Origin of the sequence: Pseudomonas sp. GW460-12-10-14-TSB1 (assembly GCF_017349775.1) — a bacterium.
GTDB classification, from domain to species: Bacteria; Pseudomonadota; Gammaproteobacteria; order Pseudomonadales; family Pseudomonadaceae; genus Aquipseudomonas; species Aquipseudomonas piscium.
Genome location: NZ_JACNAC010000004.1, coordinates 165,207 through 211,754 on the forward strand (window position 1 = coordinate 165,207; position 46,548 = coordinate 211,754).

50 protein-coding genes (1 of these 50 cut by a window edge) are annotated in these 46,548 nt (G+C 62.1%); 13 read left to right on the forward strand and 37 right to left on the reverse strand.

Annotation, left to right across the window (positions count from 1 at the left end):
• Positions 1-1,605, reverse strand: the 5' portion of a protein-coding gene (locus tag J4D52_RS04575) for a carboxy terminal-processing peptidase (protein WP_164485786.1). 480 nt of this gene lie to the left of the window's left edge; only the first 1,605 of its 2,085 coding nucleotides appear in the window; its start codon is at positions 1,603-1,605; its stop codon lies beyond the left edge, outside the window.
• A 138-nt stretch (positions 1,606-1,743) separates the two neighbouring features.
• Here J4D52_RS04575 and J4D52_RS04580 point away from each other — a divergent pair, with 138 nt between their 5' ends.
• Complete coding sequence (locus J4D52_RS04580) at positions 1,744-2,706, forward strand: zinc-binding dehydrogenase (protein WP_025805612.1); 963 nt, start codon at positions 1,744-1,746, stop codon at positions 2,704-2,706.
• Positions 2,707-2,818: 112 nt separating this feature from the next.
• On the opposite strand, the gene J4D52_RS04585 is transcribed toward J4D52_RS04580, so the two are convergent.
• From J4D52_RS04585 to J4D52_RS04610, 6 genes are all read right to left on the reverse strand, one after another.
• Entirely contained in the window at positions 2,819-3,472 is a 654-nt protein-coding gene (locus tag J4D52_RS04585) for an HAD family phosphatase (protein WP_009045076.1), read from the reverse strand.
• Positions 3,473-3,592: 120 nt separating this feature from the next.
• Positions 3,593-4,597: an ABC transporter ATP-binding protein gene (locus J4D52_RS04590; RefSeq protein WP_063432631.1), complete on the reverse strand. Its 1,005-nt coding sequence runs from the start codon at positions 4,595-4,597 to the stop codon at positions 3,593-3,595.
• Positions 4,594-5,394: an ABC transporter permease gene (locus tag J4D52_RS04595; protein ID WP_025805610.1), complete on the reverse strand. Its 801-nt coding sequence runs from the start codon at positions 5,392-5,394 to the stop codon at positions 4,594-4,596. The genes J4D52_RS04590 and J4D52_RS04595 overlap by 4 nt, the downstream gene beginning before the upstream one ends.
• A complete protein-coding gene (locus tag J4D52_RS04600; protein WP_009050229.1) occupies positions 5,381-6,226 on the reverse strand; it encodes an ABC transporter permease subunit in 846 nt (281 codons plus the stop codon). The genes J4D52_RS04595 and J4D52_RS04600 overlap by 14 nt, the downstream gene beginning before the upstream one ends.
• Positions 6,223-7,029 carry an alkaline phosphatase family protein gene (locus J4D52_RS04605; RefSeq protein ID WP_025805608.1) on the reverse strand — a complete coding sequence of 269 codons (807 nt, stop codon included), beginning with the start codon at positions 7,027-7,029 and terminating at the stop codon, positions 6,223-6,225. The genes J4D52_RS04600 and J4D52_RS04605 overlap by 4 nt, the downstream gene beginning before the upstream one ends.
• A gap of 127 nt (positions 7,030-7,156) precedes the next feature.
• The gene (locus J4D52_RS04610; protein WP_063432630.1) at positions 7,157-8,224 is read right to left on the reverse strand and encodes an ABC transporter substrate-binding protein; all 1,068 of its coding nucleotides are present in this window, start codon (positions 8,222-8,224) and stop codon (positions 7,157-7,159) included.
• Between the two features lie 352 nt (positions 8,225-8,576).
• Between J4D52_RS04610 and phnR the strand changes: the two genes are divergently transcribed.
• Positions 8,577-9,290, forward strand: coding sequence for a phosphonate utilization transcriptional regulator PhnR (phnR, locus tag J4D52_RS04615; protein ID WP_009050226.1), 714 nt, complete (start codon positions 8,577-8,579; stop codon positions 9,288-9,290).
• 58 nt (positions 9,291-9,348) lie between these two features.
• Here phnR and J4D52_RS04620 read toward each other — a convergent pair whose 3' ends face one another.
• The 9 genes from J4D52_RS04620 to minC all read right to left on the reverse strand — a co-directional run bounded on the left by J4D52_RS04620 (position 9,349) and on the right by minC (position 18,526).
• Positions 9,349-10,695, reverse strand: a complete 1,347-nt coding sequence (locus J4D52_RS04620) for an amidohydrolase (protein WP_025805605.1) — start codon at positions 10,693-10,695, stop codon at positions 9,349-9,351.
• 108 nt (positions 10,696-10,803) lie between these two features.
• The gene (locus J4D52_RS04625) at positions 10,804-12,960 is read right to left on the reverse strand and encodes a mechanosensitive ion channel family protein (RefSeq protein ID WP_102676586.1); all 2,157 of its coding nucleotides are present in this window, start codon (positions 12,958-12,960) and stop codon (positions 10,804-10,806) included.
• A gap of 78 nt (positions 12,961-13,038) precedes the next feature.
• The gene (locus tag J4D52_RS04630; protein WP_124303308.1) at positions 13,039-13,245 is read right to left on the reverse strand and encodes a hypothetical protein; all 207 of its coding nucleotides are present in this window, start codon (positions 13,243-13,245) and stop codon (positions 13,039-13,041) included.
• 172 nt (positions 13,246-13,417) lie between these two features.
• Complete coding sequence (locus J4D52_RS04635) at positions 13,418-14,707, reverse strand: M18 family aminopeptidase (RefSeq protein WP_053280404.1); 1,290 nt, start codon at positions 14,705-14,707, stop codon at positions 13,418-13,420.
• Positions 14,708-14,812: 105 nt separating this feature from the next.
• On the reverse strand, positions 14,813-15,649 hold the full coding sequence (locus tag J4D52_RS04640) for a hypothetical protein (protein WP_097304638.1): 837 nt from the start codon (positions 15,647-15,649) through the stop codon (positions 14,813-14,815).
• A gap of 152 nt (positions 15,650-15,801) precedes the next feature.
• Positions 15,802-16,437, reverse strand: coding sequence for an RluA family pseudouridine synthase (locus tag J4D52_RS04645; protein ID WP_007928667.1), 636 nt, complete (start codon positions 16,435-16,437; stop codon positions 15,802-15,804).
• 117 nt (positions 16,438-16,554) lie between these two features.
• A complete protein-coding gene (minE, locus tag J4D52_RS04650; protein WP_007928666.1) occupies positions 16,555-16,809 on the reverse strand; it encodes a cell division topological specificity factor MinE in 255 nt (84 codons plus the stop codon).
• Positions 16,809-17,621, reverse strand: coding sequence for a septum site-determining protein MinD (gene minD, locus J4D52_RS04655; protein ID WP_102676587.1), 813 nt, complete (start codon positions 17,619-17,621; stop codon positions 16,809-16,811). Before minD ends, minE begins: the two co-directional genes overlap by 1 nt.
• A 167-nt stretch (positions 17,622-17,788) precedes the next feature.
• On the reverse strand, positions 17,789-18,526 hold the full coding sequence (minC, locus tag J4D52_RS04660; protein ID WP_053280554.1) for a septum site-determining protein MinC: 738 nt from the start codon (positions 18,524-18,526) through the stop codon (positions 17,789-17,791).
• Between the two features lie 121 nt (positions 18,527-18,647).
• Here minC and J4D52_RS04665 point away from each other — a divergent pair, with 121 nt between their 5' ends.
• Together J4D52_RS04665 and J4D52_RS04670 are read left to right on the forward strand one after the other, a co-directional pair.
• The gene (locus J4D52_RS04665) at positions 18,648-19,580 is read left to right on the forward strand and encodes a lipid A biosynthesis lauroyl acyltransferase (protein WP_063432626.1); all 933 of its coding nucleotides are present in this window, start codon (positions 18,648-18,650) and stop codon (positions 19,578-19,580) included.
• 192 nt (positions 19,581-19,772) lie between these two features.
• Positions 19,773-20,945, forward strand: coding sequence for a patatin-like phospholipase family protein (locus J4D52_RS04670; protein WP_063432625.1), 1,173 nt, complete (start codon positions 19,773-19,775; stop codon positions 20,943-20,945).
• Between the two features lie 89 nt (positions 20,946-21,034).
• Here J4D52_RS04670 and J4D52_RS04675 read toward each other — a convergent pair whose 3' ends face one another.
• The 10 genes from J4D52_RS04675 to puuE all read right to left on the reverse strand — a co-directional run bounded on the left by J4D52_RS04675 (position 21,035) and on the right by puuE (position 30,178).
• Positions 21,035-21,889, reverse strand: a complete 855-nt coding sequence (locus tag J4D52_RS04675; protein ID WP_063432624.1) for a pirin family protein — start codon at positions 21,887-21,889, stop codon at positions 21,035-21,037.
• Positions 21,890-22,031: 142 nt separating this feature from the next.
• The gene (locus J4D52_RS04680) at positions 22,032-22,817 is read right to left on the reverse strand and encodes an outer membrane protein OmpK (RefSeq protein ID WP_053280398.1); all 786 of its coding nucleotides are present in this window, start codon (positions 22,815-22,817) and stop codon (positions 22,032-22,034) included.
• A 39-nt stretch (positions 22,818-22,856) separates the two neighbouring features.
• Positions 22,857-23,201 carry a hypothetical protein gene (locus J4D52_RS04685; protein ID WP_124303307.1) on the reverse strand — a complete coding sequence of 115 codons (345 nt, stop codon included), beginning with the start codon at positions 23,199-23,201 and terminating at the stop codon, positions 22,857-22,859.
• A gap of 1 nt (position 23,202) precedes the next feature.
• Positions 23,203-23,988 carry an outer membrane protein OmpK gene (locus J4D52_RS04690; RefSeq protein ID WP_063432623.1) on the reverse strand — a complete coding sequence of 262 codons (786 nt, stop codon included), beginning with the start codon at positions 23,986-23,988 and terminating at the stop codon, positions 23,203-23,205.
• 145 nt (positions 23,989-24,133) lie between these two features.
• On the reverse strand, positions 24,134-25,492 hold the full coding sequence (locus J4D52_RS04695; protein WP_063432622.1) for a nucleobase:cation symporter-2 family protein: 1,359 nt from the start codon (positions 25,490-25,492) through the stop codon (positions 24,134-24,136).
• Between the two features lie 151 nt (positions 25,493-25,643).
• Positions 25,644-26,963, reverse strand: a complete 1,320-nt coding sequence (locus J4D52_RS04700) for a urate hydroxylase PuuD (protein ID WP_063432621.1) — start codon at positions 26,961-26,963, stop codon at positions 25,644-25,646.
• A gap of 51 nt (positions 26,964-27,014) precedes the next feature.
• Positions 27,015-27,518, reverse strand: coding sequence for an ureidoglycolate lyase (locus tag J4D52_RS04705; protein ID WP_009050214.1), 504 nt, complete (start codon positions 27,516-27,518; stop codon positions 27,015-27,017).
• Positions 27,519-27,665: 147 nt separating this feature from the next.
• Positions 27,666-28,661: an allantoicase gene (gene alc, locus J4D52_RS04710; RefSeq protein ID WP_063432620.1), complete on the reverse strand. Its 996-nt coding sequence runs from the start codon at positions 28,659-28,661 to the stop codon at positions 27,666-27,668.
• 78 nt (positions 28,662-28,739) lie between these two features.
• Positions 28,740-29,255 carry a 2-oxo-4-hydroxy-4-carboxy-5-ureidoimidazoline decarboxylase gene (gene uraD / locus J4D52_RS04715; protein ID WP_009050212.1) on the reverse strand — a complete coding sequence of 172 codons (516 nt, stop codon included), beginning with the start codon at positions 29,253-29,255 and terminating at the stop codon, positions 28,740-28,742.
• Complete coding sequence (gene puuE, locus J4D52_RS04720; protein WP_063432619.1) at positions 29,252-30,178, reverse strand: allantoinase PuuE; 927 nt, start codon at positions 30,176-30,178, stop codon at positions 29,252-29,254. Before puuE ends, uraD begins: the two co-directional genes overlap by 4 nt.
• Positions 30,179-30,599: 421 nt before the next feature.
• Here puuE and uraH point away from each other — a divergent pair, with 421 nt between their 5' ends.
• Positions 30,600-30,953 (forward strand): hydroxyisourate hydrolase, encoded by a 354-nt coding sequence (gene uraH / locus J4D52_RS04725; protein WP_023966464.1) that lies wholly within the window; start codon positions 30,600-30,602, stop codon positions 30,951-30,953.
• Positions 30,954-31,136: 183 nt separating this feature from the next.
• On the opposite strand, the gene J4D52_RS04730 is transcribed toward uraH, so the two are convergent.
• The 3 genes from J4D52_RS04730 to J4D52_RS04740 all read right to left on the reverse strand — a co-directional run bounded on the left by J4D52_RS04730 (position 31,137) and on the right by J4D52_RS04740 (position 33,939).
• Positions 31,137-31,763, reverse strand: coding sequence for a LysE family translocator (locus J4D52_RS04730; RefSeq protein ID WP_023966462.1), 627 nt, complete (start codon positions 31,761-31,763; stop codon positions 31,137-31,139).
• A gap of 63 nt (positions 31,764-31,826) precedes the next feature.
• Positions 31,827-33,176 carry an NCS2 family permease gene (locus J4D52_RS04735; protein WP_009050208.1) on the reverse strand — a complete coding sequence of 450 codons (1,350 nt, stop codon included), beginning with the start codon at positions 33,174-33,176 and terminating at the stop codon, positions 31,827-31,829.
• Positions 33,177-33,504: 328 nt separating this feature from the next.
• The gene (locus J4D52_RS04740) at positions 33,505-33,939 is read right to left on the reverse strand and encodes a MarR family transcriptional regulator (protein ID WP_009050207.1); all 435 of its coding nucleotides are present in this window, start codon (positions 33,937-33,939) and stop codon (positions 33,505-33,507) included.
• An 82-nt stretch (positions 33,940-34,021) separates the two neighbouring features.
• Here J4D52_RS04740 and J4D52_RS04745 point away from each other — a divergent pair, with 82 nt between their 5' ends.
• Together J4D52_RS04745 and J4D52_RS04750 are read left to right on the forward strand one after the other, a co-directional pair.
• Positions 34,022-35,188 carry a PLP-dependent aminotransferase family protein gene (locus J4D52_RS04745; RefSeq protein ID WP_063432618.1) on the forward strand — a complete coding sequence of 389 codons (1,167 nt, stop codon included), beginning with the start codon at positions 34,022-34,024 and terminating at the stop codon, positions 35,186-35,188.
• Between the two features lie 12 nt (positions 35,189-35,200).
• Complete coding sequence (locus J4D52_RS04750; protein ID WP_025805589.1) at positions 35,201-35,803, forward strand: glutathione S-transferase family protein; 603 nt, start codon at positions 35,201-35,203, stop codon at positions 35,801-35,803.
• Positions 35,804-35,976: 173 nt separating this feature from the next.
• Here the strand turns inward: J4D52_RS04750 and J4D52_RS04755 are convergent, their stop codons facing one another.
• The 5 genes from J4D52_RS04755 to J4D52_RS04775 form a co-directional block, all read right to left on the reverse strand.
• Positions 35,977-36,348 carry a glutathione S-transferase N-terminal domain-containing protein gene (locus J4D52_RS04755; RefSeq protein WP_063432617.1) on the reverse strand — a complete coding sequence of 124 codons (372 nt, stop codon included), beginning with the start codon at positions 36,346-36,348 and terminating at the stop codon, positions 35,977-35,979.
• 100 nt (positions 36,349-36,448) lie between these two features.
• A complete protein-coding gene (folE, locus tag J4D52_RS04760) occupies positions 36,449-36,994 on the reverse strand; it encodes a GTP cyclohydrolase I FolE (RefSeq protein ID WP_003204506.1) in 546 nt (181 codons plus the stop codon).
• A 77-nt stretch (positions 36,995-37,071) separates the two neighbouring features.
• Positions 37,072-37,629 carry a Smr/MutS family protein gene (locus J4D52_RS04765; protein WP_063432616.1) on the reverse strand — a complete coding sequence of 186 codons (558 nt, stop codon included), beginning with the start codon at positions 37,627-37,629 and terminating at the stop codon, positions 37,072-37,074.
• A 75-nt stretch (positions 37,630-37,704) separates the two neighbouring features.
• Positions 37,705-38,025, reverse strand: a complete 321-nt coding sequence (locus tag J4D52_RS04770) for a hypothetical protein (RefSeq protein ID WP_007932271.1) — start codon at positions 38,023-38,025, stop codon at positions 37,705-37,707.
• A 130-nt stretch (positions 38,026-38,155) separates the two neighbouring features.
• Positions 38,156-38,746, reverse strand: coding sequence for a cysteine hydrolase family protein (locus J4D52_RS04775; RefSeq protein ID WP_009050202.1), 591 nt, complete (start codon positions 38,744-38,746; stop codon positions 38,156-38,158).
• Positions 38,747-38,983: 237 nt separating this feature from the next.
• Between J4D52_RS04775 and prmB the strand changes: the two genes are divergently transcribed.
• Positions 38,984-39,892 (forward strand): 50S ribosomal protein L3 N(5)-glutamine methyltransferase, encoded by a 909-nt coding sequence (gene prmB, locus J4D52_RS04780; protein ID WP_009050201.1) that lies wholly within the window; start codon positions 38,984-38,986, stop codon positions 39,890-39,892.
• Between the two features lie 52 nt (positions 39,893-39,944).
• Here prmB and J4D52_RS04785 read toward each other — a convergent pair whose 3' ends face one another.
• Positions 39,945-40,733: a hypothetical protein gene (locus J4D52_RS04785; protein WP_102676589.1), complete on the reverse strand. Its 789-nt coding sequence runs from the start codon at positions 40,731-40,733 to the stop codon at positions 39,945-39,947.
• Positions 40,734-40,831: 98 nt separating this feature from the next.
• Entirely contained in the window at positions 40,832-41,830 is a 999-nt protein-coding gene (locus tag J4D52_RS04790; RefSeq protein WP_169914954.1) for an alpha/beta hydrolase, read from the reverse strand.
• Between the two features lie 96 nt (positions 41,831-41,926).
• On the opposite strand from J4D52_RS04790, the gene aroC reads away from it, so the two are divergent.
• The 5 genes from aroC (at position 41,927) to mtnC (ending at position 46,151) form a co-directional block, all read left to right on the forward strand.
• Positions 41,927-43,018: a chorismate synthase gene (aroC, locus tag J4D52_RS04795; protein ID WP_063432614.1), complete on the forward strand. Its 1,092-nt coding sequence runs from the start codon at positions 41,927-41,929 to the stop codon at positions 43,016-43,018.
• 34 nt (positions 43,019-43,052) lie between these two features.
• Positions 43,053-44,201: an MFS transporter gene (locus J4D52_RS04800; protein ID WP_102676590.1), complete on the forward strand. Its 1,149-nt coding sequence runs from the start codon at positions 43,053-43,055 to the stop codon at positions 44,199-44,201.
• A complete protein-coding gene (locus J4D52_RS04805) occupies positions 44,198-44,818 on the forward strand; it encodes a methylthioribulose 1-phosphate dehydratase (RefSeq protein WP_025805579.1) in 621 nt (206 codons plus the stop codon). The genes J4D52_RS04800 and J4D52_RS04805 overlap by 4 nt, the downstream gene beginning before the upstream one ends.
• A gap of 99 nt (positions 44,819-44,917) precedes the next feature.
• Positions 44,918-45,463, forward strand: coding sequence for an acireductone dioxygenase (locus tag J4D52_RS04810; protein WP_009050195.1), 546 nt, complete (start codon positions 44,918-44,920; stop codon positions 45,461-45,463).
• A gap of 4 nt (positions 45,464-45,467) precedes the next feature.
• Positions 45,468-46,151: an acireductone synthase gene (gene mtnC / locus J4D52_RS04815; protein WP_102676591.1), complete on the forward strand. Its 684-nt coding sequence runs from the start codon at positions 45,468-45,470 to the stop codon at positions 46,149-46,151.
• Between the two features lie 113 nt (positions 46,152-46,264).
• Here mtnC and J4D52_RS04820 read toward each other — a convergent pair whose 3' ends face one another.
• Positions 46,265-46,543 (reverse strand): DUF3509 domain-containing protein, encoded by a 279-nt coding sequence (locus J4D52_RS04820; RefSeq protein ID WP_025805576.1) that lies wholly within the window; start codon positions 46,541-46,543, stop codon positions 46,265-46,267.
• Positions 46,544-46,548: the final 5 nt, after the last annotated feature.

Below are 46,548 nucleotides of genomic sequence, written 5' to 3' on the forward strand. Positions count from 1 at the left end.
TGGCAGTACGCCCTGGTGCTGGGTGCTCTGCCCGGAAACCCGGTAGAACTTGGCCAGGGTCAGTTTCAGCTCGCCGTGGTTGAGCGGCTGGATGGTCTGCACGGTGCCTTTGCCGAAGGTCTGGCCACCGATGATCAGCGCGCGGTGATAGTCCTGCATCGCACCGGCGAAAATCTCCGAGGCCGAAGCCGAGAGACGGTTGACCAGCAGCGCCATCGGCCCTTTGTAGAAGGCGCCAGGGTTTTCATCTTCGAGCACGTCGACCCGGCCGTCGGCGTTACGCACCAGCACGGTAGGGCCCTTGTCGATGAACAGGCTGGTCAGTTCGGTGGCTTCCTGCAGGGAGCCGCCGCCGTTGTTGCGCAAATCGATGACCACGCCGTCGACCTTGTCTTTCTGCAACTCGGTCAGCAGCTTCTTCACGTCACGGGTGGTGCTCTTGTAGTCCGGATCGCCGGCACGGAAGGCCTTGAAGTCCAGGTAGAAGGCCGGGATCTCGATCACCCCGAGCTTGTAGTCCTTGCCATCTTGCTTGAGATTGAGGATCGACTTCTTCGCCGCCTGCTCCTCCAGCTTCACCGCTTCGCGGGTAATGGAGACGATCTTGCTGGTCTGGTCGTTCGGCGCGTTGCTCGCCGGGATGATTTCCAGGCGCACCACCGAGCCTTTCGGACCGCGGATCAGCTTGACCACTTCGTCCAGGCGCCAGCCGACCACGTCGACCATTTCCTTGTCGCCTTGGGCCACGCCGATGATCTTGTCCGCCGGCGCCACTTGCTTGGTCTTGTCCGCCGGGCCGGCCGGCACCAGGCGCACGACCTTGACCTGGTCGTTGTCGCTCTGCAACACGGCGCCGATGCCTTCCAGCGACAGGCTCATGTTGATGTCGAAGTTCTCCGCATTATCCGGCGACAGATAGTTGGTGTGCGGGTCGTAGGACATGGCGAAGGTGTTGATGTACGCCTGGAAGATATCTTCGGCGCGGGTCTGGTCCAGGCGGGCGAGCTGATTCTTGTAGCGCTTGGTCAGCGTTTCCTGAATCTGCTTGGGTTCCTTGCCAGCGATCTTCATGCGCAGGACTTCGTCCTTGACGCGTTTGCGCCACAGGTCGTCGAGCTCCGCGGTGGTCTTGAGCCAAGGTGCGTCCTTGCGATCGATCAGCAAGGATTCCTTGGTGGTGAAGTCGAATTTGTCGACGCCTTTGCCCAGCTCGGCCAGGGCGAAGTCCAGGCGCGCCTTGACGCGGTCCAGGTAGCGTTTGTAGATGATGAAGCCGGCGTTCAGGTCACCGCTCTTCAGGAAGTCGTCGAACTGGGTTTTCCACTTGTCGAATTCCGCGATGTCGCTGGCCATGAAGTAGCTGCGCGACGGGTCCAGCAGCTTCAGGTAGCTGTCATAGATGATCGCCGAGCGTGCGTCGTCCAGCGGTGGCTTGCTGTAATGATGACGCTTGAGCAGCTCGACGACATTGAGGCTGGCAATTACCTCGTCGCGATCCGGCTGAAGTTTGTCCCAGCTATTGGCTGCGAACGTATTGGTCGACATCGGCAGCAGACCGAGACCAATGAAAAGAGCGAGGGCGGTGCTGGGGAACAAATGCTTCATGCTGATTCGACGCGGGGGCAATTGATAACGCATATTAGGCCGTCTTTGAAGTCGCCGGTTCCACAAGGGCCGGTCGCATAATGCAAAAAGCCCGGTGCTACAGCTCCGGGCTCAGTCCAGACTCACTATGGAGGCACTGTGAAAGCATTGCAAGGCGTTGAAGGTCATGTGGAGTGGGTTGAAGAGCCGAGTCCGACGTGCGACGTAGGACAAGTGCGAATCCGCGTGGCAGCTGCGGGACTGAACCGGGCCGACCTGTTGCAACGGGCCGGGCTCTATCCGCCGCCACCGGGCGCCAGCAAGGTGCTGGGCCTGGAGTGTTCGGGCGTGATCAGCGAGGTCGGCCCGGGCTCTGCGTGGCAGGTCGGCGATCGGGTCTGCGCGCTGCTGGCCGGTGGCGGCATGGCCGAGGAAGTGGTGGTCGATGCTCGTCATGTCCTGCCGGTGCCGGAAGGGCTGTCCCTGGCGGAAGCGGCGGCGCTGCCCGAGGTGTACAGCACCGCCTGGCTGAATCTGTTCCAGCTGGCGGCCCTCAAGCCGGGGGAAAAGGTCCTGCTGCACGCTGGCGCCAGTGGCGTCGGTTCGGCGGCGATCCAGCTGTGCAAGGCTTTCGGCAACCCGTGCTGGGTCAGTGTCGGTTCCGCCGATCGCCTGGCCTACTGTGAAGCGCTGGGGGCCCAGGGCGGAGTGGTGCGCACCGATGGCCTGGAAGGGCTGCGGGATTTCGGGCCATTCGATGTGATCCTGGATCCGGTCGGCGCCAACTATGCGGCGCACAACGTCAAGCTGCTGGCCCTGGACGGGCGCTGGGTGCTGATCGGGCTGATGGGCGGGCGCGAGGCCCAATTGGACCTGGCGCAGATCCTCGGCAAGCGCATCCAGTTGCTGGGTTCGACCCTGCGCAGCCGCGACGAGCAGTTCAAGGCCGATCTGTTCAGCGACCTCAGCCAGCATGTCTGGCCGCTGTTCGCCGAAGGGCGCCTGAGCCCGCAGCTGGCCATGACCTTCCCGATCAAGGACGCCGAGGCGGCCTTTGCCGAGCTGGCGACCAATCAGGTGTCGGGCAAGCTGGTGTTGCTGATCGACGAAACGTTGGTCTGATCCTGTAGCCGCTGCCGCAGGCTGCGATAAGCCCGAAGGGCTTCAGCGATCTTCAGATCTTGCGCCCACGTTGTGGGCGATCGCAGCCTGCGGCAGCGGCTTACAGTGGCGCTTATTTCCACTGGTGAATCGGCCAGCCGGCCTTTTCCGCGTGTTCGCGCAGCACCGGGTCCGGGTTGACCACGTGCGGGTAGTCGACCTTCAGCAGCAGCGGCAGGTCGTTGCGCGAATCGGAATAGAAGCTTGCGCCTTCGAGGTTTTCTTCTTCGGCATCCAGCCATTCCAGCAGGCGGGTGACCTTGCCTTCGCGGTAGGTCAGGGTGCCCAGGGTATTGCCGCTGTAGACCCCGTGCAGCACCTCCAGCTCGATCCCCAGGACTTCATCGATGCCCAGGCGTTCGGCAATGGGCTGGACCAGATGGGTGCCCGAGGCCGAGATCACCAGGATCCGGTCGCCGGCCTTGCGGTGTGCGGCGATGGCCTTGCAGGCGTCGCTGAAAATGATCGGCTCGATCACATCCTCGACCCAGGGGCCGACCAGGTGCCCGACTTCTTCCGGAGTACGGCCGGCCATCGGCTCCAGGCTGAAGGCCATGAACTCTTCCATAGCCAGCTTGCCGTGGCTGTAGGCGTCCATCAGCTCATTGTTGCGGCGCATGAAAGACTCGCTGTCGACCCAGCCCAGGCGCCCCATCTGTTCGCTCCAGAGGGTGGCGCAGTCGCCGTGGATCAGGGTTTCGTCCAGATCAAAAATTGCCAGGGCCATTAGTGCAGTTCTCTCCGAGAACAGCTTCAAGCTATAAGCTTCAAGCTGCAAGAATTGGATTTAGGTGCTTAGCAGTCTATCTATAACTTGAAGCTCGCAGCTTGAAGCTTGTCGCTGCCGTCAAGCTACCTCACAGAGGGCCGTGGGATCGATGGAAAGTGCCAGGCGTTGACCGTCCGGGTGCAGGTCGTCCGGCGAGCGGTTCAACACATCCACCACCAGTTCCACGCCACGGGCTTCGACCCGGTAGCGGATCACGTTGCCCAGCAGGCTGTGGCTGCGGATCTGTGCGTCGGGTTCGCCGTCCTTGCGCAGTTCGATGGCTTCGGGGCGTATCGCGATACGCCCGTTGATCGGCCGCTGCAGCAGCTTGCTGGCGCTTTGCGCATCCAGCAGGTTGTAGTTGCCGATGAAGCCCGCAGCGAACACATCCACCGGGGCGGTGTAGAGCGTCTCGGCGTCGCCGCTCTGGACGATCTTGCCCTGGTTCATCAGAAAGATGCGGTCCGACATGGTCAGGGCTTCTTCCTGGTCATGGGTGACGAAAATCGTGGTCAGCCCCAGTTCGCGCTGGATCTGCCGGATCTGCTCGCGCAGGTGCTTGCGGATCCGTGCGTCCAGCGCCGACAGCGGCTCGTCCAGCAGCAACAGGCGCGGACGGGTCACCAGCGAGCGGGCCAGGGCCACGCGCTGGCACTGGCCCCCGGACAGTTGATGGGGATAACGACTGGCGAAGTCGTGCAGCTCCACCAGGCGCAGGACTTCGAGCACGCGCTTGCGGCTCTCGTCGGTGTTGACCTTCTGCATGCGCAGGCCGAAGGCCACGTTCTGCTCCACGGTCATGTTGGGGAACAGCGCATAGCTCTGGAACACCATGCCGATCCCGCGCTTCTGCGGGCTCAGGGGCACTATGTCGTGGCCGTCGAGGAGGATCTTGCCGGCGTCCACCGGGGTCAGGCCGGCGATGCAGCGCAGCAGGGTGGACTTGCCGCAGCCGGACGGGCCGAGGAGGGTGACGAATTCGCCCTTGTGGATTTCGCAGTTGATGTCGCTGAACACCGGGGTGCCAGCATGCCCTGATGGAGAGTAGCTTTTCTGCAGGTGTTGGACGCTGACGAAGCTCATTGGCTTTTGTCCTTGTTCAAGATGTTGGCGGCCCAGGTCAGAACCAGCACAAAGAAGAAGTAGGAAATCACCAGCGCGCTGGTGAAGTGGCCGCTGCTGTTGCGCATGTTGTTCAGGTAGACCTGCAGGGTTTCGTAGCGGGTGCCCACCAGGATGTTGGCGAACACGAACTCGCCGAACAGGAACGAGAACGACAGCAGCAGGGCCACCATCAGGCCCTTGCGCAGGTTCGGCAGCACCACCAGGAAGGCCGCTTGCCAGGTGCTGGCGCCCAGCAGCTGGGCGGCGTCCATCAGGTCGCGCAGGTTGATCGCCTGCAGGTTGTTGGTGATCGCCCGGTACATGAAGGGCAGGGCCACGGTGAAGTAGCAGCCGACGAGGATCCACGGCGTGCCGACCATGGCGAACGGGCCGGAACCGTAGAGTTGCAGCAGGCCCACCGAGGAGACCACCGGCGGCACCGCGAACGGCAGCAGGATCAGGATGTTCATCAGCGCGTCGAGCCGCGGGAAGTGGTAGTGCACCACGAACAGCAGCGGCAGGATCAGCACCACCGACAGGATCAGGGCGCCGACGCAGACCAGCAGCGACTGGCCGAAGGCGTGCAGGAAGCGCGGATCGCTCCATAGCTGGATGTACCACTTGAAGGTAAAGCCGCTGGGCAGGATGGTCGCCGACCAGCTGCTGGCGATGGAGTAGATCAGGGTCCCGGCCAGCGGCAGCAGGAGGATGGCGAACAGCAGGTACACCACGAGCCGGTGATAGAGGGCGGCGGAGCCGGGTTCAGCGCGAGACATGGTAGCTCCTCTTCAACAGCAGCTGATGGACGATGGTCACCAGGGTCATCAGCGCCACCAGGACCACGGCCAGGGCGCTGGCCATATTCGGATCCAGGGAGATGTCGCCGGAAACCATGGCGGCGATGCGGATCGGCAGCACGTTGAAGTTGCCGGTGGTCAGCGCATAGACCGTGGCGTAGGCGCCCAGGGCATTGGCCAGCAGGATCACGAAGGTCCCCAGCAGCGCGGGGGTCAGCACCGGCAGGCCGATGTGGCGCCAGAACTGCCAGCCACTGGCGCCGAGCAATGCGGCGGACTCGCGCCAGTCTTCGCGCAGGGCGTCGAAGGCCGGGTAGAGCAGCAGCACGCCCAGGGGGATCTGGAAGTAGGTGTAGAGGATGATCAGGCCGGTCTTGGAGTACAGGTTGAAGTCCTGAATGATCCCCGCCTGCTTGAGCATGATGGTGATGCTGCCGTTGAAGCCCAGCAGGATGATGAAGGCGAACGCCAGGGGCACGCCGGCGAAGTTGCTGGTCATGTTGGCGAAGGCGTTGACGAAGTTGCGCAGCTTCGAGTCGACCCGGCGCAGCGAGTAGCTGCCGAGTATCGCGATGACGATACCGAACAGGCTCGACCAGAAGCTGATCTCCAGGCTGTACTGGATGGCCTGCAGATAGAACCTGGAACTGAAGATCTTGTTGAAGTTGGCCAGGCCCCAGCCGAACTCTTCCGATTGCAGGCTGTTGACCAGCACCCAGAGCAGCGGGGCGATCTGGAACACGATGAAGAACAGGGCAAAGGGCAAGAGGCACAGGATCGCCAGCCATTTGCCGCGGGTGAATGCATTCACTTCAGCAACTCCCGGCATACAGGTTTGTCGTGGGGCACGCCGAGCAATTCGCAGATGGTGCCGCACAGCTCGGTCTGATCCGGCGTGGCGACAGGGCTGAAGCTGAACGCATCGCCGAGGACGAACAGCGGCACTTCCCGTTCCTCGGGCAGCAGGCCGTTGTGGGAGCGGTCGTTGTTCATGCCATGGTCGGCCGTCACCAGCACCTGGTAGCCGGCGTCGAGCCAGCCTTGCAGGTAGTCGGCGAGGATGATGTCGGCCGTGCGTGCGCTGTTGCGGTACTGCGGGGTGTCGAGGCCGTGCTTGTGCCCGGCGTCGTCGATGTTCATCGGGTGCACCAGCAGAAAGTTCGGGGCATGGCGCAGCCGCAGGTGCTCGGCATCGGCGAACAGATGGGAATCGGGATAGTGGTCGTTCCAGTAGAAATGCCCGTGCTGGATCGGCAGCTTCTTGTTGTCGGTATGTCGGTCCCGGGCCGGCTCGAACGGCGAGCGGTTATACAGCTCGCTGATCCAGTGATAGGCCGCGGCGGCGGTGCTGAGCCCGGCGGCGCTGGCATAGTGGAAAATGCTGCGCTGGTTGGACAGGCGCGAGACGTTGTTGTGCACGATGCCGCTGTCGAGCGGCGGCACCCCGGTCAGGATGCATTCGTAGAGCGGTCGGGACAGGGCCGGCAGTTCACATTCCAGTTTGTACAGCGCTGCGCGTCCTGCGCCGACATAGGCCTGAAGGTGTCCCATGGCATGGCGGGCGACCTCGTGGTTGAGGCCGTCGAGCACGACAAGGATGACGTTGTGTGACATGGGGCGAGGACTCCGCAAGGCAGAACAGTCCTGTAGGAGCGGAGCTTGCCTGCGATGGCTTCACTGCGGTTCAAGACAGACCGCAGTGCCTGGATCGCGGGCAAGCCTCGCTCCTACAGATGCAGCATTACTGCATGTTGATGATTACTTCTTCCTGCCATTTCTGTGGCAGGGCCTTGGAGGTCTTCTCCCAGGCATCGGCGTCCTTGATCGGCGTGACTTTCTTGTACTGCTCGTTGGGCAGCAGGTTGGCCTGGACTTCGGCGGGCAGGGTCAGGTGCTCGGCGCGGATCGGACGCGCATTGCCGCGTGCCAGGTTGATCTGCCCGGCATCGCTGAAGATGTATTCACGGGTCAGCTTGGCCGCGTTCGGGTGCTTGGCGTATTTGTTGATGATAGTGGTGTAGCCGGAGATCACCGAGCCGTCCGACGGGATCAGCACGATGTAGTCGTCCTTGTTGACCATCTTGTTGCGGTAGCTCAGGCCGTTGAAGTCCCAGACCACGCCGACTTCCACTTCACCCTTTTCCATGGTGGCGATGGTCGGGTTGGCCAGCGACAGGCGCCCTTGCTTGGCAATCTCGGCGAACATCAGCAGCGCCGGCTGGATGTTCTTTTCATCGCCGCCCTTGGCGATGGCCGCGGCCAGCACGCCGTTGGCGGCCTGGGCGGCGGTGCTCACGTCGCCGATGGAGACCTTGTATTTGCCTTTCTCCAGGTCGGCCCAGCTTTTCGGCGCTTCGGAACCGTGCAGCAGCTTCTTGTTGATGATGAAGGCGATGGTGCCGGTATAGGCCAGCGCCCAGTTGCCGTCCTTGTCCTTGGCCCAGGCCGGGACCTGGTCCCAGGTGCTTGGCTTGTAAGGCTGGACCACGCCCTGCTTGACCGCGATCGGACCGAAGGCCGCGCCCACGTCGCCGATGTCGGCGCTGGCGTTGTCTTTCTCGGCGGCGAACTTGGCGATCTCCTGGGCCGAGCTCATGTCGGTGTCGATGTGCTTGAGGCCGTAGTTCTTGGCCAGGTCTTCCCAAGTCCCTTTCCAGTTGGCCCAGTCGTCGGGCATGCCGACGCTGTTGACGGCGCCTTCGGCTTTCGCCGCGGCTTCCAGGGTCTTCAAGTCGGTATCAGCGGCCATGGCGGCGGTGCACAGGGCGATGGTCGAGCCTAACAGTGATGCCAGGAAAAGCTGTTTCATCCGAAGCTCCTTTGGGCGTGTTCAACGCTGTGTTTGTCTAACGTTGTTGGTCTAGGTCAGCAATACCTGAGCCAATTTAAGCCGGCTGGATGACACTTTAATGTCGGCATCAGTCCTGCAAGGCATTCGCGGGCGGCAGGTGCGGGGCTGCGAGATAAGCGTAGACCAAGGCTAAACGGCTGATATGAAAGGACTTGGCCAGCCAATTGCAGGCGTCTGGCACAGCCATTGGGCGGCTTTGTCATCTGTCAGTCATATGCATTGCCTAGGCTCTCGGTGAAGGCTGAGTGCCTTTTTTCCAGGCGCGTTTTGCCCTGAAACAGTGCTGGTCTAGTCCAGATAGGTAACGTTGATGCGCGAAGAGGCAGTCAAGGCGGTGACAGCCATTGGGCAGGTCCTGCAGGAACAGATCGATCACGGGTTGTTGGCGCCCGGTAGCAAGCTGCCGGCCGAGCGCAAGCTCAGCGAGTTGTTCGGTACGACCCGGATTACCGTGCGCGAAGCCTTGTTGCAGCTGGAGGCCCAGGGCCAGATCTATCGCGAGGAGCGACGCGGCTGGTTCGTCTCGCCACCGCGCCTGGCCTACAACCTGATGCAGCGCAGCCACTTTCACGCGATGGTCAGTGCCCAGGGGCGGGTGCCGTCGACCGAGATGATTTCGGCGCGCCTGCAACCGGCTTCAGCGGCGGTCTGTGCCTGGCTGCAGTTGCCGGCGCTGTCCAGCGTGATCCAGATCCGTCGGGTACGGCGCATCGACGAGCGCTTGGTGCTGTATGTGGAGCACTACCTCAATCCGCAGTACTTCCCGGGCATCCTCGAGTTCGACCTGAACCAGTCGATCACCGAGCTGTACGCGCGGCACTACGACCTGCATTACGGCCGGGTGCGTTTCGAGATCGTGCCGACCTCCTTGCCGGTGGAGGCCGCGGCGGCGCTGAAGGTGTCGGCCGGCAGTCCCGGGCTGCGGATCGCCCGGGTCAATTACGACCAGCACCAGCGCCTGATCGACTGCGACCTGGAGTTCTGGCGCCACGACGCGATCCATGTCGGCGTCGATGTGGTCTGAGCCCGCTCCCGTTGCAGGAGCGGGCTTGCTCGTGATGATGCCAGGGGCGTTTCAATCCTTAGGGTTTGGCCCCGGCAAACAGGTAATCGGTGGCCAATGACGCCAGGGTGCGCACGCCCACCAGCAGCGCCGACTCATCGACAAAGAACCCCGGGTTGTGGTTCGGCGCGGCCTTGGCCATGTCCTGGTCCCGCGGCGTCACGCCGAGAAACACGAACAGCCCCGGCGCCTCCTTGGCATAGAAGGAAAAGTCTTCCGCGCCCCCCACCAACGGGCCCTGCACCACATCGTCCTTGGCCGCCCAGCGCAGGCTCGGCAGCATCTTCTCGGTCAGCGCCGGGTCGTTGATGGTCGGGTCGTACTTCTCGATGATGCTCACCTCGGCCTTGGCGCCGCCGCTTTCGGCGATCTTTTCCACGGTCTGGCGCACATCGCTGTGCAGCTTCTGGCGGATACCGTAGTCGTAGGAGCGAATGGTGCCGGTCATGTCCAGCGACTCGGGGATGATGTTGTAGCGCGTGCCGCCGTTGATGGTGCCGATGCTGACCACCGAGGGAAACGACGAGATATCGGTGCGGCGGCTGACCACGGTCTGCAGCCCGACTACGGTCTGGGCGCCGACCGTGATCGGGTCGATGCCGTCCCAGGGGCGGCCGGCGTGGGTCTGCTTGCCGAGGATCCTGATGCGCAGGTCGTCGGAGCTGGCCAGGGTCGGGCCCGGACGATAGGCGATGCGCCCGGCCGGAATCCCGGCCCAGACATGCAGGCCGAACACCGCGTCCGGCTTGGGCGATTGCATCACGCCTTCCTGCACCATCATCTTCGCGCCCCAAGTGTTCTTGCCGTCGGGGACGAAATCGCTCGGCCCTTCTTCGGCGGGCTGGAAATAGAACACCACGGTGCCGGGCAAGCGCTCGCGCATGTCGCTGAGGATTTTCGCCGTGCTCAGCAGGATGGCGGTGTGGGCGTCGTGACCGCAGGCGTGCATGACGTCCACTTCCTTGTCCAGGTAGCGCCCCTTGGCCTTGGAGGCAAACGGCAGGTCCGCGACTTCCTTGACCGGCAGCGCGTCCATGTCGGCGCGCAGGGCCACGGTCGGGCCGGGCAGGGCGCCCTTGAGCACCGCCACCACGCCGGTGCGGGCGACGCCGGTCTTGACCTCCAGGCCCAGGGCGCGCAATTGCGTGGCCACAAGCTCGGCGGTGCGGTGTTCGGTGTTGCCGAGTTCCGGGTGGGCGTGGATATCGCGACGGGTTTCCAGCAGCGTCGGCTCCAGGGCCTTGGCCTGTTCGGCGATGTGCTTGCGGGCCAGTTCCATGGCGCTGTCGTCGACAGCGTTGGCGGCCTGGCTGGACAAGGCCAGGACGCCGATCAGGCAGGCTTGGGCGATAGTGGATAGCTGCATAGGGGACTCTCTCCATGATTATTGTTGTGGTGTTCAGGTAGCAAAACCTGTGACCGCCCCAGCCGTGGAGAGTGCGGCCGCGCCCTTGCCGATGCGCGGCCGGATGCCTTACTCCTCTTGCTGGGGCCCGCCGCCGGCGGTGATCACTTGCACGCTCATGCGTGGCGTGGCCAGGTCCATTCCGGCTTCGTCGAGGTGGCGCTTGAGGGACAGGTTGAACGCCCGTGACACCTCCCATTGCTTGATTGGCGCGGTCTTGAAGCGGGCACGCAGAATCGCGTTGCCGGACTCGAAGCTTTCCACCCCCTGGAACTCCAGCGGCGACCAGATATTGCGCCGTTGCAGCGGGTCGGTGCGCATCTTCTGGCCGACGTCGCGCATCAGCTTGATGGCCTCGTCTATGTCCATGTTGTACGGAATGGCCACCCGAAAGATCGCGTAGCCGAACTCCCGGGAGTAGTTCTTGATGCTCTTGATTTCGCTGAACGGGATGGTGTGCACGATGCCGTCGATGTCCCGCAGGCGCACGGTGCGGATGGTCAGGCCTTCGACGGTACCCAGGTGGCCGCCGACGTCCACGTAGTCGTCGATGGCCAGGGAGTCCTCGATGATGATGAACAGGCCGGTGATCAGGTCGGCCACCAGCGACTGGGCGCCAAAACCGATGGCCAGACCGATCACCCCGGCACCGGCCAGCAGTGGCGTGACGTTCATGCCCATGTTCGCCAGGGCGACGATCAGGCCGATGATGAAGATCGCCACGAACAGCACGTTGCGGATCAGCGGCATCATGGTCTGCGCCCGGGCATTGGCCAGGCCTTTGCGCGAACGGGTCAGGGCGTGGTGCACCGCGGTGTCGCTGAGGATCCAGATCAGCCAGGCGAACAGCAGGGTGCCGCCGAGGCCGAACAGCTTGACGCTGATTTCGTGGCCGTCGCCTTCGGTGAAGCGGATCAGCGACATGCCCCAGACCCGCAGGCCGAGTTCGATGAACACCAGCCACACCACCAGGTGGGCGAGGGTGTAGAAGAAGCCTTTCAGGCGCTCGGAGTACAGGGCGTGGCGCTTGTGCCCGCGCTGGGGCTTGAGGGAATGGCGGCGCACCAGGCCGTTGATCACCATGCACAGCACCAGCAGCACGGTGCAGATCAGCGACTGGCGCAGGGCGGTGCTGGTGTCGCCGGCGGAGATGAAGGTGGCGAACAGGGAAATGGCCACCAGCACCAGTGCGGGCAGGTACCAGAAGGTGCCGATAATCTCGATGGTGTCGCTCAGGGCGCGGCGGGTCAGGCGGCGGGACAGCGGCTGGTTGCGGATCAGGTGAGCGATCGGCCGCCGGAAACGCAGGATGAACACTCCGGTGGACAAGGCCGCCATGACATTGGCGAAGGTGGCCGCGGTGTGTGCCAGATGGCTGCCCAGGCTGGCGATCAGCCGCGGGTCGCTCAGGGCCTCGCCGAAGGCGGCGAAACTGCCGATCAGCCACAACGGCCGGAAAGCCTGGCGGCGCAGGATGTACAGCGCGCGGTGACGATTCGGGCCGTCCAGCACGGAAAAGGCGATCACGCAGATCGCCGAGAAGCAGGTGCCGACCACCAGCGCATAAGCCAGGACCATGGCCAGGTCCTTGCCCAGGGACGACGGCAGTTTGTAGGTCATGTACACGGTCATGATCAGGGCGATCAGCCAGGGCCCCAGTTTGCGCAGGGCGAAGCGCAGCAGGTCCCAGGTCTTGGGGTGTTGCGGCAGTTCTTCGGTGAGGCCGAAACGCTCCCGCAGGCGGTGACTGAGCCAGATCAGTGCCGCCGCCAGCAGGCTCCAGACCATCAGGATCAGGGCGAAGGCGAAGATGATCGGCAGCCATTCGCTGGCCGGCAGCATCAGGGCCGCCAGTTCATCCTGGGCCTGATCGAATTCGTTCGACCAGCGGGTGATCGGGCTGTCGGCGCCGGAGAACTGTTTTTCGAAGCTGGACAGGGTGCCGCCGATCAGGCCGAGCACGCCTTCTTCGGCGGGTGTCTGGGCCTTTTTCGTGGCGTCGCGGAGCTTTTTCAGGTCGGTCAGCAACTGGGTGCGTTGCTGGTCGTTTTCCAGGGACTTGATCACTTCATCCAGCGACTGTCCCAGGGGCTGCTCGGCTTGTGGCTGGCTCTTGCCGCTGTTGAGCAGGCCCGGCAAACCTACCGCCTGGGCCGATGACAGCGGCAACAGCGTCAGGAGACAGAGAAACAGGCAGTAGGGCAGAACGGAAAGACGAGCAAACACTGGGCGGTCAACCTCAGAAAAAGCGGATCGACCGAGTGTACGAGGCAGCTAATACCAATGCGAGCCTGGACGGCGCATTTATTCGGCGAGTTTGGCGAGGATCTTGTAGATCACGGTGCCAAGGATCAGCAGCATACCGGCCCACATACTGAAGATGCCGGCATTCTTGTCGCGGAAGTTGTAGCCGATGGCCAGCAGGATCATCCCCGAGAGAATGGGAATGAGCATGGCGTGGAACGAAGACATCGAGATCATGGCGACAGCCTTGTCGGAGGGGATACTCATCAGTCTAGGTGGCTTTGGCGGAGTTCGGGTTGATGTGCATCAGAAATGCCTCGATGCCTGGATTTTCGCGTCTTGTAGGAGCGAAGCTTGCTCGCGATGGCGGCGACGCGGAGGTACTGGACGACCGCGTCATCGTTCATCGCGAGCAAGCTTCGCTCCTACAGAAGAGGGCTTACGGCAGGTCGCGGCTGGCGTAGAACGCGCTCAAGACCTTCACCAGATGGGCCAGGTCCTGGCTGCCGCACAGTTCGCGGATCGAGTGCATGGCGAAGGTCGGCAGGCCGATATCCACGGTGCGCACGCCCAGGTGGCTGGCGGTGATCGGGCCGATGGTCGAGCCACAGCCCATGTCGCTGCGCACCACGAAGCTTTGCACCGGCACTTCCTCGGCCATGCACAGATGGCGGAAGAAACCGGCGGTTTCGCTGTTGGTGGCGTAGCGCTGGTTGCTGTTGACCTTGATCACCGGGCCGGCGTTGAGTTTCGGGCCGTGGTTGGCATCGTGCTTGTCGGCGTAGTTGGGGTGCACGCCGTGGGCGTTGTCGGCCGAGACCAGCAGCGACTTCTGGATGGTGCGCACGAATTCGTCGCCTTCGGGCAGCAGGCGGCGCAGGGTCTGCTCGAGCATCGGTCCGTCGGCGCCGCAGGCCGAGCAGGAGCCGACTTCTTCGTGGTCGTTGCAGACCAGCACGCAGGTTTCCTCGGTGTCGGCGTTGAGCAAGGCTTGCAGGCCGGCGTAGCAGGACAGCAGGTTGTCCAGGCGCGCGCCGGCGATGAAGTCGCCGTGCAGGCCGATCACCGCGGCGCTTTGGGTGTCGTAGAAGCTCAGCTCATAGTCGAGCACCACATCGGCGTTCAGGCCGTGTTCGCGGGCCAGCTGGTCGGTCAGCACCGCGCGGAAGTCCACCCGCTCGTCGCCGGCGAATTGCGCGAGGATCGGCGGCAGTTCGGTCTGGGCGTTGATAGCCCAGCCCTGGTTGGCTTCGCGATTGAGGTGAATGGCCAGGTTGGGGATGGTCGCGATAGGCGCCTTGAAGTCGATCAGCTGGCTTTCAACCTTGCCGTCGCGACGGAAGGTGACGCGGCCGGCCAGCGACAGGTCGCGGTCGAACCAGGGCGCCAGCAAGGCGCCGCCGTAGACTTCCACGCCCAGTTGCCAGAAGCCCTGGCGTTGCAGCTCCGGTTGCGGCTTGACCCGCAGGCATGGGCTGTCGGTGTGCGCGCCGACCATGCGGATCCCGCCTTGCAGGGGCGAATGCCGACCCAGCTTGACGGCCACGATGGAGGAGTCATTGCGAGTGACGTAGTAGCGACCGTTGGCTTCGGTGGTCCAGGGTTCGCGCTCGTCGAGACGCTGGTAGCCTGCGGCCTCCAGGCGTTGAACGAGGCTGGCGGTTGCATGGAAAGGGGTAGGGGAGGCCTTGAGGAAGTCGATCAGGCCCTGGTTCAACTCTTCGCGCATAAGTAACTCCAGACAGCAGTGGCGCGAGTTTACCGTATCGGCTCGCGGCATTGCAGGCGCAATGCCGTTGAGGGAGACAACATTCATCGCAGCCGGGAAAACGATTCAGCCGGTGATCAGGTTACCTTTGAGGAACACTTCGCGGCGTTGCTTGCGGCCCACATATTCATGCTTGCTGGCCTGGTAAACCTCGTTGAATTTCTCTGCGCAAATGCCCGGCAGTTGATCGAGGTATTCCTCCACCAGCGCGTCGTACTGCGCTTCGGTGATCAGTTTGTAGACTTCGCGACGATAGAAGAACCCCAACTGAAAACCCAGGGTCTCGCTGGGATGGGGCGTGATGGTCGCGAAGCAGTTCTCGAAGTCGATGGCCTTGAGCGGAGCCTGGGGGCTGATCATGATGTTGCCAGCCCAGAAATCCATGTGGGTGATGTTCTTTTGCGCGAGGGAGTGCAGCAGTCCGAACGCATCGCGGATAAAGGGCTCGATCTTGTTCGGGTTGTTGCGCAACCACTGTACGCCGTCGACGTAATCATCCAGCAGACGGGTAAGGATGAAGTATTCCTGTACCAGTCCCAGGCGGTCCCGGGTATAGCCGAATCCTTCAAGGTCGGACATCTGTACGCCGCGTCGCTGGGCTTCGGCGGTGTTGATCAGCTCTTCCAGCGGCCAGTCGAAGCGGCCATTGCGCTGGGGCTTGCCCAGGGTGACGCGAACTTTCGCCTTGAGCGTATCCAGGGGCTGCACCTTGGCGAACAGCGGTGTCTCGCCGCTCGCCAAGGGGGCGCTGGCGCGGGTCTGTTTGTGTGCGTGACGTTGGCGGATGAGTTGTTCGAGGGCTGCGCAGGCGTCTGCCGAAGGTTTTTCGCGAAGGTGCAGGGTGGTATTGAGAAAGCAGAAGGTGAAAGGGTAATCGCGTTGAAATGGCTGACTGCTGAGCACGGGGCTTCCTGCCTTAATGTCGAATAGCCACTATTTTAATATTTTTTTAACAAATTCATAACAAATTATTCAGACCAATCTTTATTTTTGGTCGGATTTTTCCTGAGCTGCCCCTCAATCGAGGGGCGTCCCGCTAGGGCGGCCGTTCTCGATCAGAAGGGTGCCGGGCACTCGAAGCGCAGGCGTTCGCCACTCTGCGGATGGGTGAAGCTGAGCATGCTGGCGTGCAGGCACAGGCGTGGCCAGGCGGCCAGCGCTTGCGGGTGTGCGTACAGGCCGTCGCCCAGCAGCGGGTGACCGATGGACAGCATATGCACCCGCAACTGGTGCGAGCGCCCGGTGATCGGGGTCAGCTCGACGCGGCACCAGTCGCCGCAGCGCTCCAGCACCCGCCAGAAGGTCAGGGCGTTCTTGCCGAATTCGTGGTCCACCACGTGCCGCGGTTTGGTCGGCGGGTCGTAGCGCAACGGCAGGTCAATGCTGCCGCTGTCCAGTTCCGGCTGGCCCCAGCACAGTGCGGTGTAGGCTTTTTCGGTCTCGCGGTCGTGAAATTGCCGGGACAGTTCGCGGTGGGTATCGGGGTCGCGGGCCAGCAGGATGATGCCGGAGGTTTCCCAGTCCAGCCGATGGACGATACGGGCTTCCGGGTAACCGTTTTCCTGCAGGCGGGTAATCAGGCAATCCTTGTTGTCATCGGCCCGGCCGGGCACGGAGAGCAGCAGGGTGGGCTTGTCCACCACCAGGACGGCGGCGTCCTGGTGAATGATGCGGATATTCGACAGCGGCATTAAAACAGCCTCGTAACAAACGCCAACGGCGGCTCGATCAACCCGGCTTCTATGGGAGCAGGCTTGCTCCTGTAGAAAAACCGAGGGATCGAGCCGCCGTGGCTCCAGCCGAATCGATCAGCGATCGGGCAGGGTGATATTGAGTTCCAGGATCGAGCAGCTGCCCTGGTTTTCCAGAGCGACATGCACGTCATCGGACCCGATATTGACGTACTTGCGGATTACTTCCACCAGTTCCTTCTGCAAGGCAGGCAAGTAATCGGGGGTAGTGCGTTGGCCGCGTTCATGCGCCACGATGATCTGTAGACGCTCTTTCGCTACCGACGCGGTGCTTACTTTTTTGCTGGCACGAAAGAAGTCAAAAAGGTTCATTACCTACCTCCAAACAGGCGCTCGAAGAATCCCTTCTTCTCGACATTGAGGAACCGGTGTTCCTTTTCCTTGCCCAGCAAGCGATCAACGGTATCGCTGTAGGCCTGACCGGCATCGCTCTGGTCGTCGAGAATCACCGGCACGCCCTGGTTGGAGGCCTTGAGCACTGCCTGGGATTCCGGAATTACGCCAAGAAGGCGCACTGCGAGGATTTCCTTGACGTCTTCGACACCGAGCATTTCCCCTTTTTCGACACGCTCAGGGTGGTAGCGGGTGATCAGCAGGTGTTCCTGGATCGGCTCTTCGCCTCTTTCGGCACGACGGGACTTGCTGGCCAGAAGACCGAGCATGCGGTCGGAGTCACGTACCGAGGAAACTTCCGGGTTGGTCACGACAATCGCTTCGTCGGCGAAGTACATGGCCAGGTGGGCACCTTTCTCGATACCGGCCGGGGAGTCGCAGACCACGAAATCGAAGGTCTCCTTGAGCTCCATCAGCACTTTTTCCACGCCTTCCTGGGTCAGCGCGTCTTTGTCGCGGGTCTGACTGGCGGCCAGTACAAAGAGGTTTTCCAGGCGCTTGTCTTTGATCAGGGCTTGCTGCAGGTTGGCTTCGCCGTTGACCACGTTGACGAAGTCATACACCACGCGACGTTCGCAACCCATGATCAGGTCGAGGTTACGCAAGCCGACGTCGAAGTCGACGATGACAGTTTTGTGACCGCGCAGAGCGAGGCCGGTACCGATAGCGGCGCTGGTGGTGGTCTTACCCACACCACCCTTGCCGGATGTAACCACGAGAATCTTGGCCAAGGTGTTTCACCCCTAAGGAAGAAGGACTTTTTAGCCCCTGAAAAACATCTCTTGAAAACTACTGCAGTCGGACAGCCTTGGCTGGAGGTCGGTTAACACCTGCTCCTACTTCGTTTGAGCCGTATTCGCTAGGTTTTAGAGATGCTTGGAAAATGCGGCAGTATCCGTTAAAGACGTGTGATGTTCAACACGTCACCCGACAGGCTGACCTGGACTCCGGCACCCCACAGCGGATCGCGCCGCAGGTCCTCGGAAACCTTGTACTGGCCGGCGATGGACACCAGTTCAGCGCTCAACTGCTGACAGAAAATCCGTGCCTTGGTGTCGCCCTTGACCCCGGCCAGCGCCCGACCGCGCATCGGGCCGTATACATGGATGTTGCCATCGGCCAGAAGTTCCGCACCCGGACTGACCGAGGAGGTCACTACCAGATCGCCACCCTGGGCATAGATCTGCTGCCCGCCGCGTACTGGCGAAGTGATGATGCGGGTGGGCTTGATGGTCGGTTCAGGCGGCTTCTCAGGCTTTTTCCGTACTTCGTTTTCCTGCGGTTCCAGCGGCCGTTCCCGGGCGCCGGAGGGCGGCAGGACGGGCAGATCGACGGCGATCGCCGCGGCGATGTCTTCGATGCGGCTGGCACGGATCGCCAGGGTGCGCAGACCATGGTGACGACAGACGCGCATCAGGCCGGGCAGATCGACGGCGCCTTCACTGGCCGGCAGTTTGTCCAGCGCCAGCACCAACGGGGCGTTACTGAAGAAATTCGGGGCTTGCGCGACCTTCGCCGCCAGTTGGCGATCGAGGCCCTCGAGGTCGTTGCGGGCCAGTTCCAGCACGGTGATGGCCAGCATGCTGCCCTTCAACTGGAACACAGGATCCAGGTCTTGCGATTCGGTTTGGCTCATGGTCGGCATAAAGCGGCTTGTCACTAAAAGTGCCGAGACTTATAACGAGAACGCCCGCGGGCCGCAAGCCGGGTCGAACCGATGTAGAATGCGCGACCTTGTTGTCTGTCCGGAATCTGTAATGGATCGCCCGCGTTTTCGAGCTGCATTTCTTTATCCCCGTTTTTGGCCGCTGTGGCTGGGCCTGGGCTTGCTATGGCTGGTGGTCCAGCTGCCTTATCCGCTGCTGCTGTGGATCGGTCGCGCCCTGGGGGCGCTGATGTACCGGGTGGCCGGCGAGCGCCGACGGATCGCCAAGCGCAACCTGGAACTGTGTTTCCCCGAAAAGTCCCCTGCTGAGCGCAAGCGCCTGCTCAAGGAAAACTTCGCCTCCACCGGCATCGCCTTTTTCGAGATGGCCATGAGCTGGTGGTGGTCCAAGCCGCGCCTGGCGCGCCTGGCCCATGTCGAAGGCCTGGAGTACCTCAAGCAGGCGCAACTGGAAGGCAAGGGCGTGATTCTCATGGCCCTGCACTTCACTACTTTGGAAATTGGCGCCGCCTTGCTGGGCCAGCAGCACACGATCGACGGCATGTACCGCGAGCACAAGAACCCGCTGTTCGATTTCATCCAGCGCCGTGGTCGCGAACGGCACAATCTGGATTCCCTGGCGGTGGAGCGTGAAGACGTGCGCGGCATGCTCAAGTTGCTGCGCGCCGGCCGTGCCATCTGGTACGCACCGGACCAGGATTACGGCGCCAAGCAGAGCGTGTTCGTGCCGCTGTTCGGCATCCAGGCGGCGACGGTTACCGCCACCAGCAAGTTCGCCCGGCTGGGCAAGGCCCTGGTGGTGCCTTTCACTCAGCAGCGGCTGGCCGATGGCAGTGGTTATCGCTTGGTGATTCACCCGCCGTTGCAGGATTTCCCGGGTGAGACCGAAGAGGCCGATTGCCTGCGCATCAACCAGTGGATCGAAGGCGTGCTGCGCGAGTGTCCGGAGCAGTATCTGTGGGCGCACCGCCGCTTCAAGAGCCGCCCGCCAGGCGAGCCGAAGCTGTATAAGAAGCGCGGTTGAAATTATCGCGTTAGGCTCTGTACGAAAAGTGGCTGCGCTCGGCCATGCTGCGTTAAAAACAGGCTCGGAATGCTCATGTAGGCCCCTACACTCCGCTTCCTCGCCTGTTTTTGCCTTGCCTGACCTTCGCTCGCCGACTTTTCGTACGGAGCCAAGATTGAAAGCCCTTTATCAGCGCCATGGAGTGTAGCGATGAGCCCAGCGGAACCGGTCACAGGATTGATTCTTTCCGGCGGCGGGGCTCGTGCGGCGTATCAGGTGGGGGTGCTGGCGGCGATTGCCGAGTTGTTGCCGGCGGGGGCGAGCAATCCCTTCCCGGTGATAGTCGGGACCTCGGCCGGGGCGATCAATGCGGTCAGCCTGGCCAGCGGCGCGCTGGATTTCACCGCGGCCATCGAGCGTCTCACGGCGTTCTGGCAGGGCTTTCGCAGCCATCAGGTGATCCGCAGCGACTGGCCCGGGGTGATCCGCCAGGCCACCCGGTTCGTCGGCCACAGCCTGCTCGGCCTGGGCGCCCAAGTGCCGGTGGCGCTGCTCAACAGCTCGCCGCTGCGGCAGTTGTTGAACGATAAGCTGCAGCTGTCCGGTATTCGTCAGGCGATCGCGCAAAAGCACCTGAAGGCAGTGGCGGTCACGGCCTTTGGTTATGAATCGGGCCAGGCGGTGACCTTCTACCAGGGCGGTGGCACCATCGATGCCTGGCTGCGTCATCGGCGCATCGGCCTGCCCACCGAACTCACGGTTGAACACTTGCTGGCCAGTTCGGCGATTCCGTTGCTGTTCGCCCCGGTGAGAATCGGCCAGGAGTTTTTCGGCGACGGCGCGGTGCGGCAATCGGCGCCCATCAGTCCGGCGTTGCACCTGGGGGCCAGCCGGGTGCTGGTGGTCGGGGTCAGCGGCAACCCTCGTGGCATCGACCCGCAGGCGCCCCAGCAGCGCAGCTACACCGGGCAGCAGCCGACGTTGGCGCAGATCGGTGGCCACATGCTCAACAGTACCTTCATTGACAGCCTGGAGAGCGATATTGAGCTCTTGCAGCGGCTCAACCAGTTCAGTCATCTGCTGCCATCAGGCACGCCCGTCCGTACCCTGGGGGTGGCGCCGGTGGAGGTGCTGGTGATTGCGCCCAGCCAGCCGATCGATGAAATCGCTGCACGCCATAGGCAGGAATTGCCGGCGGCGCTGCGCTTGTTTCTGCGCGGGCCGGGGGCGACCAAGACCAGCGGTGCCGGGGTCCTGAGTTACCTGCTGTTCGAGGCGGGGTATTGCAGCGAACTGATCGAACTGGGGCGCAGCGATGCCTTGGCCAAGCGCGACGAGCTGCGGCGGTTTCTGGGGTTGGCGGCCGCGGTCGAGACGGCCTGAAAAAGCATCGCGGGCAAGCTCGCCCCTACAGGGAATGCCGTCTCTGTAGGGGCGAGCTTGCCCGCGATAGGGGCTTGGTTCCGCGCGGCTCAGGCGGTCAGTTTGTCGTCGCGAAAATCCCGCAGCGCCTGCTCGATCTCTTCCCGGCTGTTCATCACGAACGGGCCGTACTGCACGATCGGCTCGCCCAGGGGCTTGCCGGCGATCAACAGCACACGGGCGCCATCGGCACTGCTCAACTGGATCTCGCCCTGGTCGGACAGGCGCACCAGTTTGCTGGTGGCGACCGGCTGCGGATGCCCGGACAGATCGATCTGGCCTTCATAGACATACAGCAGGGCCCGATGCCCTTCAGGCAGACGCGGACTGATGCTGGCGCCAGCAGGCAAGCGCAGGTCGAAGTAATGGGGTTCGGTGTCCGGTCGTTCGACGGCACCGGTCTGCTGCACCTGGCCGTCATCGAAGCGGCCGGCGATCACCACCACTTCCACGCCATTGGCGGTGGTCAGGCGCGGAATGTCCTGAGGTTGGATGTCCCGGTAGCCGGCCTTGTCGAGCTTGTGTTTGCCCGGCAGGTTCAGCCATAGCTGGAAGCCGCGCATCACGCCTTCTTCCTGTTCCGGCATCTCGCTGTGGATGATGCCCTTGGCGGCGGTCATCCACTGCACGCCACCGCCTTCCAGCAGGCCGACGTTGCCCAGGTGATCCTCATGGCGCATGCGGCCTTCGAGCATGTAGGTGACGGTTTCGAAACCGCGATGGGGGTGGGGCGGAAAGCCAGCGATGTAATCGTCGGGGTTTTCCGAGCCGAACTCGTCGAGCATCAGGAATGGGTCGAAACGCTCGACACCCTGGCCACCGAAGACCCGGGTCAGTCTGACGCCGGCGCCGTCCGAAGCGGGCTGGCCGGTATGGACGCTGAGTACTTTGCGAAATTGAGTCATCGATGCAACTCCTGATCAGGTTGGAATGAGCGACATGCTATGCCAGCTCAACTGATCGATGGTTGCGAATATCAGGGTGTTACTATCGATTTATTCGATGCAATCCGTTCCCGCGACCAGCACGGGAACGGTGCTCACAGCATCAGAAATGGTACTTGAGCAGCAGGCTGGCGGTGTTCTGGTCGGTGTCGAAGTAGGGGGTGTCCTTGACCCCGTACTTGTTCTTCCAGTAGTCGTATTCGATACCCACATACAACTGTTTGTCGCCCAGCTTCAGCGCCTTGCCCAGGTCGTACTTGATCTGCGGGTTGATGTGCAGGTTGGCGTGGTACTCGCCTTTGGAGTTCTTGTCGTTGTCCACCACCCAGTCGATGAAACCGTCGATCAGGATGTCCGAACGGCCCACGGGAATGGTGTAGGACCAGACCGGGGTGATCTGCCAGACATTGTCGCCGGCACGGCTGCCTTCGGTCTGGCGGTTGTAGAAGTTCAACTGGAAGTAATCGAACCCGGGGATCGCCAGGTCAAAACCCGGACCGATCAGGTAGGACTCGTTATCGCCTTCGCCGAACTCGTAAGTCATGGCCAGCAATACATCCTTGATCGGGCCGAACTCCAACTTCTGATCAAAGATCTTGCCGAACGAAAGTCGTGGGCTGAACTCGCCGTAATAGGTGTTCGGGCCGACGTTGCCGTCCTTTTTACCGTTGTAGAAGATCTTGTCGATAAACAGGAAGTTGTCGCCGTACTTCCAGGCATCGGCATGTTCGAAAGTAACGGTCTGTTGGATCTCTGGATTGATCGCGAAGTCTTTGCCGTAGAGGTAGGTCAGGCTGTTGTTCTGCCATTGCAGCAGGTCGCCGGCGTTGGCCTGGGCCCCTGCCAGCAAGGATCCGGCAAGCATCAGGCCTTTACAGATGCGGTTCATTCGGTTGCTCCCAAAAAGTAAGTGGTTCTACGTTTTTCTTTAAAAGCCGGTGCTCTGGTGTGGCACCTTTTCAATGGCTGAAAAATCATCCGATCGGTCAGCTTTGTTGCTGATAGCAAGAGCTGAGCCAAGGCGAAAAAAAAGCGCAAAAACTCCCGCGCGGCTGTACGAATACAGTCGGTCGAGAGTGAATTCGGTTTTAAATCGGTACGCCTTGGTACTTTCCAGAGGCCGGGATAAGTTGGCTTTCTGGTCAGGTTTTAAATCCGGGCTTTTTTTTTCACCGGATTCAGGCGGCCGCGGAGAATACTGACTCCCACGGCCTTGCTCAAGTGCTCTGCAATAGCGCACTTGAAACAACTTTGGGGCATATTTGCCGGCCATTCTAGAAATGCACCTTCACCAGCAGGCTGGCGGTGTTCTGGTTGGTGTCCAGGTTCGCGCTGTGCTGGATGCCGTACTTGTCTTTCCAGTAGCTGTATTCGAGGCCTACATACAGTTGCTTCTCGCCCAGGCTCAGGGCCTTGCCCAGGTCGTACTTGATCTGCGGGTTGATATGCAGGTTGGCGTGGTAGGTGCCGCGGTCGTTCTGGTCGTTGTCCACCACCCAGTCCAGGTAGCCGTCGATTAACAGGTTCGAGCGCCCCAGCGGGATGCTGTAGGACCAGGATGGGGTGATCTGCCAGACACCGTCACCGGGGCGCGGGCCTTCGGTCTGGCGGCGGTAGAAGTTCAGGGTGAAATAGTTGAAGCCCGGAACGGCAAGGTCGAAACCGGGGCCGATCAGGTAGGCCTCGCTGTCGCCTTCGCCATATTCGTAGGTCATGGCCAGCAGCAGGTCCTTGACCGGGCCGAAGGCGAATGAGCGGTCAAGGATCTTGCCGAACGACAGCCTTGGGCTGAACTCGCCGTAAAAGGCGTGGGGGCCTTTGTTTCGGTCTTCCTGGCCGTTGTAGAAAATCTTGTCGACGAACAGGAAGGTATCGCCATATTTCCAGCGGTCGGCGTGCTCGAAGGTCACCGTCTGCTGGATCGACGGATTGATGGCGAAGTTCTTGCCGTACAGGTACGTCAGGCTGTTGGTCTGCCACAGCAGCAGGTCGCCAGCCATGGCCTGGGTTGTCGCCAGCAGTCCGCCGCTCAGCAGCAGGCGTGCGTGTGCATGTCTCATCGTGTTGCTCCCTGTTTGTTTTTATTGTCAAGGCGCAGGCAGCCGCCGACTGCGACCGGGCGCGGTGCCGGGTCTGCCTGTCGTGCGTGTGTTTCGGGTAACGACGGTCAAGCAGGGGCGACCGCCAGGTCGCCCCGTTCAGGCTTCAATGCTGGTGGGCGTGTCGGGCGTTGCTGGCGGCCCGTTCGGTGCCACCCAGGATGTTGAACAGCAGGTTCAGGGTCAGGGCACTGAGGGTCGCCATGGCAATTCCGCTGTGGGTGATCGGGCTCATCCACAGGGGCAAGTGAGCGAAGAACTCCGGGCGGACCACCGGAATCAGGCCCATGCCGATGCTCACCGCCACCAGCAGTTGATTGCGGCGGTCGGCGATGTCGGCTTCCTGGAGGATCTTGATCCCGGTCGCCGCCACCATGCCGAACATGGCGATGGCTGCGCCGCCCAGTACCGCCGGTGGAATCGAGGCCACCAGGAAAGCCGCCTTGGGCAGCAGGCTCAGCACGATCAGCAGGCCGCCGGCGACTATGGTCACCGAGCGGCAACGCACGCCGGTCATCTGCACCAGGCCGATGTTCTGGGCGAACGAAGAGTGGGTGAAGGTATTGAGGAAACCGGCGAAAAACGAGGCGCCGGCATCACACAGCAGGCCGCGCCGCAGCATGCGCGGGGTGACTTCCTGGCCGGTGATCTTTCCCAGCGCCAGGAACATCCCGGTGGACTCGACGAAGATGATCACCACCACCAGGCACATCGAAAGGATCGGCGCCAGATGGAACTGCGGCATGCCGAAGTGCAGCGGGGTGACCACCTGCACCCAGGGCGCCTGGGCCATGCCGCTGAGGTCGACCATGCCGATCAGGCCGCAGAGCAGGTAGCCCAGGCCCATGCCGATCAGCACGGAAATGTTCACCCAGAAACCGCGCATGAAACGGTGCACCAGCAGGATGGTGCCCAGTACCAGCGCGGCGATGCTCAGGTAGATGGGGGAACCGAATTCGGCATTGTGGCTGCCGCCGCCTGCCCAGTTCACTGCGACCGGGAACAGCGACAGGCCGATGGAGGTGATGACGGTACCGGTGACCAGGGGTGGAAAGAAGCGCACCACCTTGGACATGAAGGGCGCGATCAGCATACCGAAGAAGCCGGCGGCGATGGTCGCGCCAAAGATCCCCTGCATTCCGATGCCCGGCATGCCGGCCATGGCCACCATGCTGCCCACGGCGGCAAAGCTGGCGCCCATCATCACCGGCATGCGGATGCCCATGGGGCCGATGCCGAGGGATTGCACGATGGTGGCGATGCCAGCGACCAGCAGGTCGGCATTGATCAGGAAGGCGATTTCTTCACGACTCAGACCCGCGGCCTGTCCGATGATCAGCGGCACCGCGATGGCGCCTCCGTACATCAGCAGGACATGCTGCAAACCGACCAGGATCAGTTGCAAAAGGGGCAGTCGCGCAAAGGCGGGTGCGTCGGGGATGCGCGGTTCGGTTAACGCGGACATGCAACACCTCGGATCTTTTTATTCTTGTGATTAGAAAGCTGTGTGGTTGCGAACAGCTTTTTTGCAGCAGGCCAACCGCGTGGCGGCTGATCGCGAGCACCGCCCGCTCCCGTAGGAGCGAGGCTTGCCCGCGATGTTTTTCAGCGGTGACTCAGTTGGTGCGTGCCCCCTGGTTGATCCAGGCGCCGATCAGGTCACGTTCCTGTTGGGTCATCTGGGTGATGTTGCCCAGCGGCATGATCTGGCTGGCAACGGCCTGGGCCTGGATCCGTGGGGCCTGGAGCTTGATCTGCTCCGGGGTGTCGAACATCACGCCGGCTGGCGCGGCACTGAACAGCGGGCTGGTGGGCTTGGCCGAGTGGCAGACGGTGCAACGTTCCTGGATCACGTTATGCACCTTGTCGAAGCTCGGGCCTTGGGTTGCGGTGGATGCTTGCGTCGGAGCAACTTCGGGAGTCGGTGGAGCTGCCGGGGCCGCTGCGGTTTCAGGCTTGGCGCCGCCGCCAATGGCGGTTTCCGGCAGTGGCTGGTACTCGATCTTCGCCGGGGCCTTGGCCACTTCCGGAGCCTTGGCCATTTGCGCGGGGCCGGTGACGTAGGCCAGGCAGATCATGCCCAGGGCCGCGACCGGCAGGGTCCAGGCGAACTTGTGGCTGTCGTGGCGGGTGTTGAAGTAATGACGCACCAGCACCGCCAGCACCGCGATCCCGGCCAGGATCAACCAGTTGTACTGGCTGCCGTAGGTGCTCGGGAAGTGGTTGCTGATCATGATGAACAGCACAGGCAGGGTGAAGTAGTTGTTGTGCCGCGAACGCAGCAGGCCCTTGGCCGGCAGGGTCGGGTCCGGCGTGCGGTTTTCCGCGATGGCGGCCACCAGCGCGCGCTGGGCCGGCATGATGATGCGGAACACGTTGCCGACCATGATGGTGCCGATGATGGCGCCGACATGCAGGTAGGCGCCACGACCGCTGAACACCTTGCTGAAGCCATAGGCCGCGGCGATCAACAGCACGAACAGGATGAAGCCGAGCAGGGCGGGCTTCTTGCCCAGGGGCGAGTCGCAGAGGAAGTCGTAGACGAACCAGCCGGCGATCAGGGAGCCGATGCCGATGGCCACGCCTTCAGGGCCGGTCAGGCCGCTGCCCGGCGCTACCAGGTAGAGCATCGGGTTGTAGTAGAACACCAGGCACAGCAGGGCGATCCCCGACATCCAGGTGAAGTAGGCTTCCCACTTGAACCAGTGCAGGTTTTCCGGCATGGAGGGTGGGGCCAGTTTGTATTTTTCCAGGTGATAGATGCCGCCACCGTGGATTGCCCAGAGGTCGCCCGACAGGCCGTCCTTGGGGTTGACGCGATTGAGGTTGTTTTCCAGCCAGACGAAGTAGAACGACGCGCCGATCCAGGCCACGCCAGTGATCATGTGAACCCAACGCACGCTCAGGTTGAGCCATTCCAACAGATGTGCTTCCACAGTCTTTACCTCTCGCCTGTCACCCTTGTTTTCGGGTGATCAGACCTTCTCTTATTGGTGGGGGGCGAGGATCAAACACTCATCCTCTTCAAAGAAATGCTCATCGCAGTTATTGCCTGTGCCACTGCGATCAACCACCAGGAAGTCATCCCGCTTTTCGATCGTCAGCACCGGGTGGTGCCAGACGCCGCGATGGTAATTAATGCCCTGCCTGCCATTGCTGACAAAGGCGCGGACCAAGCCCGATACAGGTGCATCGCCAAGTGGCGCGACCACGATCAGAAAGGGGTTGCCGAGCAGCGGAATGAAAGCCTGGCTGCCCAGCGGATGGCGCTCCAGCATGCGCACGGTCAAGGGCATGTCCAGCGCGTCGGCGCGGAAGATGCTGATGATCGCCTTGTCGTCCGGCGTGGCGGTTTCCACGGTAGCCAGACGATGGAAGCGCATGGTCGAACCGTTGTTGATCATGAAGTGATCGCTGCCGTCGGTTTCGATCACGTCACCGAAGGGGGCGAAGGCTTCTTTGGTCAGCGGTTCGATCATCAATGTGCGCATGCTGTTCTTCTTAATCTGTGAGTTCGGTTTTTCGGTCAGTCATGTTTTTGTAGGAGCGAAGCTTGCTCGCGATGGCGTCAAACCAGACAGCAGATGTCGACCTGACAACCGCTATCGCGAGCAAGCTTCGCTCCTACAGGCTCGGCATTATTTCGCGACCTTGCCCAGGATCCGCAGGCGGCTGACGCCTCCGTCCGGGAACACGTTCAGGCGGATATGGGTGATCGGACCCAGGGCCTTGATCTGCTCGGCGAAGGTGTGTTCGGCGTGCATTTCCAGCTTCTGGCTCGGCAGCAGTTCGCGCCAGAACAGCGACTGGGTTTCGATCTGGCTGTCGGTGCCGCCCTTGACGAAGGCGCCCTGGATCGAGCAGCTGTCCGGGTAGTTGCCTTTGAAGTGCAGGGTGTCGACGATGATCTTCTCGATCTCGCCCGGATGGCCCAGGGCGACGATCACCCAGTCATTGCCCGGCGTGCGGCGGCGGGCGGTTTCCCAGCCATCGCCCATGTTGATGCCGCGGCCCGGGTTGAGGATGTTGCTCATGCGGCCGAAGTGTTCGTCGGAGCAGGCGAGGGCGCGGCCACCGTTGAGGGCGGCTGCCAGGTCGACCTGTTCGTTGTCGCCGACCGCCGACCAGTCGCGGTACGGGATGCCATGCACGCGCAGACGGGCCACGCCGCCATCCGGGTAGATGTTGAAGCGCAGGTGGCTGAACGCCTGGTCGTTGCTGATCTCGTGGTAGTGGTGGCTGTTGCCTTGCAGCTCGACGGCCGGCAGCACTTCCACCCACTGGGTGTTTTCGTTCGGCTCGCCTTCGGCCAGGAAGCAGGCTTCCAGGGAGGCCGATGGCGGGAAGTTGCCGGTGAAGAATGAGGTGTCGATGTCCACACCCTTGATCTGGCCAGGCACGCCCAGGCGGATCACGGCGCTGTCGTAGCCTTCGAAGCGTTTGCGGCGCGACTCCCAGCCGTCCATCCACTTGCCGTTGTCATCGAATACGCCCTCCTTCCATACGGCCGGGGTCGGCTGGAACAGACGGTTGGCGTCAGCGAACCAGTCATCGGTCACCGAGATGATCTTGGTGCCCAGGCGGGCGTCGGCCAGGTTGACGAACTTCTCGAAAGGTACGGCGTAAGCTTTCATTCTTCTTGTCTGCCTTTAATTGAGTGGCTTGGGATGCTTGCAGGGCCCTGGGTACGTTTCGTACTCGGGCCAGGCTTGCTAGAGAGTCAGTAGTCGGAACAGGGCGATCTTGTTGATCTCCGCCAGCGCGCACCGGAATTCGGTGTCCACCGAGTTGTGGATGCGCGCTTCGAACGCCGCGAGGATCTGATGCCGGTTGCTGCCTTTTACCGCCATGATGAAGGGAAACTTGAACTTGGCCTTGTAGGCGTCGTTCAGCTCGGTGAAGCGCTGGAACTCTTCGGCCGTGCATTGGTGAATACCGGCGCCAGCCTGTTCATGGGTGCTGGCTTCGGTCAGTTGCCCCTGGACGGCGGCTTTGCCGGCCAGGTCCGGGTGAGCGTTGATCAGGGCCAGCTGGCTCTGGTGATCGGCGCTCAACAGGATGTCGCTCATGCGCTGGTGCAGGGTGTCGATCCGGTCGATCGATGCGTCCTGGCCCAGGTCGAAGGCCTTTTCGGCGACCCATGGCGAATGTTCGTAGATATCGGCGAAGGCTTTGACGAAGGCGTCGCGGCTCAGGGTCGAGGGTTTCAGGGTTTGGAAGGTGCTCATTTCGCAGCCCCCGGAAACGGATGGGTTTGCTGCCAGTGGCGGGCGATGTCCACGCGGCGAGTGAACCAGACCTGATCGTGACCCTTGACGTACTCGATAAAGCGCTTCAGGGCGGCCAGGCGCGCCGGGCGGCCGATCAGGCGGCAGTGCAGGCCGATGGACAGCATCTTCGGCGCCTCGGCGCCTTCGGCGTACAGCACGTCGAACGCATCCTTGAGGTACTGGTAGAAGTCGTCGCCCTTATTGAAGCCCTGGACCTGGGTGAAACGCATGTCGTTGGTGTCCAGGGTGTAGGGGATCACCAGGTGCGCCTTGCCGGTCGGGTTGTTGGTTTCCCAGTAGGGCAGGTCGTCGTCGTAGGTATCGCAGTCGTAGAGGAAACCGCCTTCTTCCATCACCAGGCGCCGGGTGTTCGGGCCGGTGCGACCGGTGTACCAGCCCAGCGGGCGTTCACCGGTGATTTCGGTGAGGATGCGGATCGCTTCGAGCATGTGCTCGCGTTCCTGGGCTTCGTCCATGTACTGGTAGTCGATCCAGCGGTAGCCGTGGCTGCAGATCTCGTGGCCGGCTTCGACCATGGCGCGGATCACGTCCGGATGGCGCTGGGCGGCCATGGCGACGGCGAAGATGGTCAGCGGAATGTCGAATTCCTTGAACAGCTTGAGGATCCGCCAGACACCGGCACGGCTGCCATACTCGTACAGCGATTCCATGCTCATGTTGCGCTCGCCCTGCAGGGGCTGGGCGGCGACCATTTCCGAAAGGAAGGCTTCCGACTCCTTGTCGCCGTGCAGGATATTGCGCTCGCCGCCTTCTTCGTAATTGAGCACGAACGACAGGGCGATGCGGGCATTGCCCGGCCAGTGAGGGTGAGGAGGGTTGGAGCCGTAACCGATCAGGTCGCGTGGGTAGTCAGCGCTCACTGCAGTCTTCCTTCTTATCGTGATAACGGTGGCGTGGCGGGGCCTGAGGGGGAAAGGCAGGCTGGCGTCACAGCGATGGACTGATTGTATACAACTTTTAAATCAGTTTGTAAGCCCGATTTTTTGCATTTTTCATCGATTGTGCTCATGCATGGGTACTGCAAGAAACCTGCCTGGTTGGTCAGCTAATGGATGGAAAGTCTTCTGCTCTCATGGTGTAGCCGCTGATCAAGGGAACACGGAGGCTTGGCAGAAGTACCCGGAAATGGGTGATTTTTATTGTGTACAATTTTTTTGAAAAGTGTCTTAATAAATTCCTCGCCGTATCCTTTCGTGCTCCGAAACGGTGCGGTCTCCTTATCAACTGACTTCAGGAGGCGCGAGGTCTGGACGTGTGAGCGCGCACAGACACGCAGAATCAATGGGACGTTTGACTACACACGTGTTGGATGCCGCGCATGGCTGCCCAGGCAGCGCCATCAAGGTCGAGTTGTACCGGGTCGAGGGTACGCAGCTGGAACTGGTCGCCAGTGCCCTGACCAACAGCGATGGCCGTTGCGATGCGCCGCTGCTGCAAGGCGATGACTACCGCACCGGGGTTTACCAACTGCAATTCCATGCCGGCGATTACTACCGTGCTCGCGGCGTACAACTGCCTGAGCCTGCGTTTCTCGATGTGGTGGTGCTGCGTTTCGGCATCTCGGCCGAGCAGGAGCATTACCACGTACCGCTGCTGATCTCGCCCTACAGCTATTCGACCTACAGAGGAAGCTAGGACTTTCCCCCACGAAGCCTGCGCAAATAGCTTCTTTGGTCTTTCGCCCGCTCACACTGCGGGCTTTTTTTCGTCCTTGGAAATGTGCTGTTGGTGAGGACGCCATCGCGGGCAAGCCTCGCTCTTACAAAATTGGCTTCTGTAGGAGCGAGCGGGCGGCGATCCGACTTGCCCGCGATGCTTTCAGCGGCTCAACAGCGACGCGGCACCGGCACCGCTGAACAGCCCGGCGCTGACCCGGTTGAACCAGCTCTGGCCCTTGCCGCTGCGCAGGTAGCGCGCCGCGCCATGGGCACCCAGGCCGTAAGCCAGCTTGCACAGCAGGTCGAGCAGGGTCCAGGTGACGATCATGATCAGCAGCTGCGGCAGGAAAGGTTGTTCGGCGCTGAGAAACTGCGGCAGAAACGCGGCGAAGAACAGAATGTCTTTCGGGTTGCTGGCGCCCAGCACAAAAGCGCGCCCGAACAGTGCGCGAAAGCGCGGTTTCGGTGCGGCCTCGGGCACTTCGGCGCCGAGGGAGGGCTGCCGCGATTGCTGCCAGCTTTGCCAGGCGAGATAGAACAGGTACAGCGCACCGACGATTTTCAGGGCACTGAACAGCTGCTCCGAAGCCAGCAGCAGGGCGCCCAGGCCCAGGGCCGAGGCACTCAACAAACAGATCGAGGCAAACACGCCGCCGAGAAACGCCGGGTAGGACCGGCGCAAACCGTAATTCAGACTGTTGCTGATCATCAGCAGGGACAGCGGGCCTGGGATCAGGATCACCACCAGTGCCGCGCCGCTGAACAGCAGCCAGGTTTCCACGCTCATTGCCTTTCTCCTTATGTGCAAAAGCCTCACCCGACGGGGTGAGGCCGTTTGAAACCGATGTGCCTACAAGAAAATGAACTTGGCGATAAAGATCGCGCACAGCACCCACAGGCTGATGGAGATTTCCTTGTACTTGCCCGTCCCGGCCTTCAAGGCCACGTAGGTGATGAAACCCAGGGCGATACCGTCGGCGACCGAGAAGGTCAGCGGCATCATGATTGCGGTGACGATCGCCGGGATGCTGTCGGTGGCCTCTTCCCAATCGATGTGGGCCATGCCGCCCATCATCAGCATCGCCACATAAATCAGTGCACCGGCGGTGGCATAAGCGGGGATCATGCCAGCCAGCGGAGCGAAAAACATGGCTGCGATAAATAGCACACCTACGGTCACTGCGGTAAGACCAGTCCGACCACCCGCGGCGACACCCGCGGCACTTTCCACGTAGCTGGTGACGGGTGGAACACCGACCACCGCACCGAAGACGCTGGAGGCGCTGTCCGCCTTCAGGGCGCGGGAGAGGTTCTCGATCTTGCCGTCGGGGTTGACCAGGCCGGCGCGCTGGGCCACGCCCATCAGGGTGCCGGCGGTATCGAACATGTGCACGAAGAGGAAGGCTAGCACCACGCTGATCATGCTGACATTGAATACCCCGGCGACGTCCATGGCCATCCAGGTCGGTGCCAGGCTCGGCGGGGCCGACATGATGCCCTCGTAGTGCACCAGGCCCAGGCCCCAGCCGGCCAGGGTCACGGTGATGATGCTGATGAGGATCGCGCCGAACACCCGGTGATAACTGAGCACGGCAATCATCAAGAAACAGATCGCCGCCAGCAGCGGGCCGGGTTCGCGCAGGGAGCCGAGCTTGATCAGGGTCGCCGGGCTATCGACCACGATGCCCGCGGTCTTCAAGCCGATCAGCCCGAGGAACAGGCCCACACCGGCGCCCATGGCGAAGCGCAGGCTGGCCGGAATGCTGTTGAGCAGCCATTCGCGGATCCGCGAGAAGGTCAGGAACATGAACAGCACGCCGGACACGAATACCGCACCGAGGGCGGTTTCCCAGTTGTAGCCCATGGTTCCGACCACGGTGTAGGTGAAAAAGGCGTTCAGCCCCATGCCGGGCGCCAGGCCTACCGGCCAGTTGGCGTACAGCCCCATCAACAGGCAACCCAGGGCGGCGGCGATGCAGGTGGCGACGAATGCCGCGCCGTGGTCGATGCCGGCGTCGGCCATGATGTTGGGGTTGACGAAGATGATGTAGGCCATGGTGATGAAGGTCGTCAGACCGGCAATCAGCTCGGTCTTCACCGTGGTGCCATGCAACCTGAGTTTGAAGATGCGCTCCAGCCAGCCACTGTTCAGCGGCGGCGAGAGTTCCAGCGTAGGGGCTTCGGATTTGCGGCTTTCCACAGCGAGTACTCCTCAAGAGTTTTATTATTTTTTCCAGAGCCGGACACGTGAGGGTGGGCAGCGGCTCTTTGAGGCATGTAAGGCTTGCGGGCTTTTATTGACCTATGGGTCAGGAACTCGCACGTGGCGAATTATGCTTTTGTATACAAAGAAAGCAAATAATGTTTTTTAGGTTGTGTGCGAAAAGTTCGCCAGAAAGGCTATATGGCCTGTAGCCGTTGGCGCGGCCCGCGATCGAGCGCGCAGCGGTCGCAATGGGGCTGACGCGGTTTTGCAGAAGCAGCGGGTATGCAGGTTGACGACCGCTGCGCGCTCGCAGGCTGTGGTGTCAGCGGTTTTCGCCCAGGGCCTTGTTTACCGCCAGCCAGCCATCCACCGCCGCCTCGCCGGCCTCGGCGAATACCCGTTGCAGCAGCTTTACCTGCTCGCGCCGCAGCGATTGTTCAAAGCGCGCGCCGTCCTCCGTCAGCTCCAGCAGGCGTTTGCGCTTGTCGCTCTCTGGGGCAACGCTGTTGACCAGGTGCATCTCCATCAATTGACGCAGGGGAATGTTCAGCGCCTGCTTGCTCACGCCCAGTGCCGTGAGCAGTTCTTTCACGCTTAGCCCCGGGTAGCGGGCGATGAAAAACACGATGCGCTGGTGCACGCGACTCAGGCCGCGGCGCTCGAGCATTTCGTCGGCCTTGGCGGTGAACGCCTGGTAACCAAAGAAGAAGGCTTCCATGGCGGCTTGTTGCGTGGTCTGGTTTTTAAGGTCAAGCATATTGACGTATCTGCGAAAGTCGGCGTAATTTCGGTCAAGCAGTTTGACGTATTTTCCTCCGCCTTCGCTACTGGTGACCCTCATGGCCTTCTCCGAACGTGTTTCGCGTCTTAAAAGCTCACTGATCCGTGAAATCCTTGCCGCCGCGCAGCGTCCGGAAGTGATGTCGTTCGCCGGAGGGCTGCCCGCCGAAGCGATGCTACCGAAGACCGATTGGCAGGCGATGCCGTTGTCCATGGGCCAATACGGCATGAGCGAGGGCGAACCACAGCTGCGCGAGGCCCTGGCGGCACAAGCCCGGGTGCTGGGTGTGCCGTGCGAGGCCAGCCAGGTGCTGGTGGTCAGCGGTTCCCAGCAGACCCTCGATCTGGCGGCCAAGCTGTACATCGACAAGGGCACCGAGATCATGCTGGAAGCGCCGACCTACCTGGCGGCGTTGCAGATCTTCCAGCTGTTCGGCGCCGATTGCCTGACCGTGCCGCTTCAGGCCGATGGGCCGGATCTGGCGCAATTACGTGCCCGCCTGGAGCAGCATCGTCCCGCGTTCATCTACCTGATCCCGACCTTCCAGAATCCTTCGGCGGTGCGCTACAGCGAAGCCAAGCGCGATGCCGTGGCGGCGTTGCTCGACGAGTTCGGGGTGACCCTGATCGAAGACGAGCCTTACCGCGAGCTGACTTTCGACGGTGGCAGCGCCATGCCCATCGTCGGGCGCCTGCGCAAGGCCAGCTGGATCTACACCGGCACCGTGTCGAAGACGCTGCTGCCAGGGCTGCGGGTCGGTTACCTGATCGCCAGCCCGGACCTGTTTCCCCATCTGTTGCGCTTGAAGCAATCGGCGGACCTGCACACCAACCGTGTCGGCCAATGGCAGGCGCTGCAATGGATAGGTACCGAGCAGTATCAGCAGCATCTGGGCGAGTTGCGCGATTTCTACCGGGTTCGCCGCGACGGTTTTCAGGCGGCCCTGCAACGTCATTTCGGCGATCTGGCCGATTGGCAGGTGCCCCAGGGCGGGCTGTTTTTCTGGTTGACCTTGAAACAGCCGCTGGACACCCGCACTTTGCTGAAAGCGGCGCTGGAGCAGGACGTGGCATTCATGCCGGGCGAACCCTTCTTCTCCGAGCCGGACCGCAATCCAGGTCACCTGCGGTTGAATTTCAGTCATATCGATCCGGCGCGTCTGGACGAAGGTCTCAAGCGGCTGGCCACCGTGGTACGTCAAGCACAGGCTGCACAGGCAGCCTGAGAGGAGAGGGCCATGTACAAGGTTTATGGGGATTACCGGTCCGGCAACTGCTACAAGGTCAAGCTGATGCTCAATCTGCTGGGCCAGCCTTACGAGTGGCATGCCGTGGACATCTTGAGCGGGGATACGCAGACCGAGGCGTTTCTGGCGAAGAACCCCAACGGCAAGATCCCGGTGCTGGAGCTGGAAGACGGCACCTGCCTGTGGGAGTCGAACGCGATTCTCAACTTTCTCGCCGATGGCAGCGAATTCCTGCCGAGCGAGCCGCGTTTACGCACGCAAGTGCTGCAATGGCAGTTTTTCGAGCAATACAGCCATGAGCCGTACATTGCCGTGGCACGGTTCATCCAGCTTTATCTGGGGATGCCGCAAGAGCGCCTTCACGAATACGAGAAGCTGCAAAAGCGTGGTTACAAGGCGTTGGACGTGATGGAGCACCAGCTGGCGCGCACGCCGTATCTGGTGGGCGAGCAGTATTCGATTGCCGATATCGCGCTCTATGCCTACACCCATGTCGCCCATGAAGGTGGCTTCGATCTGGCGCGCTACCCGGGCATCCAGGCCTGGATGCAGCGGGTGGAAAGCCATCCACGGCATGTCGGGATGCTCGACTGAGCCTCTACGGGAAACAAAAAAACCGACCCTTGGGTCGGTTTTTTATGGTCTGGCTCTTGTGGGGGCTGTTCTGGCGCTATCGCGGGCAAGCCTCGCTCCTACAGAAAATCGGTCGCAAACCTGTAGGAGCCAGGCTTGCCCGCGATGACGTCCTTCAGAACGCCACCCACCATTCAGGCTGTCGCAAAACGCTTGTCCAGATAATTGATGATCACCTTGGACTCGTACATCCAGGTGGTCTGGCCGTTTTCTTCGATACGCAGGCACGGCACCTTGATCTTGCCGCCTTGTTCCAGCAGGGTCTGGCGGTCCTGCTCGTTGTTTTTCGCGTCACGCAGGGCCACCGGAACGTTCAGGCGGTGCAGGGTGCGGCGGGTTTTCACGCAGAAGGGGCAGGCGTGGAACTGATACAGGGTCAGGCCCTTGGCGGCCTGTTCGACCTGGGCTTGAGCGGCGGCGGGGCGCTGCTGCTTGCGTGGGCGGGTGATGAAGTCGATGAAGATGATGAGCTGGCCCAGGCCGACTCGAAGCGCTTTGACGATCACGATATTGCCTCTTGCCCATGAAAGAAGGGGCGGCAGCTTACCTGATTTTTGCCAGGCGAAAAAAAACCGGCGATGAACGCCGGTTCTTTCGGGCAGCCGTTTACTTGATCAGGCTAAGAAACTCGCTGCGGGTCGCCGCGTTTTCGCGGAATTCGCCCAGCATCACCGAGGTGATCATCGACGAGTTCTGCTTCTCCACACCGCGCATCATCATGCACATGTGCTTGGCCTCGATCACCACCGCGACGCCCAGGGCGCCGGTCACTTGCTGGACTGCGTCGGCGATCTGGCGGCTGAGGTTTTCCTGGATCTGCAGGCGACGCGCGTACATGTCGACGATGCGCGCGACTTTCGACAGGCCCAGCACCTTGCCGCTCGGAATGTAAGCGACGTGAGCCTTGCCGATGAAAGGCAGCAGGTGGTGCTCGCACAGCGAGTAGAGCTCGATGTCCTTGACCAGCACCATTTCGCTGTTATCGGAGCTGAACAAGGCACCGTTGGTGACTTCTTCCAGCGTTTGTTCATAACCGCGGCAGAGGTACTGCATGGCTTTGGCGGCACGTTTTGGCGTGTCGAGCAGGCCCTCGCGGGAGACGTCTTCGCCCAATTGGCCGAGGATCGCCGTGTAATTCTGTTCCAGGGACATGAAACTACCTGTGGGATTTTACGCAAAGGGCAAGGGTACGGTGGCGGACTCGACGCTGCAAGCGCGACGAAGCGGCTTTACTCGTCGCGGCCTTCCATCATGGTGCGTTTGAGCATCACGTAGACCGCGCCGGCGCCGCCGTGCTTGGCCTGGCACGAGGTGAAGCCGAGCACCTGCGGATGCTGGCGCAGCCAGGTGTTGACGTGGCTCTTGATCATCGGCCGCTTGCCGTCCAGGCGCACGGCCTTGCCGTGGGTGACGCGCACGCAGCGGATCTCGAACCTGGTGGCTTCGGCGAGGAACGCCCAGAGGGTTTCCCGGGCCTTTTCCACATTCATGCCGTGCAGGTCGAGGCTGCCCTCGAAAGGGATCTGGCCGACCTTGAGCTTGCGCATCTGGCTTTCCTGAACCCCGTCGCGGGCCCACATCAACTCGTCTTCCGGGCCGACGTCGATCACGAACTGATCGGACAGCCCGTCGACGGCAGTGGTTTCGGTGCGCACGCTGGCAGCCTGGCGCAGCTTGGCGATCTGCGCCCGGTCAGCCTTGGGTTTGCCGGTTTCGGCGCGATCGTGCTTGATCGGCTTGACGCCTTGGATCGCGCTTTTGAATAGGGAAAAATCGTCGTCTTGCATGTCAGCCTCCGCGAAGACCGAGCAGTTTACCCAACTCGAGGGGAGAGGGGCGGGACAAAACGTGTGGCCGTCGATTCAGTCATGTTTCTTCATCAGGTGTGGAGCCATGTTCAGGGTTTGCGGCTGGCGCATGCGGCGCCGGCAGCGACGCCACAGCCAGACGCCGACATACAGCAGTAACAGACCGACCGCTAGAATCACCGCGGAACCTGCCGGACTTGCATTCAATTCGCCCAGCGCCGGAGGGCGCCCCAACAGGCTGGCGGCCCCGGCCATCGCCAGCAGCACACCGAAGGTCGCCAGCAACGCGGAAAATCCCGCGCCCAGGCGCAAACGCCAGTTCCGCGGGCCTTTGGGCCGCAGACGACGTGCGTCAAAACCATCGGATATCTTCATTCCGACCTTCCTCAATGGGTATCGGCCCTTCGACCGAAAGATGACCGGGTGGTTCCTGAGGCTAAGGCAATTACGGCAAATGAGAGGCTTTTACGGATGAGCGGCCCGTGGACCGCTCATTGCGGGGCGATCAGATCAGATCTTTGGTCAGGGCGAGGGTGGCGAAGTTGTCCGCCATGATGGCCATTTCGGTCTGCTGCACGTGCTCGGCGCTGAGGATGCCGCCCTTGTAGGGCAGGTCGCGGGTGGCGCAGGCGTCTTCCACCAGGGTGCAGCGAAAGCCCAGGTTCTTCGCCGCGCGCACGGTGGTGCTGACACTGGAGTGGCTCATGAAACCGCAGACGATCAGGTCCAGGGAACCCAGGTCCTGCAGGCGCTTTTCCAGCTCGGTGCCATGGAAGGCGCTCGGCAGCAGCTTGCCGATGATGGTCTCGTCGCCCTGGGGTTCGAGGCCGGGGATGAATTCACCGCGCTCGCCCTGGGGGTCGAACAGACCGCCGACGGTGCCGAGGTGGCGCACGTGCACAACCGGGCGGCCGGCGGAGCGGGCGGCAGCGACCAGTTGCTTGATGTTGGCGACCGCGGCGTCCATGCCGGACAGGGCCAGCGGACCGCTGAGGTACTCTTTCTGGGCGTCGATGATCACAAGGGTCGCGTGGCTCAAATTAGCCGCTGCATAACCACGACCGCTGAGTTGAAACATCGTCTTTGGAACGGACATTCTGGGGCTCCTGTGAGTGGGGCTTTTGCGACATTGTCCTCTGGCGGAGCGCTTCTGTGAATCGCTACTAACGTAAGGTGCGTGGTTGCTGGCCTACAGCCCTGTCAAGGGGTATGGGGAATCGGGCCGAATGTGGGGAAAAGCGCCTGGACGCCCCGTAGACTCAGATTTTTCATGCGTCGTCCTCAGACGTTTTGGCTGTTAGAATCGCCAGTCGTTTTTTCAGGAGTCTGTCCCGTGATCACTTCCCGCCTGCGCACCCTGCGCGACCACATCCGTTGGGCTGTCAGCCGCTTTCATGGGGAGGATCTGTTTTTCGGCCATGGGACCGACAACGCCTGGGACGAAGCCCGCCAATTGGTACTGGGCGCCTTGCACCTGCCGTGGGAAATCGCCGACAGCTATCTGGACTGCGCGCTGGAAGACGACGAACTGGTCAACCTGCAACGTCTGCTCAAGCGTCGCATCGAAGAGCGCGTGCCGACCGCCTACCTGCTGGGCGAGGCCTGGTTCTGCGGCCTGTCGTTCATTGTCGACGAGCGGGTGCTGATCCCGCGTTCGCCGATCGGCGAGCTGATCGAAAAACGTTTCGAGCCCTGGCTGGGCGCCGAGCCTGCGCGGATTCTCGACCTGTGCACCGGTTCCGGCTGCATCGGCATTGCCTGCGCCTACGAGTTCCGCCATGCGGAAGTGGTGCTGGCCGACCTGTCGTTCGAAGCCCTCGAGGTGGCGAACCAGAACATCGAGCGCCATGGCGTCGATGAGCGGGTGTTCACGGTGCAGGGCGACGGTTTCGAGGGGTTGCCGGGCCAGCGTTTCGACCTGATCGTGTCGAACCCGCCCTATGTGGATGCCGAGGACTTCGCCGACATGCCTGAGGAGTACCAGCATGAACCGGAGCTGGGCCTGGCCTGTGGCGACGATGGCCTGAACCTGGTACGGCGCATGCTGGCCGAGGCGGCGGATCATTTGACCGAGAAGGGCCTGTTGATCGTCGAGGTCGGCAACAGCCAGGTTCACGTCGAGGCCCTGTACCCGGAAGTCGACTTCGCCTGGCTGGACTTCGAGCGCGGCGGCCATGGCGTGTTCATGCTCACCGCCGAGCAGTGCCGGCAGCACCAGGCGCTGTTCAGCTCTCGGGTCTGAGCCGCAAGCGAAGCACCAGAAAAAAGCCCGCCAATCGGCGGGCTTTTTGTTGTCAGCGGTGGGTCGCGATCCAGATCAGCAACCCGGCCTGGAACACCGCAAATGCCACCAGGCAGGTGATGGTAAAGCGCAGTCCGGTGTCTTCGCGCTTGTACTTGGCGACCTTTTCTTCGTGCTTGCGCAGTTTGACTTCCTGTTCTTCGAGGTTCTGCTCGGCCTGCTGCAGCATCTGCGCGGCTTCGAGGATCTCGACGAATTGCAGTTTTTCGGTGTTCCAGTTGACCAGCAGTTCACCGACCTGCACATCCTTGACGCTGCCCTTGAGATGCTGGGCATCGGCGTAAACCACATCGAAGCCCTGGACCCGCAGGAAATGGTCGCGCCGCAGGCGCGTGGCCTCGTTCAGCGCATCCTTGTTCGCCAGTTCGAAACCGTCCACGCGGTAGTGCGGCCATTTCTTCTGCGCCCAGCTCGCGCCCTGCGCCAGCAGAAAGCGGCCGATGCCGCGGTTCGCCGGCTCGATCTGCAGGTTTTCCGGTTCGAAGCGTACCCGACGAGTCGTGTGGTCGACCCAGACATCCAGATGGTTCTGCTCCTTGCGCACCCGTTGGCCCGGCAGCTGGAGGCTCATGCGCAACAGGCTGCGCTCCTTGTTGCTGCGCTCGGCGTAACCGAACTCGATAAAGCGCAAAGGCCGTCCGCCGGTGGCGCGATCGGTTTGCAGCGGGGCCAGGCGAAGCATCCGGTGATGCTCGGCATGGACGTCCGCCCACGGCAACGCCACGGCTTCGGGAGCGGGGTTTTCAACCTCGGTTTCGGGAGGGTTCTGGGTATCGGTCATAACGGCGAGATCCTGTCCAAGCGCTGCTTGCCGACGGCAAGTGAACGGCCGGCAAAGGCTTATCGGCCGTTTTTTTCAGGACTGGAGGGGAAAACGCGTCAACGGGCGTGAAGTCCGTCAATAAAACCGATGATGCGGCTGCCGAGTTCCGAGGCCAGGGGCAGTTGCGGGTCCTTGTAGGAGGCCAGTTGCCGCTTGACGTCGTTGGGCACGATGCGCAGGACATGGTTCATGCCCTCGATCAGCGCCAGCTGGGCGTCCGGCTTGGCGGCCTTGAGCATCTGCGCGTCGCCGACGCCGACCTGGATATCGTTGCTGCCCTGGACGATCAGCGCCGGCATTTTCAGGCGGGCGAAGGCGGCGGCCGGGTCTTGCTTGAACAGGGTGATCAGGTACGGCTGCACGCTGGGGCGGAAGATCACTTCAAGTGGCGGCGGCACGTCGGTGTCGACCCGGCCGGCCTTGAGGCTGTCGAGCAGTTCGTTGCTGCGCAGCATCAGCGGCGCCGGCAGGCGATAGCTCAGTTGCTGGCGCAGCACCTGGTCCACCGGGCGGGCGGTGCCGGAGATGGAAATCACCGCCGCCGCATCGACCTGGGGCGCCGCCAGGGTGGCGATCAGCGCGCCTTCGCTGTGGCCGAGCATGATCAATGGGCCCAGGCGCGGGTCGCTCTTGAGTTTTTTGCCCCAGGCCACGGCGTCGGCGACATAGGCGTCGAGGGTCAGGTTGCGTTCGTCCGGGGTGGCGGCAAGGCTGGCGGCCACGCCGCGCTTGTCGTAGCGCACGCTGGCGATGTTGTGTTTGGCCAGCACCCAGGCCAGGCGCTTGAGGCTGTCGTTGCGCCCGCCGTCGGGGTTGTTGCCATCGCGGTCGGTGGGGCCGGAGCCGGAGACGATCAGCACCACCGGCACTGGGGCGTCGGACTTGGGCAACAGCAGCGAGCCGTATAACTCGCCATTGCCAGTGTCCAGGCTGATGGGACGTTGCAACACGGCCGCCTGGACCAGGCCGGTGAACAGGGTAAGGCTCAAGAGAAGAACTCGCAGCATTATCACGCCATCATGGAGAAGGTGCCGGTTGGACTTCCGGGCACGGATAAGGTTCGAGGATGAACTAGTTGGGTAGCCTGCGTATACTGGCGCGCTCAGTAATCCAGATTGAGTTATTTCGGCTGACTTCATGGAGCGTCCCGCATGTCCGGCAATACCTACGGCAAGCTGTTCACTGTCACCACCGCGGGCGAAAGCCATGGACCGGCGTTGGTCGCCATTGTCGACGGCTGCCCACCGGGTCTTGAGCTGTCGCTGGACGATCTGCAGCGCGACCTGGACCGGCGCAAGCCCGGCACCAGCCGCCATACCACCCAGCGCCAGGAAGCCGATGAAGTCGAAATCCTCTCCGGCGTGTTCGAAGGCAAGACCACCGGCTGCTCCATCGGCCTGTTGATCCGCAACACCGACCAGAAGTCCAAGGACTACTCGGCGATCAAGGATCTGTTCCGCCCGGCCCACGCCGATTACACCTACCACCACAAATACGGCATCCGCGATTATCGCGGCGGCGGTCGCAGCTCGGCGCGGGAAACCGCCATGCGCGTGGCGGCTGGGGCCATCGCCAAGAAGTACCTGGCCAGCCAGGGCATCCTGGTGCGTGGCTACATGAGCCAGCTGGGCCCGATCGAAATCCCGTTCAAGACCTGGGATTCGGTGGAAGACAACGCCTTCTTCAGCCCCGACCCGGACAAGGTGCCGGAGCTGGAAGCCTACATGGACCAGCTGCGTCGCGATCAGGACTCGGTGGGGGCGAAGATCACCGTGGTCGCCGAGGGTGTGATGCCGGGCCTGGGCGAGCCGATCTTCGACCGCCTGGACGCCGAACTGGCCCACGCGCTGATGAGCATCAACGCGGTCAAGGGCGTGGAAATCGGCGCCGGTTTCGCCAGCGTCGCCCAGCGTGGCACCGAGCATCGCGACGAGCTGACCCCGCAAGGCTTCCTCAGCAACAACGCCGGCGGCATCCTTGGCGGGATTTCCTCCGGCCAGCCGATCGTCGCGCACCTGGCGCTCAAGCCAACCTCCAGCATCACCACCCCGGGCCGTTCGATCGACGTCGATGGCAACCCGGTGGACGTCATCACCAAGGGCCGTCACGACCCATGCGTCGGCATCCGCGCCACGCCGATCGCCGAAGCCATGATGGCCATCGTGCTGATGGATCACCTGCTGCGTCATCGTGGCCAGAACGCCGACGTGCGCGTCAGCACGCCGGTGCTGGGCCAGTTGTAATGGCGTCTCTGCCAGTCGCCACGGTCTGACGGCCGTGGCGGCGCTCCCGTACTGGCGGCTCTCCAGTTTCTATCTGTTCTATTTCGCCTTGCTGGGTTCGACCGCGCCTTTTCTGGCGCTGTACTTCGATCACCTGGGGTTTTCCAGCGCGCGCATCGGCGAGCTGGTGGCGATTCCCATGCTCATGCGCTGCGTGGCGCCGAACATCTGGGGCTGGCTCGGCGACTACACCGGCCGGCGCCTGGCCATTGTGCGTTTTGGCGCGATCTGCACGCTGCTGAGCTTTTCGCTGATTTTTGTCAGCAAGAGCTACGCCTGGCTGGCGATGGTCATGGCCCTGCATGCGTTCTTCTGGCATGCGGTACTGCCGCAGTTCGAAGTGATCACCCTGGCGCACCTGCAAGGCCAGACCGCCCGCTACAGCCAGATCCGCCTGTGGGGCTCGATCGGTTTCATCCTGACGGTGGTGGCGTTGGGGCGGCTGTTCGAGTGGTTGAGCCTGGACATCTACCCGGCGGCGCTGGTGCTGATCATGGCCGGCATCGTGCTCAGCAGCGCCTGGGTGCCCAATGCCCAGCCTGCGGCCCAGGGCAGTCGCTTGGCCGCCGGGGGCTTTCTTGGCCAGCTGCGTAGCCCCGGCGTCCTGGCCTTCTATGCCTGTGTGGCGCTGATGCAAATGAGCCACGGCCCTTACTACACCTTCCTGACCCTGCACCTGGAACACCTGGGTTACAGCCGCGGCTTGATCGGCTTGTTGTGGGCGCTGGGGGTGGTCGCCGAAGTCTTGATGTTCCTGGCGATGAGCTGGATTCTCTCGCGGTTTTCGGTGCGCCGGGTGCTGCTGGCGAGTTTCCTGCTGGCGGCCCTGCGCTGGCTGCTGCTGGGCGCCTTTGCCGAACATCTGTGGCTGCTGTTGTTTGCCCAGGTGCTGCATGCCGCGACTTTCGGCAGCTTTCATGCCGCGGCCATTCATTTCGTGCAACGCAGCTTCGGTGACCGCCAGCAGGGCCAGGGCCAGGCCCTGTACGCGGCCCTGGCCGGCACCGGCGGTGCGTTGGGCGCGCTGTATTCCGGCTACAGCTGGAACGCCCTGGGCGCGACATTGACCTTTAGTATTGCAAGCCTCGCAGCGCTGGCGGCAGCCGTTATCATTGCCACACGTATGCAAGAGGAGAGGCCATGAGCCTTAGCCGCGAACAGCTGGCGCAGGAAATCATCGAGGTCGGGCGCTTTCTGTATGCCCGCGGCTGGTCGCCGGCCACCAGCAGCAACTATTCCGCACGCCTGTCGCCGAGCGCGCTATTGCTCACGGTTTCTGGCAAGCACAAAGGCCAGTTGGGCCTGGATGATGTGCTGGTCACCGACCTAGCGGGCAACGGCCTGGAACCGGGCAAAAAGCCGTCGGCCGAAACCTTGCTGCACACCCAGTTGTACAGCTGGAATCCGCAGATTGGTGCTGTGCTGCATACCCATTCGGTGAATGCCACGGTGCTGTCGCGTCTGACCGCCGAGGACTTCATCGAATTCGAGGGTTACGAGCTGCAAAAGGCCTTTGCCGGCATTTCCAGCCACGAGTCACGGCTGCGGGTGCCGATTTTCGACAACGATCAGGACATCGCCCGGCTGGCGACCAAGGTCCAGCCCTGGCTCGACGCCCATGCCGATTGCGTCGGCTACCTGATTCGCGGTCATGGCCTTTACACCTGGGGCGCGAGCATGAGTGACGCACAGCGCCAGATCGAGGCCTTCGAGTTCCTGTTCGAGTGTGAGTTGAAGACTCGCGCCCTGTTAAACCGTTAAGGCTTTCTTCGACTGAAGTAGCCACCGCCTGATGACATGCACTGCCTGACCGGCCTGGAAAAAGCCGGAGGGCATTGCCGATAACGAGGAATTGCCAAGATGAGCAGCCTGTCCGTTTACCACGTATCCAGCCCGGACCTGCCGAACAAGGTGCTGACCCATTTCGACGACATCGCCGCGACCCTGGCCGAGCAGGGCGTGCGTTTCGATCGCTGGCAAGCCGCCACCAGGATCCAGCCGGGCGCCAGCCAGGAGGAAGTGATAGGCGCCTATCAGGAACAGATCGACCGCCTGATGACCGAACGTGGCTACATCACCGTCGATGTGATCAGCCTGAACAGCGATCACCCGCAGAAGGCCGAGCTGCGCGCCAAGTTCCTCGATGAGCACCGGCATGCCGAGGACGAGGTGCGCTTTTTCGTCGCCGGTCGCGGTCTGTTCAATCTGCACATCGGCGACTACGTGTACGCCGTGCTGTGCGAGAAGAACGACCTGCTTTCGGTGCCGGCCGGTACCGCGCACTGGTTCGACATGGGCGAGAACCCGTACCTGGTGGCGATCCGCATGTTCAATAACCCAGAAGGTTGGGTCGCCAACTTCACCGGTTCCGATATCGCCAGCCAGTTCCCGCTTCTGGAGGATTGAGCGGATGCCGATCAAGGCCATTCTCACCGACATCGAAGGCACCACCAGCGCGGTGAGTTTTGTCTTCGAGGTGCTGTTCCCCTACGCGGTGCAGCAACTGCCGGACTTCGTGCGCAAGCACGCCACCCGGGCCGATGTCGCCGAGCAGTTGCAGGCGGTGCGCGAGGCAAGCGGCGAGCCGGCGGCGGATGTCGAGCGGGTGATCGAGATTCTGCTGGGCTGGATCGCGGAAGATCGCAAGGCCACGTCACTCAAGGCGTTGCAAGGCATGGTCTGGGAGCAGGGGTACCGGGCCGGGCAGCTCAAGGGCCATGTCTACCCGGATGCGGTGGCGGCGTTGCAGCACTGGCATCAGTCTGGTTACCGGTTGTACGTCTATTCGTCGGGCTCGATCCAGGCGCAGAAGCTGATTTTCGGTCGTTCCATTGCCGGGGACCTGACGCCGCTGTTCAGCGGTTTTTTCGACACCACCTCGGGGCCGAAACGGGAGATGCAGTCTTACCAGCGCATTACCCAGGCCATCGGCTGTGCGCCTGAACAGATTCTCTTTCTGTCCGATATCGTCCAGGAGCTGGATGCGGCCCAGTCCGCCGGCCTGGCCACCTGCGGCCTGGTGCGCGAAGGTGGGGAACTGGCGGGGCATGCGAATGTGGCGAGCTTTGCCGATATCGATCCGCGGAGTTTCTGAAACCAATCAGGCCGTGTCAGCGCAAGGCTGGCACGGCCTGAATGGGGCTATCCATATTGGTGGGGCTATCCGTCATATATCCGTTGTCACCGCGAATCCACAGCGGTGCGGATTTAAACCGAGTGATACGTCGGCAGGGCAAAACGGTTCTGGCTTTGCAGCAGGGAAATCTGCGGCAATTCGCTGGCCTGCTCGGCCAAGTCGCGACGCAACGCACTGATCACCCACGACAGCTGATCGCCCGCATGCAACTGTGCATAAGAGATCGAGCGCTTGAGCTGTTTACCTTCACTGTTGCGCAGCGTCAGCAGGATGCCGCCATCGGGACGTGGCTGAGTGGTCACTTCGTAGTTGGAGAACAGGGAAGCGAATTTTTCTTGGATCAGGCTCATGTCTA

Excerpts from the sequence above, each read along its gene's own strand:
- J4D52_RS04610 (WP_063432630.1), bottom strand. The coding sequence starts at position 8,224 with ATGAAACAGCTTTTCCTGGCATCACTGTTAGGCTCGACCATCGCCCTG.
- J4D52_RS04820 (WP_025805576.1), bottom strand. The coding sequence starts at position 46,543 with ATGAGCCTGATCCAAGAAAAATTCGCTTCCCTGTTCTCCAACTACGAA.
- J4D52_RS04605 (WP_025805608.1), bottom strand. The coding sequence starts at position 7,029 with ATGTCACACAACGTCATCCTTGTCGTGCTCGACGGCCTCAACCACGAG.
- uraD (WP_009050212.1), bottom strand. The coding sequence starts at position 29,255 with ATGAGCACCTTCCAAACCCTGAAACCCTCGACCCTGAGCCGCGACGCC.
- J4D52_RS04785 (WP_102676589.1), bottom strand. The coding sequence starts at position 40,733 with ATGACCGATACCCAGAACCCTCCCGAAACCGAGGTTGAAAACCCCGCT.
- J4D52_RS04685 (WP_124303307.1), bottom strand. The coding sequence starts at position 23,201 with ATGGCCGGCAAATATGCCCCAAAGTTGTTTCAAGTGCGCTATTGCAGA.
- J4D52_RS04740 (WP_009050207.1), bottom strand. The coding sequence starts at position 33,939 with ATGCTTGACCTTAAAAACCAGACCACGCAACAAGCCGCCATGGAAGCC.
- J4D52_RS04745 (WP_063432618.1), top strand. The coding sequence starts at position 34,022 with ATGGCCTTCTCCGAACGTGTTTCGCGTCTTAAAAGCTCACTGATCCGT.
- J4D52_RS04765 (WP_063432616.1), bottom strand. The coding sequence starts at position 37,629 with ATGCAAGACGACGATTTTTCCCTATTCAAAAGCGCGATCCAAGGCGTC.
- J4D52_RS04770 (WP_007932271.1), bottom strand. The coding sequence starts at position 38,025 with ATGAAGATATCCGATGGTTTTGACGCACGTCGTCTGCGGCCCAAAGGC.
- J4D52_RS04775 (WP_009050202.1), bottom strand. The coding sequence starts at position 38,746 with ATGTCCGTTCCAAAGACGATGTTTCAACTCAGCGGTCGTGGTTATGCA.
- aroC (WP_063432614.1), top strand. The coding sequence starts at position 41,927 with ATGTCCGGCAATACCTACGGCAAGCTGTTCACTGTCACCACCGCGGGC.
- phnR (WP_009050226.1), top strand. The coding sequence starts at position 8,577 with ATGCGCGAAGAGGCAGTCAAGGCGGTGACAGCCATTGGGCAGGTCCTG.
- J4D52_RS04670 (WP_063432625.1), top strand. The coding sequence starts at position 19,773 with ATGAGCCCAGCGGAACCGGTCACAGGATTGATTCTTTCCGGCGGCGGG.
- J4D52_RS04635 (WP_053280404.1), bottom strand. The coding sequence starts at position 14,707 with ATGCGCGAAGAGTTGAACCAGGGCCTGATCGACTTCCTCAAGGCCTCC.
- J4D52_RS04805 (WP_025805579.1), top strand. The coding sequence starts at position 44,198 with ATGAGCCTTAGCCGCGAACAGCTGGCGCAGGAAATCATCGAGGTCGGG.
- J4D52_RS04620 (WP_025805605.1), bottom strand. The coding sequence starts at position 10,695 with ATGCAGCTATCCACTATCGCCCAAGCCTGCCTGATCGGCGTCCTGGCC.
- J4D52_RS04730 (WP_023966462.1), bottom strand. The coding sequence starts at position 31,763 with ATGAGCGTGGAAACCTGGCTGCTGTTCAGCGGCGCGGCACTGGTGGTG.
- mtnC (WP_102676591.1), top strand. The coding sequence starts at position 45,468 with ATGCCGATCAAGGCCATTCTCACCGACATCGAAGGCACCACCAGCGCG.
- J4D52_RS04585 (WP_009045076.1), bottom strand. The coding sequence starts at position 3,472 with ATGGCCCTGGCAATTTTTGATCTGGACGAAACCCTGATCCACGGCGAC.
- J4D52_RS04630 (WP_124303308.1), bottom strand. The coding sequence starts at position 13,245 with ATGAGTATCCCCTCCGACAAGGCTGTCGCCATGATCTCGATGTCTTCG.
- J4D52_RS04590 (WP_063432631.1), bottom strand. The coding sequence starts at position 4,597 with ATGAGCTTCGTCAGCGTCCAACACCTGCAGAAAAGCTACTCTCCATCA.
- alc (WP_063432620.1), bottom strand. The coding sequence starts at position 28,661 with ATGAAAGCTTACGCCGTACCTTTCGAGAAGTTCGTCAACCTGGCCGAC.
- minC (WP_053280554.1), bottom strand. The coding sequence starts at position 18,526 with ATGAGCCAAACCGAATCGCAAGACCTGGATCCTGTGTTCCAGTTGAAG.
- J4D52_RS04695 (WP_063432622.1), bottom strand. The coding sequence starts at position 25,492 with ATGTCCGCGTTAACCGAACCGCGCATCCCCGACGCACCCGCCTTTGCG.
- J4D52_RS04645 (WP_007928667.1), bottom strand. The coding sequence starts at position 16,437 with ATGCCGCTGTCGAATATCCGCATCATTCACCAGGACGCCGCCGTCCTG.
- J4D52_RS04810 (WP_009050195.1), top strand. The coding sequence starts at position 44,918 with ATGAGCAGCCTGTCCGTTTACCACGTATCCAGCCCGGACCTGCCGAAC.
- J4D52_RS04665 (WP_063432626.1), top strand. The coding sequence starts at position 18,648 with ATGGATCGCCCGCGTTTTCGAGCTGCATTTCTTTATCCCCGTTTTTGG.
- J4D52_RS04680 (WP_053280398.1), bottom strand. The coding sequence starts at position 22,817 with ATGAACCGCATCTGTAAAGGCCTGATGCTTGCCGGATCCTTGCTGGCA.
- uraH (WP_023966464.1), top strand. The coding sequence starts at position 30,600 with ATGGGACGTTTGACTACACACGTGTTGGATGCCGCGCATGGCTGCCCA.
- minE (WP_007928666.1), bottom strand. The coding sequence starts at position 16,809 with ATGAACCTTTTTGACTTCTTTCGTGCCAGCAAAAAAGTAAGCACCGCG.
- J4D52_RS04750 (WP_025805589.1), top strand. The coding sequence starts at position 35,201 with ATGTACAAGGTTTATGGGGATTACCGGTCCGGCAACTGCTACAAGGTC.
- J4D52_RS04705 (WP_009050214.1), bottom strand. The coding sequence starts at position 27,518 with ATGCGCACATTGATGATCGAACCGCTGACCAAAGAAGCCTTCGCCCCC.
- J4D52_RS04675 (WP_063432624.1), bottom strand. The coding sequence starts at position 21,889 with ATGACTCAATTTCGCAAAGTACTCAGCGTCCATACCGGCCAGCCCGCT.
- J4D52_RS04690 (WP_063432623.1), bottom strand. The coding sequence starts at position 23,988 with ATGAGACATGCACACGCACGCCTGCTGCTGAGCGGCGGACTGCTGGCG.
- folE (WP_003204506.1), bottom strand. The coding sequence starts at position 36,994 with ATGTCCCTGGAACAGAATTACACGGCGATCCTCGGCCAATTGGGCGAA.
- J4D52_RS04595 (WP_025805610.1), bottom strand. The coding sequence starts at position 5,394 with ATGTCTCGCGCTGAACCCGGCTCCGCCGCCCTCTATCACCGGCTCGTG.